General features: G+C 63.1%; 53 protein-coding genes (1 of these 53 cut by a window edge). 21 read left to right on the top strand and 32 right to left on the bottom strand.

Annotated elements, in window-relative coordinates; genetic code table 11:
• The 16 genes from ACGYLD_RS13410 to ACGYLD_RS13335 form a co-directional block, all read right to left on the bottom strand.
• Positions 1–353, bottom strand: partial view of a TRAP transporter small permease gene (locus tag ACGYLD_RS13410; RefSeq protein ID WP_209219195.1) — the 5' portion only. Its footprint begins 166 nt before the window's first position; the window shows 353 of its 519 coding nt (coding positions 1–353); the start codon lies at positions 351–353; its stop codon lies off the left edge, out of view.
• 66 nt (positions 354–419) lie between these two features.
• Complete coding sequence (locus ACGYLD_RS13405; protein WP_394402813.1) at positions 420–1403, bottom strand: TRAP transporter substrate-binding protein; 984 nt, start codon at positions 1401–1403, stop codon at positions 420–422.
• A gap of 115 nt (positions 1404–1518) precedes the next feature.
• On the bottom strand, positions 1519–2424 hold the full coding sequence (locus ACGYLD_RS13400) for an HAD-IIA family hydrolase (RefSeq protein WP_271693913.1): 906 nt from the start codon (positions 2422–2424) through the stop codon (positions 1519–1521).
• The gene (gene phnE, locus ACGYLD_RS13395) at positions 2421–3230 is read right to left on the bottom strand and encodes a phosphonate ABC transporter, permease protein PhnE (RefSeq protein WP_271693911.1); all 810 of its coding nucleotides are present in this window, start codon (positions 3228–3230) and stop codon (positions 2421–2423) included. The genes ACGYLD_RS13400 and phnE (ACGYLD_RS13395) overlap by 4 nt, the downstream gene beginning before the upstream one ends.
• Positions 3227–4021 carry a phosphonate ABC transporter, permease protein PhnE gene (gene phnE, locus ACGYLD_RS13390; protein WP_271693910.1) on the bottom strand — a complete coding sequence of 265 codons (795 nt, stop codon included), beginning with the start codon at positions 4019–4021 and terminating at the stop codon, positions 3227–3229. Before phnE (ACGYLD_RS13390) ends, phnE (ACGYLD_RS13395) begins: the two co-directional genes overlap by 4 nt.
• A complete protein-coding gene (gene phnC / locus ACGYLD_RS13385; RefSeq protein ID WP_271693909.1) occupies positions 4018–4791 on the bottom strand; it encodes a phosphonate ABC transporter ATP-binding protein in 774 nt (257 codons plus the stop codon). The genes phnE (ACGYLD_RS13390) and phnC overlap by 4 nt, the downstream gene beginning before the upstream one ends.
• A 53-nt stretch (positions 4792–4844) precedes the next feature.
• Positions 4845–5825 (bottom strand): phosphate/phosphite/phosphonate ABC transporter substrate-binding protein, encoded by a 981-nt coding sequence (phnD, locus tag ACGYLD_RS13380; RefSeq protein WP_394402809.1) that lies wholly within the window; start codon positions 5823–5825, stop codon positions 4845–4847.
• Positions 5826–6013: 188 nt separating this feature from the next.
• Complete coding sequence (locus ACGYLD_RS13375; protein ID WP_394402807.1) at positions 6014–6727, bottom strand: FadR/GntR family transcriptional regulator; 714 nt, start codon at positions 6725–6727, stop codon at positions 6014–6016.
• Positions 6724–7566 (bottom strand): sulfite exporter TauE/SafE family protein, encoded by an 843-nt coding sequence (locus tag ACGYLD_RS13370; RefSeq protein WP_067266472.1) that lies wholly within the window; start codon positions 7564–7566, stop codon positions 6724–6726. Before ACGYLD_RS13370 ends, ACGYLD_RS13375 begins: the two co-directional genes overlap by 4 nt.
• A 4-nt stretch (positions 7567–7570) precedes the next feature.
• Positions 7571–8332 (bottom strand): DUF1028 domain-containing protein, encoded by a 762-nt coding sequence (locus tag ACGYLD_RS13365; RefSeq protein ID WP_394402805.1) that lies wholly within the window; start codon positions 8330–8332, stop codon positions 7571–7573.
• Positions 8333–8335: 3 nt separating this feature from the next.
• The gene (locus ACGYLD_RS13360; RefSeq protein ID WP_271693903.1) at positions 8336–10129 is read right to left on the bottom strand and encodes a gamma-glutamyltransferase family protein; all 1794 of its coding nucleotides are present in this window, start codon (positions 10127–10129) and stop codon (positions 8336–8338) included.
• A gap of 11 nt (positions 10130–10140) precedes the next feature.
• Positions 10141–11040, bottom strand: coding sequence for an ABC transporter permease (locus tag ACGYLD_RS13355; protein WP_209219184.1), 900 nt, complete (start codon positions 11038–11040; stop codon positions 10141–10143).
• The gene (locus ACGYLD_RS13350) at positions 11040–11984 is read right to left on the bottom strand and encodes an ABC transporter permease (RefSeq protein WP_067264018.1); all 945 of its coding nucleotides are present in this window, start codon (positions 11982–11984) and stop codon (positions 11040–11042) included. The genes ACGYLD_RS13355 and ACGYLD_RS13350 overlap by 1 nt, the downstream gene beginning before the upstream one ends.
• A gap of 66 nt (positions 11985–12050) precedes the next feature.
• On the bottom strand, positions 12051–13565 hold the full coding sequence (locus ACGYLD_RS13345; RefSeq protein ID WP_271693902.1) for an ABC transporter substrate-binding protein: 1515 nt from the start codon (positions 13563–13565) through the stop codon (positions 12051–12053).
• Positions 13566–13606: 41 nt separating this feature from the next.
• Complete coding sequence (locus tag ACGYLD_RS13340) at positions 13607–14716, bottom strand: ABC transporter ATP-binding protein (RefSeq protein WP_394402802.1); 1110 nt, start codon at positions 14714–14716, stop codon at positions 13607–13609.
• Positions 14713–15720 carry an ABC transporter ATP-binding protein gene (locus ACGYLD_RS13335; RefSeq protein ID WP_394402800.1) on the bottom strand — a complete coding sequence of 336 codons (1008 nt, stop codon included), beginning with the start codon at positions 15718–15720 and terminating at the stop codon, positions 14713–14715. Before ACGYLD_RS13335 ends, ACGYLD_RS13340 begins: the two co-directional genes overlap by 4 nt.
• A gap of 28 nt (positions 15721–15748) precedes the next feature.
• On the opposite strand from ACGYLD_RS13335, the gene ACGYLD_RS13330 reads away from it, so the two are divergent.
• From ACGYLD_RS13330 to ACGYLD_RS13295, 8 genes are all read left to right on the top strand, one after another.
• On the top strand, positions 15749–15949 hold the full coding sequence (locus ACGYLD_RS13330) for a hypothetical protein (protein ID WP_394402798.1): 201 nt from the start codon (positions 15749–15751) through the stop codon (positions 15947–15949).
• A 116-nt stretch (positions 15950–16065) separates the two neighbouring features.
• Positions 16066–16764 (top strand): GntR family transcriptional regulator, encoded by a 699-nt coding sequence (locus tag ACGYLD_RS13325; RefSeq protein WP_271690248.1) that lies wholly within the window; start codon positions 16066–16068, stop codon positions 16762–16764.
• A gap of 131 nt (positions 16765–16895) precedes the next feature.
• The gene (locus ACGYLD_RS13320; RefSeq protein ID WP_271693896.1) at positions 16896–17858 is read left to right on the top strand and encodes a dihydrodipicolinate synthase family protein; all 963 of its coding nucleotides are present in this window, start codon (positions 16896–16898) and stop codon (positions 17856–17858) included.
• Between the two features lie 192 nt (positions 17859–18050).
• On the top strand, positions 18051–18824 hold the full coding sequence (locus ACGYLD_RS13315) for a cyclase family protein (RefSeq protein WP_276154049.1): 774 nt from the start codon (positions 18051–18053) through the stop codon (positions 18822–18824).
• A gap of 3 nt (positions 18825–18827) precedes the next feature.
• Positions 18828–19307 carry a MarR family winged helix-turn-helix transcriptional regulator gene (locus tag ACGYLD_RS13310; protein ID WP_276154048.1) on the top strand — a complete coding sequence of 160 codons (480 nt, stop codon included), beginning with the start codon at positions 18828–18830 and terminating at the stop codon, positions 19305–19307.
• A gap of 9 nt (positions 19308–19316) precedes the next feature.
• Entirely contained in the window at positions 19317–21467 is a 2151-nt protein-coding gene (locus ACGYLD_RS13305; RefSeq protein WP_394402795.1) for a thiamine pyrophosphate-dependent enzyme, read from the top strand.
• Positions 21464–23005: an indolepyruvate oxidoreductase subunit beta family protein gene (locus ACGYLD_RS13300; protein ID WP_394402793.1), complete on the top strand. Its 1542-nt coding sequence runs from the start codon at positions 21464–21466 to the stop codon at positions 23003–23005. Before ACGYLD_RS13305 ends, ACGYLD_RS13300 begins: the two co-directional genes overlap by 4 nt.
• Before the next feature lie 123 nt (positions 23006–23128).
• On the top strand, positions 23129–23731 hold the full coding sequence (locus tag ACGYLD_RS13295) for a LysE family translocator (protein ID WP_394402792.1): 603 nt from the start codon (positions 23129–23131) through the stop codon (positions 23729–23731).
• On the opposite strand, the gene ACGYLD_RS13290 is transcribed toward ACGYLD_RS13295, so the two are convergent.
• Together ACGYLD_RS13290 and otsB are read right to left on the bottom strand one after the other, a co-directional pair.
• Positions 23728–25503 (bottom strand): glycoside hydrolase family 15 protein, encoded by a 1776-nt coding sequence (locus ACGYLD_RS13290; RefSeq protein WP_271693891.1) that lies wholly within the window; start codon positions 25501–25503, stop codon positions 23728–23730. The genes ACGYLD_RS13295 and ACGYLD_RS13290 overlap by 4 nt on opposite strands.
• Before the next feature lie 45 nt (positions 25504–25548).
• Positions 25549–26298 carry a trehalose-phosphatase gene (otsB, locus tag ACGYLD_RS13285; RefSeq protein ID WP_271693890.1) on the bottom strand — a complete coding sequence of 250 codons (750 nt, stop codon included), beginning with the start codon at positions 26296–26298 and terminating at the stop codon, positions 25549–25551.
• A 198-nt stretch (positions 26299–26496) separates the two neighbouring features.
• Between otsB and ACGYLD_RS13280 the strand changes: the two genes are divergently transcribed.
• The 3 genes from ACGYLD_RS13280 (at position 26497) to ACGYLD_RS13270 (ending at position 29728) form a co-directional block, all read left to right on the top strand.
• On the top strand, positions 26497–27471 hold the full coding sequence (locus tag ACGYLD_RS13280; protein ID WP_271693889.1) for a DNA topoisomerase IB: 975 nt from the start codon (positions 26497–26499) through the stop codon (positions 27469–27471).
• A gap of 93 nt (positions 27472–27564) precedes the next feature.
• Entirely contained in the window at positions 27565–28161 is a 597-nt protein-coding gene (locus ACGYLD_RS13275) for an exopolysaccharide biosynthesis protein (RefSeq protein ID WP_271690239.1), read from the top strand.
• A gap of 163 nt (positions 28162–28324) precedes the next feature.
• Complete coding sequence (locus tag ACGYLD_RS13270; RefSeq protein WP_271693888.1) at positions 28325–29728, top strand: trehalose-6-phosphate synthase; 1404 nt, start codon at positions 28325–28327, stop codon at positions 29726–29728.
• A gap of 9 nt (positions 29729–29737) precedes the next feature.
• Here the strand turns inward: ACGYLD_RS13270 and ACGYLD_RS13265 are convergent, their stop codons facing one another.
• Entirely contained in the window at positions 29738–30505 is a 768-nt protein-coding gene (locus ACGYLD_RS13265; protein WP_271694052.1) for a DeoR/GlpR family DNA-binding transcription regulator, read from the bottom strand.
• 220 nt (positions 30506–30725) lie between these two features.
• Here ACGYLD_RS13265 and glpD point away from each other — a divergent pair, with 220 nt between their 5' ends.
• From glpD to ACGYLD_RS13220, 9 genes are all read left to right on the top strand, one after another.
• Positions 30726–32315 (top strand): glycerol-3-phosphate dehydrogenase, encoded by a 1590-nt coding sequence (gene glpD, locus ACGYLD_RS13260; RefSeq protein WP_271694051.1) that lies wholly within the window; start codon positions 30726–30728, stop codon positions 32313–32315.
• Between the two features lie 13 nt (positions 32316–32328).
• Entirely contained in the window at positions 32329–33414 is a 1086-nt protein-coding gene (locus ACGYLD_RS13255) for an ABC transporter ATP-binding protein (protein ID WP_067268463.1), read from the top strand.
• Complete coding sequence (locus ACGYLD_RS13250) at positions 33414–34499, top strand: ABC transporter ATP-binding protein (RefSeq protein ID WP_271693887.1); 1086 nt, start codon at positions 33414–33416, stop codon at positions 34497–34499. The genes ACGYLD_RS13255 and ACGYLD_RS13250 overlap by 1 nt, the downstream gene beginning before the upstream one ends.
• Positions 34496–35368 carry a carbohydrate ABC transporter permease gene (locus ACGYLD_RS13245; protein ID WP_067268460.1) on the top strand — a complete coding sequence of 291 codons (873 nt, stop codon included), beginning with the start codon at positions 34496–34498 and terminating at the stop codon, positions 35366–35368. The genes ACGYLD_RS13250 and ACGYLD_RS13245 overlap by 4 nt, the downstream gene beginning before the upstream one ends.
• Complete coding sequence (locus tag ACGYLD_RS13240; RefSeq protein WP_067268458.1) at positions 35368–36255, top strand: carbohydrate ABC transporter permease; 888 nt, start codon at positions 35368–35370, stop codon at positions 36253–36255. The genes ACGYLD_RS13245 and ACGYLD_RS13240 overlap by 1 nt, the downstream gene beginning before the upstream one ends.
• Before the next feature lie 15 nt (positions 36256–36270).
• Entirely contained in the window at positions 36271–36543 is a 273-nt protein-coding gene (locus tag ACGYLD_RS13235; protein ID WP_067268456.1) for a DUF2160 domain-containing protein, read from the top strand.
• An 85-nt stretch (positions 36544–36628) separates the two neighbouring features.
• Positions 36629–38326, top strand: a complete 1698-nt coding sequence (locus ACGYLD_RS13230) for an ABC transporter substrate-binding protein (RefSeq protein WP_271693886.1) — start codon at positions 36629–36631, stop codon at positions 38324–38326.
• Positions 38327–38402: 76 nt separating this feature from the next.
• On the top strand, positions 38403–39899 hold the full coding sequence (gene glpK / locus ACGYLD_RS13225; RefSeq protein WP_271693885.1) for a glycerol kinase GlpK: 1497 nt from the start codon (positions 38403–38405) through the stop codon (positions 39897–39899).
• 8 nt (positions 39900–39907) lie between these two features.
• A complete protein-coding gene (locus ACGYLD_RS13220) occupies positions 39908–41035 on the top strand; it encodes an iron-containing alcohol dehydrogenase (protein ID WP_271694050.1) in 1128 nt (375 codons plus the stop codon).
• 32 nt (positions 41036–41067) lie between these two features.
• Here ACGYLD_RS13220 and ACGYLD_RS13215 read toward each other — a convergent pair whose 3' ends face one another.
• From ACGYLD_RS13215 to ACGYLD_RS13185, 7 genes are all read right to left on the bottom strand, one after another.
• Positions 41068–42462: a M20 family metallopeptidase gene (locus ACGYLD_RS13215; protein WP_394402789.1), complete on the bottom strand. Its 1395-nt coding sequence runs from the start codon at positions 42460–42462 to the stop codon at positions 41068–41070.
• Complete coding sequence (locus ACGYLD_RS13210; protein ID WP_276154044.1) at positions 42459–44048, bottom strand: gamma-glutamyltransferase; 1590 nt, start codon at positions 44046–44048, stop codon at positions 42459–42461. Before ACGYLD_RS13210 ends, ACGYLD_RS13215 begins: the two co-directional genes overlap by 4 nt.
• Positions 44049–44052: 4 nt before the next feature.
• Entirely contained in the window at positions 44053–45048 is a 996-nt protein-coding gene (locus ACGYLD_RS13205; RefSeq protein ID WP_209219165.1) for an ABC transporter ATP-binding protein, read from the bottom strand.
• On the bottom strand, positions 45045–46043 hold the full coding sequence (locus ACGYLD_RS13200) for an ABC transporter ATP-binding protein (protein ID WP_271693882.1): 999 nt from the start codon (positions 46041–46043) through the stop codon (positions 45045–45047). The genes ACGYLD_RS13205 and ACGYLD_RS13200 overlap by 4 nt, the downstream gene beginning before the upstream one ends.
• Before the next feature lie 3 nt (positions 46044–46046).
• On the bottom strand, positions 46047–46949 hold the full coding sequence (locus tag ACGYLD_RS13195) for an ABC transporter permease (protein ID WP_271690227.1): 903 nt from the start codon (positions 46947–46949) through the stop codon (positions 46047–46049).
• Between the two features lies 1 nt (position 46950).
• On the bottom strand, positions 46951–47868 hold the full coding sequence (locus ACGYLD_RS13190; protein WP_136720362.1) for an ABC transporter permease: 918 nt from the start codon (positions 47866–47868) through the stop codon (positions 46951–46953).
• A gap of 114 nt (positions 47869–47982) precedes the next feature.
• Entirely contained in the window at positions 47983–49500 is a 1518-nt protein-coding gene (locus ACGYLD_RS13185) for an ABC transporter substrate-binding protein (protein WP_271694045.1), read from the bottom strand.
• Between the two features lie 164 nt (positions 49501–49664).
• On the opposite strand from ACGYLD_RS13185, the gene ACGYLD_RS13180 reads away from it, so the two are divergent.
• The gene (locus ACGYLD_RS13180) at positions 49665–50447 is read left to right on the top strand and encodes an IclR family transcriptional regulator (protein WP_271694044.1); all 783 of its coding nucleotides are present in this window, start codon (positions 49665–49667) and stop codon (positions 50445–50447) included.
• A gap of 40 nt (positions 50448–50487) precedes the next feature.
• On the opposite strand, the gene ACGYLD_RS13175 is transcribed toward ACGYLD_RS13180, so the two are convergent.
• From ACGYLD_RS13175 to ACGYLD_RS13150, 6 genes are all read right to left on the bottom strand, one after another.
• On the bottom strand, positions 50488–52551 hold the full coding sequence (locus ACGYLD_RS13175; protein ID WP_271694043.1) for a catalase: 2064 nt from the start codon (positions 52549–52551) through the stop codon (positions 50488–50490).
• A 102-nt stretch (positions 52552–52653) separates the two neighbouring features.
• Positions 52654–53700: a glycosyltransferase family 2 protein gene (locus ACGYLD_RS13170; protein WP_271694042.1), complete on the bottom strand. Its 1047-nt coding sequence runs from the start codon at positions 53698–53700 to the stop codon at positions 52654–52656.
• Entirely contained in the window at positions 53697–54260 is a 564-nt protein-coding gene (locus ACGYLD_RS13165; protein ID WP_271694041.1) for a trans-aconitate 2-methyltransferase, read from the bottom strand. The genes ACGYLD_RS13170 and ACGYLD_RS13165 overlap by 4 nt, the downstream gene beginning before the upstream one ends.
• Positions 54260–54958, bottom strand: coding sequence for a PIG-L deacetylase family protein (locus ACGYLD_RS13160; RefSeq protein WP_394402785.1), 699 nt, complete (start codon positions 54956–54958; stop codon positions 54260–54262). Before ACGYLD_RS13160 ends, ACGYLD_RS13165 begins: the two co-directional genes overlap by 1 nt.
• Positions 54955–56043, bottom strand: a complete 1089-nt coding sequence (locus tag ACGYLD_RS13155) for an acyl-CoA dehydrogenase (protein WP_271694039.1) — start codon at positions 56041–56043, stop codon at positions 54955–54957. Before ACGYLD_RS13155 ends, ACGYLD_RS13160 begins: the two co-directional genes overlap by 4 nt.
• Before the next feature lie 174 nt (positions 56044–56217).
• On the bottom strand, positions 56218–56847 hold the full coding sequence (locus ACGYLD_RS13150) for a glutathione S-transferase family protein (protein WP_271694038.1): 630 nt from the start codon (positions 56845–56847) through the stop codon (positions 56218–56220).
• Positions 56848–56899 lie beyond the last annotated feature (52 nt).

Here is a 56899-nt window from a genome sequence, read left to right as displayed (position 1 = left end):
GTCATCTGATACTGTGCGCGCTGCATATAGTCCCAGCCGACCTTGACCATGAAGGCAAAGAAGAACAGCAAAATCAAAACGATGACCCCGCGCAGGATGCGCTGCATCCGGGTGTTCATCACATCATGCAGATTGGTGATGGCCACATGGCCGCCCTGCCGCAGGGCAAGGCCAGCCCCCAGAAAGGCCATCCAAATCATCAGGTAACGGGCGGATTCATCGGACCACGACAGCGAATGGTTGGTGCTGAACCGCAGGGCGACATTGGCCCCCACGACCAAGACCATCCCCGTCAAACAGGCGATCACCACGGCGGCGTTCACCCTGACGAATAGCTGTTCCAATCTGCGCATGGTTTCCCTCCCGTGCAAAACGGCCGGAAGCACTGCTCCCGGCCGTCCGTCTTTACGTCGCGGCGCTTACTCGGTCGCGGCGATCTGGTCGATCAGCTCTTTGCCGTAGGTCTCGTAGTACCCCTCATAGGCGCTCTCGATGGAGGCGCGGAAGGCGGCTTTCTGGTCTTCGCTGAGCTCGTTCACTTCCATGCCGCGCTCTTTCAGCGTCTCGACGCCGCTTTGCTCCACGTCATCGACGAAGGCGCGCATGGCGGAGACGGCCTCGGTCGCGCCTTTCTCGAAGGCGGCTTTGTCCTCATCCGACAGACCTTCCCAGAAGGGTTTGGAGACCAACAGCATGGCGGGCGAATAGACGTGACCCGAGAGGGTCAGGTACTTCTGCACCTCGTCGAGCTTGACGGAGACGATCACCGACAGCGGGTTTTCCTGCCCGTCGATGGTGCCCTGCTGGAGCGAGCTGATCACCTCGGGCCAGGCCATCGGGGTGGGGGCGGCGCCAGCGGCGTTGAAGGCTTCGAGGTGGACCGGGTTTTCCATGGTGCGCAGCTTCATGCCCGCAATGTCTTCGGGGGTCTCAATGGCGTTGCGGTTGTTGGTGATGTGGCGGAAACCCTGTTCGCCCCAGGCTAAGGCCACCATGCCCGCGCCGTCGAACTCGGCCAAGATGTCCTGACCGATCGGCCCGTCAAGCACGCGGCGCGCGTGGTCGAGGCTGCGGAACAGGAAGGGGATGTCGGTCACGCCGGTGGCGGGGACGAAGTTGCTCAGCGTGCCGGTGGAGACGATGGTCGCCTCGACGGTGCCCAGTTGCAGGCCCTCGACGACCTCGCGCTCACCGCCCAGACCGGAGGAGGGGAAATGGCGGAAGCTGAACTTGCCGTCGGTCTCGGCCTCGACGACCTCTTGCCACTTCTGCGCCGCGACGCCGTAGTGGCTGTCGGGGGCGAGGGCGTAGCCGATCTTGACTTCGGTCTCAGCGCTCAGGGCTCCTCCGGTGAGCGCGGCCAAAGTGGCGAAAATTGCCGTGGGCTTGGTGATTTTGAACATTTTGTATCCTCCAGCGATCTTATTAACAAGGTCACGAAAACTGCTAGCGGCGGATGTTCAGAATGGCAATGGGGGTGGGGCGCTTTGTGGACAATGAATCCACAGCAAAGCGCCGCTAAATTTCCGTGACGATATGATCGGGCGCGATGCCCGAGCCTTGGATCGCCGCACCAACCTCCAACCCCAAGAGGGAGCCGTGGCCGGTGACCAGCGCCGTGGCGAAACCCGCCTGCGCCCCGCCGAGGATGTCGGTGTGCAGCGTGTCGCCGACCATCAGCACGCGCGCCGGATCGACGGGCTTTGCCCGGGCGAGGGCCAGATCGAAGATATCGGGAAAGGGCTTGCCGCAGAAATGTACCGCCACGCCGGTCGCGTCGATCAGACGATGCGCGAACCAGCCGGGTTCGAGCGAGAGACCATCCTCACGCGGGGCGACGAGATCGGGGTTGCCGACAAAGACGGGCCGGGGCTGGCGTTTCAGACTGGCCTCCAACAGGGCCTGCCGCGCCTCTGTCCACCCATCCGCCCCGACGAGGAGGAAACCTTCGGCCCGGTCATAGACTGCCGGATCATCCGCCAGAACGGTCGCGCCGAGGTCGGCGATCTCTCCCATGTCCTTATCGGGGTTCAGCATCACGCCCCAGCGGCGCGCGGGTTCTGTCGCGAGGCGGTGCAGCAGCGCCTCGCGGCTGGTAACCACCTCGTCTGCTGCGAAATCAAAGCCGAGGCGCGCGTAGCGGTCCATCATATGCGCCTTGGGATAGGCGGCGGAGTTGCTGACGACCATGACGGATTTGCCCATATCGCGCAGGGCGGCGATGGTCTGCGCGGCCCCCTTGATCGCGGTCTCCCCGACGTTGAGCACGCCGTAGGCGTCGAACAGGATCAACTCATAGGGCGCGACGATATCGAGGAAACGGGCGGCCTCCACCCCATGGCCAAGCTTGTCGCAGGCGGGCAGGCGGGGGCGCAGGCGCTGGTATTCGGCCAGCGCCTGCGCGGGGTCTATGGCGACACTCACAGGATGCGGCGGCGCAGGAAGGCCGAGATCACCTCACCGATGATCACCAACACGATGATCGCGATGAGGATCGTGGCGACCTCGGGCCAGTTGAAGGTGTCGATGGCACCTTGCAGGATGATCCCGATGCCGCCCGCGCCGACGAGGCCCAGAACGGTGGATTCACGCAGGTTGATGTCCCACCGCAGGATCGACACGGCCCAGAAGGTCGGCATGACCTGCGGCACGATGGCATAGGCGATGACCTTGAACCGCGAGGCGCCGGTGGCCTCCAGGGCCTCCACAGGGCGGCGGTCGATCTCCTCAATCGCCTCGCCCAGAAGCTTGCCGATGAAGCCGATGGAGCGGAACATAATCGCGAGGATCCCCGCCACCACGCCGGGGCCGAAGATCGCGACGAAGAGAAGCGCCCAGATGATCGTGTTCACCGACCGCGAGGTCACGAGGATCAGCCGTCCGAGCCAGAGCGTGGCACGGTTCGGTGTTGTGTTCTGCGCCGCGATATAGGCCACGGGCAGCGACAGCAGCACGGCGAAGGTGGTGGCGAAGGTGGCGATATTTACCGTGTCCCAGAGCACCTTGAGAATGGTTTCGAGGTTGCTGGGGTCAGGCGGATACATGCGGCCGAAAAGGTCGCCAATCTGCTCTGGCGCGCCCCAGACCCAAGCCCAGATGACCTCGATCGAGGTGAGGGCCCAAGCGATGGCGAGCGCGCAGCCGAAGATCACGCCGTAGCGCGTCATGCGCTGGCGCAGGGTGAAACGGGTCCAGTCGTCGCGACCGAATTTCTCTGCAATCGTCGTCATTGGATGCGCTTTCTGATCACGCCGCTGATGGCTTCGGAGACAAGGATGACACCGACGATGACCATGGTGATGGCCAGAGCGAAGTCATAGTCATAGCGGCCGAAGGCATTGGCCAGCGTCGCACCGATGCCGCCCGCGCCGACGATGCCCACCACGGCCGAGGCGCGCAGGTTGCTGTCGAGCTGGTAGATCGTGAGGCCGATCTGACGCGGCATGATCTGCGGAAAGATCGCGTAAACCAGCGTCGAGAAATAGGGCGCACCGGCGGCGCGCATGGCCTCGACCTGACCGAAGTCGATCTCTTCAATCCGCTCGGCCAGCATCTTGGCGACGAAGCCGATGGAATAGACGATCAGCGTCAGCACCCCGGCGAAGGGGCCGAAGCCCACGGCCTTGACGAAAAGAATCGCGACGATCACCGGGTGGAAGCTGCGCGCGATGATGATGATGGCGCGGCCGAGGTAGAAGATCGGCTTGGGCGCCACGTTGCGCGCGGACATGAAGGCGATGGGGATCGACAGAAGCACCCCGCCCGCAGTGGCGAGAATGGCGATCTTGAGGCTCTCAAGAAAGCCGTCGATCAGCAGGCCCGAGCGTTCGAAACTGGGCGGAAAGGCCCCGCCGAAAATCCGCCCGGCGCGCCCCAGCCCTTCGGCGACGCGGTTCCAGTCAATCGGCATGGTCAGACCGACCCAGCCGAAATAGGCGACCGCGCCCAAGATCACTGCCCACCGCAGCACCGGGTTGGCGATGAAGGGCGGCTTTTTCCAACTGTCCCGTGGCGCGCTCATGCCGCGGCCCCATCTTTGGCGCGGTCCGCATGGGGGCTGCCGGCGTAGATCTTGTCCATCGCCTCTTGGTCGAGCTTGGCAGGCACGTCGTCGAAAATGATCCGGCCATAGCGCATGCCGACGATGCGGTCGGTGTATTCCTTGGCCTCGGTCACGTTGTGGATGTTGATTAGCACCGGCAGCTTCAACTCACCGGCGAGGTCGCGCAGCAGGCCCATGATCTGTTCCGAGGTCTTGGGGTCGAGCGAGGCGGTGGGCTCGTCCGCGAGCAGGATGTCGGGGTCTTGCATCAGGGCGCGGACCACGCCGACACGCTGGCGTTCACCGCCCGAAAGCTGGTCAGCGCGGGTGTTGGCATATTGCGCGATGCCGACACGTTCCATCAGCTCATAGGCGCGGCGGATGTCTTCTTTCGGATAGCGGCGGGTCACGGCGGACCATGTCGAGATGTAGCCCAAGCGACCGGACTGGACGTTCTCCATCACGGTCAGACGGTCGACGAGGTTGAAGCCTTGGAACACCATGCCGATCTTGCGGCGCGCGGCGCGCAGGTTCCGGCCTCGCAGGCTGGTCAGTTCGGTGCCGTTGAGCGTGATCGACCCCGAGGTCGGCTCCACCAGTCGGTTGATGCAGCGCAGCAATGTCGATTTGCCCGCGCCGGAGGAACCGATGATAGACACGACGCTTTCGCCCTCGATTGTCAAATCGAGGTTCTTCAGCACCGGATCACCGCTGCCATAGCGTTTCACGAGGTCGGAAATTTTCAGCATTTATTGTACCTTAAACGTGGGGCCGGCCAAAAGCCGGCCCCGGTGTTGAACGATTATTCAGCCGCAAGGCCCTGCGGCGTGTACTCGACGCCGTTCGCCTTCTGGATCTGACGGATCACCGCCCACTGGTCCTTGTAGGTGATCGGGACGAACTTGCTCACGCCCGCGAATTCTTCACCCAGTGCGGTGCCTTCGAAGTCGAAGGAGAAGAACGCTTCCTTGATCTTTTCCTTCAGTTCGGGCGCGAGGTCATGCGCGACACCGTAGGAGGTTGTCGGGAAGGGGTCGCTTTCCCAGACGATGCGCACGTCCTCGGGGTCGTAAAGACCGCGCTCGGCCATGCGGTCGACCACTTCAGAGGCCACCGGGGCCGCGTCATAATCGCCCGCGACGACGCCCAGCATGGACTGGTCGTGGCTGCCTGAATAGGTCACTTCGTAGTCTTCGTCCGGCACGACGCCCAGATCGGGGAAGAGCGCGCGCGGCGCTTGGTTGCCGGAGTTGGAGGTGGGCGAGGTATGCGCGATGCGCTTGCCGACCAGATCCTTCATCTCCTTGATGTCGCTGTCGGCCTGTGTGTAGACCTGCAGCTTGTAGCCGAACTGGCCGTCCTCGGCGCCCATGATGGCGAAGGGCTCAACGCCCGCGAGGTTCACGGCGAAGGGCGTGGGACCGGTGGAGAAACCGGCGATATGCAGGCGGCCCGAGCGCATCGCCTCGACCTCGGCGGAGTTCGACTGCACGGCGAAGAACTGCACGTCCTTGCCGGTCACATCCTCTAGGTGGTCAATGAAGGGGGTCCAGATGTCTTCGTAGATCGCGGGGTCTTCGACGGGCGTGTAGGCGAAAACCAGCGTCGAGGGATCTTTCAGCATATCGGGATCGGTCGGCGCATCGGCGACCAGATCGCCATCGGCGTCGCAGAACATCTTGTCCAAGGCGCCGCGCTCGCAATCCTCTTGCGCGAAGGCAAGGCTGCCCGTGAGTGTGAAGGCCGCAGTGAGACCTGCGGCGAATAGGTATTTATGAGACATTGCGTTCTCCTCCCTGAGAATCCGCGCATCTGGCGCGAAATACAATAATGCGCAGATACGAACATCGAACAGTTTCGTTTGCAAGCTGTTCCGGCGCGTCGGCGGACAAAATTGTCACAACGCTGTAACATCTCCCGCCGCAAAGCGGGGAAGGCCAGGGCGCGGTTTAACCAGTCGAAACGGGGGCTTCAGAGATCGAGTTCGATCTTGCGCACCCGGTCGCGCAGCAGGGTTTTAGAAACGGTCAGCAAATGCTGCTCCATCGCGGCGGCAGCGCCGAACGTATCGCGCCGGGCGATGGCGTCGTTCAGGGTCATGTGCTGCTCGCCCAGAACCTGTAGCGTTTCGGGGGCGTGATAGGTCCGGCGGCGCGAGGTCCATGCCACTTCGCGGCGCACCGCGCGGATGGATTCGTAGACCGTCAGGAACAACGGGTTCCGCGCCATCTCGGCGATCTTGTAGTGGAACATGTCATCCGCGGCCTCATAGGCGTCCGGGTCGCTGAGGTTGAGCGTGGCGCGCATCAACTGGTCCAACCGCTCGATCTCTTGCGGGCGGGCGCGATCGGCGGCGAGGGCGGCAAGGGCAGGTTCGACCTCTAGCCGCACTTCCATCACGTCGCTTGGCGTGACCTGCCGTGCAAGGTGGCGCAGACTGTCCGCATTGGTCGCGGGGGGCGGTGTGGCGAATGTGCCTTGGCCGTGGCGGCGGTAGATCGTGCCGTCCTCTTGCAACAGGCCAAGTGCCAGTCGCAGCCGCGCCCGGCTCACGCCGAAATGCTCGGCCAGCGCCCGTTCGGGGGGCATCCGCCCGTCGTTCAGGATGTCCCCTTGGCGGATCGCTCCGCGCAGCCGCTCGGCCAATTCATCTTCACTTGGGGCGGACTGGGGGGGCTGTGTCATGAGTTGGAAAACGCTTCAAATAAATCAATGAACATACGCAGAGAGGTTACCATTAGGAAAATTCCAAAGGCAAACCGAAGCGCCCGGCGCGGGATGCTATGGGCCAGTTTCACACCCACATGGGCAAAGCTGGAGGTCAGCGGAATGATGATGGCCGCCGCGGCAAGGTTCACATAGCCGAGCGAGAAGGGCGGCAGCCCCTCGGCCCCAAGGCCGGTGAGCGCATAGACAACGGCACCCGGCAGCCCGATGATAAAGCCAATCGCGGCAGAGGTGCCCACGGCGCGGCGGATGTCATAGCCCAGAAAGTTCAACAGCGGCACGCCGATGGTGCCGCCCCCGATGCCCATCATCGCCGACAGCCCGCCGGTGACGACGCCCAAGATCGCCCAGATCGGCTTGGCAAAGCCGCGCGGCGTGGGGTCGTCCTTGGTCTTGCGAAAGATCATGTCGAGCGCGACGAGTGCGGCCACGGTGGCAAAGACGCCCACAAGGATCAGCCCCGAGACATAGCCCCCCAGAAGCGCACCGATCACGACGCCGATCAACAGCGACGGCGCCCAGAGTTTCAAAAGGTCCATATCAATCGCGCCGCGTTTGAAGTGACCATAGCCCGAGGACAGCGAGGTAAAGACGATTGTCGCGAGCGAGGTGCCCACCGCCACCTGCATGGTGATCGCCGGGTCCATCCCCGCCGTCGACAGCGCAAGATAAAGCGCGGGCACGATCACGATGCCGCCGCCCACACCAAGCAGCCCCGCAAGGATGCCGCCAAAGACCCCGGCGGATACCGCAATGGCGAGAAGGGGCAGAAGCTGGCTGAAATCGAGCGCGTTCATATGGTTAATCTTTCTTTGTCTCTAAATCTGTCGCCAGCGACCGGCTGGGCTTGCCCGCCGCCTTGCGGGCCTCTTCGGCGCGGGTGATCGCCGCATCAATCGGCGCGCGGTCCGAGGTGCCCGAAAAATTGTCGAGGCTCGGCATCGCTTCGGCCACATGCAAATAGCGCTCGCCAGCGACGTCGAGCAGCCGGTCAAGTTCGCTCAGCGGATCGCCATGGTCATCGACGCGCAGGTCCAGATAGGCATGGTCCTGTCCGCGGTGGATCACCAACCCCGCGGCTTGGCGCCCGCGCATGTCGCCGCCCGCCTCTTCGCCCGCGCGCATGGCGGCGAGCAGACGTTCGGCCATCGGCAGGTCATGGCGCGCGGCGTAGGTCTCAAACGTGGCCTCCACCACCTCGGGCCCGGTCAGCATATTGCCCGCGACGGAGTGAATGGTCCCCACACGGTGCCCGGCCCAATCGACACAGCCCGCACCGGTATGCGCGGCGAAGTTTCCTTGGGCGTCGAGCATGTGACACTGGCGGATGTCGCGCCCCGAATCGCGGGCGGCGAATTCCTTCAGCAGTGCTTCGGCGGGGTCGCCGCTTTCCAACATGCGCCGGCCTTCGGTCCCCCAGAGCGGGTTGACGAAAGCCTGCGTGGCCACGGCGACGCGCCGCCCGATGTAGGGCACGGCGGCACCGCAGGCGAAAAAGCGGCTGGCCACGGCGATGCCAATCTCTTGGCTGTCGGGGTCACGGGCGATGATAGAATAGGTCATGGGTCAGCGTCCTACGGCATAGGCCTGCATCAGGCGGGGGGTGGCGGCGGCGTGAAGGCTGCCATCGGGGTTGCGCAGCGCGGCTGTCATCCGGCCCACCGACCACGGCTCGGCCACGGTAACGATATGCCCCCGGGCGCGCAGCGCGTCGATCACCGCAGGGCCGACATTGGGCTCGATCATCATCTCACCGGGCAGGGCTTGGCGGGGGAAGAAACTGCTTTGGAAGTGCAGCGTGTGGAACAGCGGCGCGTCCATCCCCTCTTGCAGGTCGAGGCCGTGGTGCACGAAACGCAGGAACCAGATCAGCTGCCATTGGTCCTGCTGGTCGCCGCCCGGCGTGCCAAAGACCAACTGCCGCCCATCGGCATGTTCGGCGAAAGAGGGGGTCAGCGTGGTGCGCGGACGGCGTCCGGGGGCGAGGGAGGTGGGCAAACCCCGCTCAAGCCAGAACATCTGCGCGCGGGAATTCAGCGGAAAGCCCAGCCCCGGCACCACCGGATTACTCTGCAACCACCCGCCTGAGGGCGTGGCCGAAACCATATTGCCCCAACGGTCGATCACGTCGAGATGCACGGTATCGCCGCGTTTCTCGGTCAGATGCGCCATGGTAGGCTCTTGTGGGGCGGCGTTCTGAACGCCGAAATCACGGGCAGCGCGTTCGATATAGCGCTCGGCCAGATGCTCCAGCCCCGCGATCACGCCGGGGCGCTGCTCAAGCGATGCCTTGCCGTTCACCAGCTTCGCGCGTTCCGCGTTATAGGCGTCGGAAAGCAGTTCTTCCATCGGAATAATGCTCTGCTCGGGGTCACCGTAATAGGCCTCGCGGTCGGCATAGGCGAGTTTCATCGCCTCGATCACCGTATGGGTAAAGGAGGCGCCCATCGGGTCCATCGCGGCAAGATCGAAATGTTTGAGGATCGCGAGGGTCTGCAAGAACACCGGCCCCTGCGACCAAGCGTGGGTCTTATGCACCGTCCAGCCGTGGTATTCGTAGGTCAGCGTGTCCTCATAGCTGGCCTGCCATTTGGCCATGTCCTCGCGCGCCAGAAGGGCGCTGTTCTTTTGCTCGGACACATCATGCACGCAGGCATCTTCGAGATAGTCGAAAATCGCATCTGCCACGAAACCTTCGGACCAGATTTTGCGCGCCGCTTCGATCTGTGCGCTGCGGTCTTCGCCTGTGGCTTCGGCCTCGCTGACCAAACGCTCATAGGTCGCGGCAAGATCGGGGTTCTTGAAGTTGGCGTTTGGCTCAGGCGCCGCACCGCCGGGCGTCCAGACCGCGGCGGAGCTGGGCCATTCGGCGGCGAAATATTCGGCCAGCCCCTTGATGGTGTTCGACACGCGCGGCAGCACCGGATGGCCATCGCGGGCATAGTCGATCGCGGGCTGCATCACCTCGCGCAGACCCATGGTGCCATGGTCGCGCAGCATTAGCATCCAGCCGTCAAAGGCCCCCGGCACCACGGTGGAGAGAAGACCCGAGCCGGGGATCAGCTTGAGCCCCAATGCCTCGAAATGCTCCAGCTTGGCGGCGGCGGGGCTGACCCCTTGGGCGCAGACAACCTTGGTCGCCTGTTTCTCCGCGTCGTGAAAGATGATCGGCAGGTCGCCCGCCGGGCCGTTCAAATGCGGCTCGACCACTTGCAGGACAAAGCCCGCGGCGACAGCGGCGTCAAAGGCGTTGCCGCCTTTTTCAAGGATGCCGAACCCCACGGTCGAGGCGATCCAATGGGTCGAAGTGGTGACACCAAAGGAGCCGCGGATCTCGGGGCGGGTGGTGAAGGGGGTCATGTCGTCTCCGGTCAGTGTTCGCGTGGGTCGAGCGCGTCGCGCAGCCCGTCGCCCAGAAGGTTGAAGCCAAGCACGACCATGAAGATCGCGATGCCGGGCCAAAGCGCCATCCAAGGCGCCTGATTGAGAAAGTTCTTCGCCGTGTTCAGCATCGACCCCCAAGAGGGCGCGGGCGGCTGCTGGCCAAGGCCAAGGAAGGAGAGCGACGCCTCGGCGATGATGGCGGTGGCGACGGTCAGCGTGGCCTGCACCAACACGGGCGGCAGCACATTGGGGAAGATATAACGGCGCAGGATGCGCGGCGTGCTCAGACCAATGGCGCGGGCGCTTTCGACGTAATCCTCGGCGGCGACGCTCAGCACCTGACCGCGGGTCAGGCGGATGAAGATCGGCGTGGCCGAGATGCCGATGGCGATCATCGCGTTGGTCAGGCTCGGCCCGAGGAAGGCCGCAAGGGCGATGGCGAGGATCAGGAAGGGTGCCGCGAGCAATGCTTCGGTGCAGCGCGAGATCACCGCGTCGGTCCAGCCCCCGAAATAGCCAGCCACGATGCCCAGAGGCACGCCAAGCCCAAGCGCGATGGCAACGGAGACGACCCCGGCCAGCAGAGAAGCCTGTGCGCCCCAGACCAGACGGCTCAGCACATCGCGGCCCAACTCATCGGTGCCCATCCAATGGGCTGCCGAAGGGCCCTTGCGCACCGCGCCCCAATCGGTGGCGGCGGGGTCGGGGATCGGCAGCAGCGGGGCCAAAAGCGCGATGGCGCAGAAGAAGACCACCAGCACGCCGCCCAGCATGGCGCTGCGATGGGTGCGGAACTTCTTCCAAACCCGGTTTTCCGGGCGGGCGGAGAGGACCGGATCGGCGGCGCTTTCGGCGTCGATGGTGATGGGGGTGGCAGGTTGAGCCATTATTGCTTCCTCAGGCGGGGGTTCAGCAGCACATAGGCGACATCGGCGAGCAGGTTCATAAAGATGAAGCCGACGGCGGTGACGAGCACGATGCCTTGGACCACGGCGTAATCGCGGTTGAACACGGCATCGACCACCAGCTTGCCAAAGCCGGGGATGGTAAAAATCTGTTCGGTCAGCACCGCACCCGCGATCAGCTCACCAAAGAGCAGGGCGGTCAGGGTGACGATCGGCGTCAGCGCGTTGCGAAAGGCGTGTTTGAGGATCACCCGACGCTCGACCAGTCCCTTGGCCCGGGCGGTGCGGACGTAGTCACTGCTCAGCACGCTTAGCATGGCCGAGCGGGTGTGGCGCATCAGCGTGGCCGCGAGCGCCGTGCCCAGCACGAAGGCGGGCATGATCATCACGGTGATGGAGCGGATGGGGTCTTCGCTCAGCGGCACATAGCCCGAGGCGGGCAGCAGTTTCCATTTCACCGAGACCAGCAGGATCAGCATGATGCCCAGCCAGAAGTTCGGGATCGACAGGCCCGAGAGCGCCACGACATTGGCCACATAATCGGTCACGGTGCCCTTCTTGACGGCAGAGAAGATGCCCGCAGGCACGCCGATCAACAGGGCAAAAATCATCGCCATCGTGGCCAGTTGGATGGTCACGGGCAGTTTCTCTCCGATGAGTTCCAGCACCGGCTGGTTGGTGCGCAGCGAAATGCCCAAGTCACCGGTCAGCGCGTTGCCGATCCAAGTGAAATACTGCACCGGAATAGGATCGTTCAGGCGGTATTTCTCGCGCAGGAACTCCAGCACCTGCGGGTCGCGTTCTTCGCCGGCCATGGCCAGCACCGGGTCGCCCGGCAGCAGCTTTTGCAAGGTGAAGACAAAGACCGAGATCAGGATGATCGTCGGGATCGCGATCACCAGACGGCGCAGGATGAAGGACAGCATTTTGAAACGTCTCGCTCAGGGGAGGGGCACCGCCGGAACCGGCCCGGCGGTGCGGATGCAGAAGGGTTAGCCTTCTTCTTTTTTCATGCCCGCAAGGCGGATCATGCCGTCAGGATAGGGGGTGAAACCGGTGATGTCGGAATCCAGCGCCCAGATCCATGTCTGGTGGTAGAGGTACACGATCGGCATCTCTTCGTTCAGGATGGCGCGGGCGGCGGTATAGCTCTCGCGGCGCACGTCTTGGTCGTTGGACTTGCGCGCCTTGTCGAGCAGTTCATCCACTTCGGGGTTGGAGTATTTGGAATCGTTGATCCCGCCCTCGGTGGTCATGAACTGGTGGATGTTGCCATCGGGGTCCACACGGCCCGACCAGCCGATCTGGCTCGCCTGATAGTCACCCGCCGATTGATCGGCCAGCAGCGTCGCGAATTCCTTGGAGGTGATCGAGATGTTGATCCCCGCCTCGGCAGCCATGGACTGCACGACCTGCATCAGCTGCAGCGGGATCGTGGTGTTGGGCACCTGCACCTCAAGGTCGATGCCATCGGCGAAACCGGCTTCGGCCAGCAGTTCCTTGGCCTTTTCCACGTCACGTTCAGGCACGGGATAATCGGTGCTGTACCAAGGGGAGTTTGGCGGGAAGGGCTGGTTGCCCGCGGCGAAGGCACCGTTGAAGACGACCTGATTGATCGCCTCGCGGTCGATCGCATAGCTCAGCGCCTGACGCAGACGTTTGTCGTTGCCCCAAGGGTTGTCGCCCTTTTCGCCATTGGCCACGTTGATCGTGATGCCCTGATAGCCGAGCGACACGGCGCTTTCGACATTGATGCTGTCGTCACCTTCGGCCTGCGCGAGGTCGGTCGCGGCCAGACGCTCCAGCATGTCGATGTCACCCGATTGCAGGTTCGCCAGACGCACGGTGGTGTCGGGGATCGGCAGATAGGTGACGGTGTCGAAGTGGTATTCCTCGGCATCGTAATAGTCGGCGAATTTCTCAAGCACGATGCGGTCTTGGGCCACACGCTCTTTGAACTGGTAGGGGCCAGAGCAAACCGGGTTCAGGCCAAAGTCATCGCCCGCCGCCTCGGCAGCGGTGGGGGAGACCATCATGCCTGCGCGGTCGGCGAATTGAGCCATCAGCGTGGCATCGGCATCGGCCAGATCAAAGCGGATCTCATGGCTGCCCAGCACTTCGACGCCGGTGATGGAGGAAAGTTCGGACTTGCGGCGCGAAGTCTCCATGTTCTGGCTGCGGTCGATGTTGGCGGCCACGGCCTCGGCATCAAAGGGCGTTCCATCGTGGAAGACCGCATCGTCGCGCAGTTTCATGGTCAGCTGTTTGCCATCTTCTGAAAAGGACCATTCGGTCGCCAGCTGCGGGATGATTTCGAGGTCTGGGGTGATGTCCACCAGCTTGTCGCAGAGCGACGCGTAGACGATGCGGCCCACGAAGGTGCGCGACTGGTCGGGGTCCAGCACATCGGCATCGGATTGCAGCGCGATGCGCAGGTCAGCCGCCTGCGCGCCGAGGGTCGTGGCCCCCAGCAATGCAGCGGCAAGTGTCATTTTGGTCAGTGTCATGTCGAACTCTCCTGTCGTTTCAATGAGTCTGGTTCAGCCTGTTATTCTTGGTTTTGGCGGGGGCGGAGCGTGGTCCGGTCCCGCATGGCGTCTTGGTAAAGCGCAAAGCGCGCGGCGGCCCGGGGGGCGCGTTCGGGCGCATCGGCAAGGCCGAGGTCCGGCGTGGCGGCGGCGATCTCTTCGAAGTAATGGCAGGCGGCGACATGGCCCTCGCCCGCGCGGGTCTCGCGCAAAGAGGGCGGCTCGCTCGCGCAGCGTTCTTTGGCAAAGGGGCAGCGGGTGTGGAAGCGACAGCCTGCAGGCGGGTTCGCCGGGCTGGGCATCTCACCCTCAAGCGCGGTCTGCGGCGTGCGCGCGCCATGGGCGGCCACCGGAATGGCCGACAAGAGCGCGCGCGTATAGGGGTGGCGCGGATGGTTATAGACCGTGTCGACATCGCCCTGTTCCACAATTTGCCCCAGATACATCACCGCCACGCGGTCGCTCATATGGCGGATCACGGCGAGGTCATGGGCGATGATGACCAATGTGAGCCCCAATTCATCCCGTAGATCGCCAAGCAGGTTGATCACCTGCGCCTGCACCGAGACGTCGAGCGCCGAAACCGGCTCGTCCCCGATCACCAGCTTCGGCGCCGAGGCAAGCGCCCGGGCGATCCCGATACGCTGGCGCTGGCCGCCGGAAAACTCATGCGGGTAGCGTTCGGCGTGTTCGGGGCGCAGACCGACCTTGGCCAGAAGTTCGGCCACTTTGCCACGGCGCTCGGCGGCGGACATTTTCGGGAAATGCGTCTCCAGCGGTTCGCCCACCAGCTTGCCAACGCTCATGCGCGGGTTGAGCGAGGAGAACGGGTCTTGGAACACGAACTGCATATCGCGGCGCAGGGCGGTGAGGTCGCGACCCTCGAGACCCGCCACGTCGATGCCGTCGAACTCGACATCGCCTTCGGTCGGGGTCAGCAGCCGCATCAACAACCGCGCAAGGGTGGATTTGCCGCAGCCGGATTCGCCGACGATGGCGAAGGTCTCGCCCCGGCGCACGTCGAAGGAGACGCCATCGACCGCCTTGACCGTACCGCTTTTGGCCATGCCGCCGCCCGAGGTTTTGAAATGTTTCTTCAGCCCGCGCGCTGTTAGGATCGTGTCACTCATGCGCTCTGCTCCAGATGTGTTTCCAGGGGGGCGAAATGACAGGCCACGGCATGGCCCCCCTCCAGCGGTGCAAGCGGTGGCTCCTGCGCGCAGATGGGCTGGGCGAAGGGGCAGCGCGTGGCAAAACGGCAGCCTTGGGGCATGTTCTGCGTTGTCGGCACCATGCCCGGCACGGTCGCCAAGCGTCCGCGCGGACCGCTAAGCTGCGGGATCGAGGACATGAGGCCGATCGTGTAGGGATGCTGTGGGTCGTTAAAGATGCGTTCCGCAGGGCCGGTTTCGACGATCGTGCCCGCGTACATGACGGCGACGGTATCCGCGATTTCGGCCACCACGCCAAGGTCATGGGTGATCATGATCGTGCCCATATCGGTCTCGGCCTGAAGGTCGCGGATCAATTCGAGGATCTGCGCCTGAATGGTCACGTCGAGGGCGGTCGTCGGCTCATCCGCGATTAAAAGCGCGGGGTCGTTGACCAAGGCCATGGCAATCATCACCCGCTGGCGCATGCCGCCGGAGAGTTGGTGCGGGTAGTCGCGCATCCGCTTTTCCGCCGCCGGAATGCCGACCCGCTTGAGGATCGCCAGCGCCTTGTCCTCGGCCTCGGATTTGCTGGCATCGCTATGGGCGAGCACGGCTTCGGTGATCTGCTCGCCAATGCGGAAGGCGGGGTTGAGCGAGGTCATGGGCTCTTGAAAAATCATCGTCATCCGACTGCCGCGCAGCTTGCGCATGGCGGTGTGGTCGGCAAGGTCGAGCTTCTGACCTTCGAAAACCATCTCGCCCGAGCGAATGGTCGCCGCACCGGCTGGCAGCAGCCCCATCATCGCCAGCGAGGTCACGCTTTTTCCGCAGCCGCTTTCCCCGACGACACAGAGTGTCTTGCCCGGGTGGACCGTGAAATTCACATGATTGATTTGGTCGCTCGGCGCGCCGCGAAAGCGCAGGCTGAAGTCGCGCACTTCGAGCAAAACCTTGTCGGGACCGGTGTCGGGGCTGGGCAATGGACCGCTTTCTTGAACCAATATCAGATTGGTCGAGTATGCGGTTGCAGCTTTCGCGCTGTCAATCCGGGGATTACAGTTTTTGGAAAAGCCTTTTGGGGTCAGTCTTTTGGCGGGAATTGTGCCTGATATATCGGCGGTGATGCCTGATTTTTGGGCGATCTGTGGCGACGGTTGGGTGGGCGGTTGGCGCGGGGTGGCGTTTGGGGAGAGTGCGGAAGGTATTTGAGAAAGGATGAAATGAAGGGGGTGGCGCGCTCTAGGGGCGATAGCGCTATTGTAGGGCGGGGGATTTGTTGCTTTATCGAGGGGGAGCCATGAACATAGAAAGGGCGGCATCCCCGCATGACCAGCAAACCTAAAACGGCGGAACGCAAGCGCGGGTCCGGGGCGCAATTTGTCTATTCCATCCTGCGCGATGAGATACTCGATCTGACCCTCTTGCCGGGTAGTCCGATCGACGAGATTCGCCTTTCCGAGCGGCTGTCGATGTCGCGTACGCCGATCCGCGAGGCTTTGGTGCGGTTGGCGAGCGAGGGGTTGGTGACCACGCTGCCCAACCGTTCGACGGTCGTGTCGAATATCGATTTCATGAACCTGCACACCTTCTTTGACGCGATGACCTTGATGTACCGTGTCACCACGCGTCTTGCGGCGCAGTTTCATACGCCGGCAGATATGGCCAATATTCGCGCGCGGCAGGTGGAGTTCGCCAAGGCCGTGTCGGCGCAGGACGCGCTGTCGATGATCGCGACGAACCGGGAGTTCCATGCCGAGATCGCCCGGGCGGGGCGCAACCCCTATTACGAATCGCTTTGTCTGCGGCTGTTGGATGAGGGGCGCCGGTTGCTGCGGATGTATTACCAGTCCTTCGACGATCAGCTTCCCAGCGAGTATGTGCAAGAGCATGAGGATCTAATCGCGGCCATCGAGGCGCGCGACATTGCCTTGGCAGATTCTTTGGCCGCGACCCATGCGGATCAGATCGTGCGGCAGATTCAGGCGCTGATTTCGCGGGATCGGCGGCAGCATATCGACCTTTAACCATAGGTAAATGCGCCTTTATCGGGCCGCCATAGGGGGCGTGCAGATTTTATGTCGACAAATAAAATACAATAGCTAAGATGCGGCTAAGCCCGGCGGTATCGCGGCCGGTTTCTATGATGGAGAGATATATGACCCCTTCGATTTTTTCCGGCTGCATCCCGGCCCTGATGACCCCCTGCACCGAAGACCGGAAACCTGACTTTGACGCTTTGGTGCGTATGGGCAAAAAGCTCATCGCCGATGGTATGAGCGCGGTGGTCTACTGTGGGTCCATGGGCGATTGGCCGCTGTTGACCGATGCAGAGCGGATGGAAGGCGTCGAGCGCCTGGTTGAGGCGGGCGTGCCGGTGGTTGTGGGCACGGGTGCCGTGAATACGAAGCTGGCCGCCGAACATGCGGCCCATGCGCAGAAGGTCGGCGCCAAGGGACTGATGTTGATCCCCCGCATCCTGTCGCGCGGCACGTCGGTTGCCGCGCAGAAAGATCACTTCAAAAAGGTTCTCTCGGCGGCGCCTGAGCTTCCTGCCGTGATCTACAACAGCCCTTATTACGGTTTCGCCACTCGGGCCGATCTGTTCTTTGCGCTGCGGGCCGAGCATTCCAACCTTGTCGGCTTCAAGGAGTTCGGCGGCGCGGAGGATCTGCGCTATGCGGCGGAGAATATCACCAGCCGGGATGATGAGGTCACGCTGATGATCGGTGTGGATACCACCGTCTTCCACGGTTTTGTCAATTGCGGCGCCACCGGCGCGATCACCGGGATCGGCAATGTGCTGCCGCGCGAAGTGTTGCATCTGGTCGCCCTCAGCCAAGCTGCGGCAGCGGGCGATGCCGAAGCGCGCCAGCGCGCGCAGGAGCTTGATGCGGCGCTTGGTGTTCTGTCCTCCTTCGACGAGGGGCCGGACCTCGTGCTTTATTATAAGCATCTGATGGTGCTCGAAGGCCATGCGGAATATGCGTTGCATTTTAATGAGGCCGACGCGCTGACCGACAGCCAGCGCGGCTATGCCGAGGCGCAGTATAAGCTTTTCCGCACATGGTATGCCGATTGGAGCCAGCAGGGCGGGGCGGTCGCCAAATACGCCGCTTGATCTCCTTAGCCCCCTCTCCCCGGCTGGGCAGGCCCGTCGCATTTGCGGCGGGCCTTTTGCGTTCCTGGCAAGCCTTTCGAAGAAGATAATTGCAAACGCATATAAATGTGACTAACATCTTTGCAGGGACAACGCATCGGGAGTGGGTGCGCCATTTGAGGGAGATTAATTGAAATGAGTGCTACGGATTTAATGCGTGATTTCGGCGCGATGCTGGCTTCGGGCGGGGTTGAGGTCGTCGATTGCTCGGGCGTTTTGGGGCCGGATACGCCGATCCTGCAGCTGCCTGCTGATTTCGCCAAGCCGACGCCGAAGGTCGAGATTCACAAGATCAGCGAATATGACGAGGACGGCCCCTTCTTTGCCTGGAACTGGATGGTGCTGGGCGAGCATTCGGGCACGCATTTCGACGCGCCGCATCATTGGATCACCGGTAAGGATTACGACGACGGCTTCACTGATACGCTCGACGTGCAGCGTCTGGTCGCCCCGGTCAACGTGATCGATTGTTCGCAGCAGGCGCAGGAAGACCCGGATTTCCTGCTCGATGCCAAGGGCATCAAGGAATGGGAAGCCGAGTATGGCGAGATCGGCGAAGGTGAATGGGTTGTCATGCGCACCGATTGGGACGCGCGCGTCGATGACGAGGCGCGGTTTCTTAACGCCGATGAGACCGGGCCGCACAGCCCCGGACCGACCCCGGATGCGATCCAGTACCTGATGGAGAAGAAGATCGTCGGCTGGGGCACGCAGTGCATCGGCACCGATGCGGGGCAAGCGGGCGGGATGGAGCCGCCCTATCCGGCGCATAACCTGCTGCATAAGAATAACTGTTTTGGTCTGGCGTCACTGGCCAACCTCGACAAACTGCCGCCGAAGGGGGCGATTCTGATCGCCGCGCCGTTGAAGATCAAGAACGGCACCGGTAGCCCCATTCGGGCGCTGGCACTGGTGCCGAAGGGCTGATCGGTGACAGATACACCACCTTCCGAGGCCGAGAACGCGCCGCTGGATCGGATGGGGCTCGATAATTTCGCGCCCTATCTGATGAACCGGATCATGGGGCGGTACAATGCCGCCCTGTCGGCGGAGATGGCGGCACTTGGCCTGACCACGCCGCAGATGCGCTCGCTCGCGGTGCTGTCGGTGACCGATGGCATCCTGATCCGCGAGTTGGCGGTTTACGCGGTGGTGCAGCAATCGACGCTGAGCCGCGCGCTCGACGCATTGGTGCGCGACGGTCTGGTCCGGCGCGAGACCGATGCCAACGACAGCCGCGCCACGCGGGTCTACTTGACCGATCAGGGGCGCGAGGCCTATGGGCGCCTCTGGCCGCATATGGCGCAGGCCTATGAGGCGATGTTCAAGGGCATAGGCCCCGAGGAGAAGGCGGCCTTCGTGGCCACCTTGCAGACCATGCTGCGCAACATCCGAAAACACGATTTCTGAGAGGGTCCGATGGCCGAACGTTCGTTCAAGGCAGAGGTGGAACATCTGCGCAAGGGAGATGGCGACGTCTTCACCGGCGAGGGCATCCTTGCGATCACCAAGGCGCTTTTGGAGAACGGCGTGGGCTATGTCGGCGGCTATCAGGGTGCGCCGATCAGCCACCTGATGGACGTGCTGGCCGACGCCGAGGAACTGATGGGCGAGCTTGGCGTGCGCTTCGAGGCCAATGCAAGCGAGGCCGCGGCGGCGGCGATGCTGGCGGCCTCGGTCCACTACCCGATCCGCGGCGCGGTGACCTTCAAGGGGCCGGTGGGGGTCAACGTGGCCTCAGACGCGCTGGCGAACCTCAGTTCTTCGGGCGTCACCGGCGGCGCGCTGGTGATCGTGGGCGAGGACTATGGCGAGGGCTCCTCGATCATGCAGGAGCGCAGCCACGGCTTTGCCATGAAATCGCAGTTCTGGATGCTGGACCCGCGCCCGAACCTGCCTTCGATCACCAAGGCAGTGAGGGACGGGTTTGAACTGTCGGAGGCCAGCAACACGCCGGTCATGCTGATGGTGCGCATCCGATCCTGCCATGTGACGGGCAGTTTCGAGACCCGCGACAACCAGCGCCCGCCGCTGACCGTGGCCGAAGCGGCGGCGAACCCGCAGTCGGATTTCAACCGCGTGGTGCTGCCGCCGATGTCTTACCTGCATGAGAAGGACAAGATCGAGAACCGCTGGCCGGCCGCGGAGACATTCATCCGCGACAATAAGCTCAACGAATTCTTTGGCCCCGAGAAGGCGCCCTTGGGCATCGTGGTGCAGGGCGGCATGTATAATTCTGTCATCCGGGCATTGCAGCGGCTGGGGCTCGCGGACATCCACGGCCAGACCGAGGTGCCGCTCTACGTGCTTAACGTCACCTACCCGCTGCTGCGCGATGAATTCGACGCCTTCTGCGCGGGGAAGGAGCATGTGCTGGTGGTCGAGGAAGGCCAGCCGGATCACATCGAGCAGCAGCTTGGCTCCTACCTTTACAAGCTCGACCGCCGGGTGAAGCTGCACGGCAAGGACGTGCTGCCAATGGCCGGGGAATACACCGGGCAGGTGCTGCTGGATGGTCTCACGGCCTTCCTCAAGATCGCCGCGCCGGAGATGCTGCCCGGTGCCGTGCGCGCGCCTAACGCCGAGGCGCCCGCGATACCGGACTTGTCGCAGACCGTGCCGATCCGCCCGCCGGGCTTTTGCACCGGCTGCCCCGAACGCCCGATCTTCGCGGCGATGAAATTGACAGAGCAGGAGTTGGGCAAGCACCAGATCACCGGCGACATCGGCTGCCATCTCTTCGGCTGCCTGCCGCCCTTCGAGATCGGCGGCTCGACCATGGGCTATGGCCTCGGCCCCGCCTCCAACGCGGCCTTTGATGGCGGCGGCGACAAGCGGGTGATCTCGATCCTGGGCGACGGGGGGTTTTGGCACAATGGTCTGTCGACCTCGATCGGCAACATGGTGTTCAACAAGTCAGACAGCGTCGCGGTGATCGTCGACAACTACTATTCCGCCGCCACCGGCGGGCAGGACGTGATGTCGTCGCGCGCGCATAACGACACGAAAAGCACGAACAACCCGATTTCCAAGGCGCTGAAAGGCGTCGGTGTGGAATGGGTGCGCCAGATCGACCGGACCTATGACGTGGGCAAGCTGCGCGAGGTTCTGCGCGAGGCGCTGACCACCGATTACAAGGGACCGAAGGTCATCGTGGCCTCCTCGGAATGCATGCTCAACAAGCAGCGCCGCGAGAAGCCGAAGCGCAATCAGGCGATCAAGGACGGCCGCCGCATGGAGGTGCCGCGCTTTGGCGTCGATGCGGATGTCTGCACTGGCGATCACGCCTGCATCCGCCTCTCGGGCTGCCCGTCGCTGTCGCTGAAACGGCTCGACGATCCGCTGCGCGATGACCCGGTGGCGCATATCGACCAGACCTGCGTCGGCTGCGGCAACTGCGGCGAAGTCGCGGATACCGCCGTGCTTTGCCCGTCCTTCTATCAGGCCGACGTGGTGCACAACCCGACGAAGTTCGAGCGTTGGCGGGCCGAAAAGACCGGCCAAATCATTCGCTGGTTGCAAGACCGACGCGACGCGAAACGGCTGCGCAACGAAGGAGTGGCGACATGAACATGGTGCTGCCGCAAAAGACCCCCGACGCGCGGGTTGAGAAGATCATCAAGCTTGCCGTCATGGCCGTGGGCGGGCAGGGGGGTGGCGTGCTCACCGGCTGGATCGAGGCGATGGCCCGGGCCGAGGGCTATGTCTGTCAGGCGACCTCGGTCGCCGGCGTGGCGCAGCGCACCGGGGCCACCATCTACTACGTCGAAATGGCCCCCAAGAGCGCGCTCGACCCCGTCTTCGCGCTGGCCCCGGCGGCGGGCGACGTGGACGTGCTGATCGCCGCCGAGATGATGGAAGTGGGCCGCGCCGTGATGCGCGGTTTCGTGACGCCGGACCGGACGACGCTGATCGGCTCGACCCACCGCGCGCTGGCGGTGAGCGAGAAGATGGCGCCGGGCGACGGCATTGCCGATGCCGATGAGGTCCGCGCGGCGGCCGAGATCGCGGCGCAGAAACTGGTGCTCGAAGATATGGAAGGGCTGGCCGTCGGCGCAGGTTCGGTCATCTCGGCCTCGCTCTTCGGCGCGCTTGCAGGCTCCGGCGCGCTGCCGTTTCCACGTGAGGCCTATGAGAATGCGATCCGTGCCGGCGGCAAGGGGGTCGAACCCTCGCTGCGCGCCTTCGCCGTGGGATTCGATGCGGCACAGGGCAAGCTGCCCGAAACACCGCAGGCCCCCGAGGAAGAGATCAAACCGTTCAGCCTTGTCGGGCCGGAGAAGTTGCAGGCCGAATGGGCCGCGCTGGTGGACCGGGCCGACCGCCTGCCCGAGCCGGTGCGTGACCTCGCGCTTGCCGGGCTCGCCAAGGTGGTGAACTTTCAGGACTGCGCCTATGGCGCGCTCTATCTCGACCGACTCGATACCGCGCTGGCCCGCGATGACGCCGCGCGGGACTGGGCGCTCTCAACGGCGGCGGCGAAATACATCGCCAATGCCATGGCCTATGACGACATCATCCGCGTGGCGGACCTCAAGACCCGCGCCCCGCGTCTGTCGCACATTCGCCAAGAGATGCGCGCGGGCGAGGAGAACCTGCTGCAACTGACCGAGTACTTCCACCCCCGCGCCGAGGAGATCGCGGGGCTCATGCCCGCGCGACTCGGCGCCAAGGTCGAGGCGAGCGAGACGTGGATGTCCCGGCTGAACCGCTGGTTCGACAAGGGCCGCCGGTTGCGCACCGACCGGCTGCCCGCCTTTCTGATGCTGCATTTCCTCGGCGGCCTGAAGGGCTACCGGCTGCGCACCCATCGCCATGCGCTGGAGGTCGCGCATCTGGAGGACTGGCTGCGCCGCTGCCTTGCGGAGGTGGAGAGGGACTACGCCCTTGCCGTGGAACTGGTGAAATGCCGCCGCCTGATCAAGGGCTACTCCGACACCCATGCGCGGGGTCTGGGCAAGTTCGACCGCGTGATGGATGCCGCCGATCTGCTGCGCGGGCGTGACGACGCGGCGGACTGGATCGCGCGACTGCGCGAGGCGGCTTTGCAGGATGCCGAAGGCAAGGCGCTCGACGGGGCCATCGCCACGGTGCGGTCTTTCGTGTGAGGCGCCCGTTTTCTGAGCGGTTGCGGGGCGGATCACGCACAGAGCGGCCCCCGGCACCCGCATCGCAGTTGACCAAAGGTCAGCACCGCGCCTAGCTGGGCGCAGTCACAGAGGGCCGCCGCCATGGAACTATCGCATCTCATCGCCTTCAACATCGCGCTCATCGCGTCGATCCTCAGCCCCGGCCCGGCTTTTCTGATCGCGTTGAAAACGACGCTGAGTTCGGGGCGGCAGGCGGGCGTTGCCGTGGGGGCTGGCCTCGGCCTTGTGGCGTCGTTCTGGACCCTCGCCGCGCTCTTGGGGTTGGAGGCCGTCTTCCTCGCCTTCCCATGGGCCTATGCCATCGTGAAAACCGTGGGCGCGATCTATCTGCTCTATGTGGCCTATGGCATGTGGCGCGGGGCGCGGGCACCGGTGACAAGCACGGTGACACCCGCCCGCCATGCGTTCCGGCAGGGGCTGATGATCAATATCCTGAACCCCAAATCGGTGCTTTTCGCCGCCGCGGTGCTGGTCGTCATCTTCCCCGAGGGGATGCGGCTGAGCGAGAACCTCTTGATCGTCGCCAATCACCTGATCATCGAACTGGCCTTCTACACCGCATTGGCCTTCGGCATGAGCCGCCCTGCCGTCAGCCAAGGCTACCTGCGCGCGAAGGTCTATTTCGACCGCATTGCCTCGGCTGTGCTGGGGCTTTTGGGGCTGCGGCTGCTGCTTGCGCGTTAAAGCTCGGCCTCCCACCGGCGCGACAGGCGCATGGCGCCGTTGATGATGCCGACCATAGAGTAGGTCTGGGGGAAGTTGCCCCAGCCCTCACCAGTGGCAAAAGCGGTGTCTTCGGACATCAGGCCAAGGTGGTTGCGCGCCTCCAGCAACTCTTCGAACAGTTTGCGTGCTTCCTCTTCGCGGCCAATCCGCGCCAGCGCGTCGATGCGCCAGAAGGCGCAGACGTTAAAGCCCACCTCCGGCACGCCGAAATCGTCGGCTTCTTCGTAACGCAGCATGAAGGGGCCGCGGCCCAGCACTTCGGATAGACGTTCGACCGTGGCGATGAATCGCGGGTCTTTCGGCGGCAGAAAGCCGACCTCGCCCATGAGCAAAACGCTCGCGTCGAGGGTGCTGCCGCCGAAGCTTTCGACAAAGGCGCCGCGTTCCTCGGACCATGCGTTGTCGAGGATCTTATCGCGGATCACCTCGGCCCGATCGGCCCAGAGGGTGGCGCGGTCACCCAATTCCAGATGCCGCGCGATCTTGGCCAGCCGGTCGCAGGCGGCCCAGCACATCAACGACGAGGAGGTGTGAATCCGCGCGCGGCTGCGCAATTCCCAAATGCCCGCATCGGGCTGGTCGTGCAGCTCCCACGCCTGTTCGCCGAGCGGCTCCAACTGCTCATAGGCGGTGCGCCCTGTGTTCATCGGCAGCCGGTGATCGAAGAACGCCGGGGCGGCACCGAGGATGATATTGCCATAGGTGTCATGCTGGAAATGCTCATGCGCCTGATTGCCGATCCGTACCGGCCCCATCCCACGGAAGCCTTGCAAGCTGGGTGAGATACGTTCGGTCAGCGCCGTCTCAAGCCCCAGCCCCAGCACCGGCTGGATATGCCCGCCCTCGGCATCGGCCACGGCGTTCATCAGCCATTGGAAATAATGCTCCAACGTGCGGGTCGCGGCGAGGCTGTTGAGCGCGCGCACGGTGAAGAAGGCATCGCGCACCCAGCAATAGCGGTAATCCCAGTTGCGCCCCGAATCCGGCGCCTCGGGCAGGGAGGTGGTGATCGCGGCGATCACCCCGCCCGTGGCCTCGTAGCTGCACAGTTTCAACGTGATCGCGGCGCGGATGACGGCCTCCTGCCACTCGAAAGGGATCGCCAAACGCTGCGTCCAGCGCTGCCAATAGCGGGTCGTCTTGGTGCGGAAGGTGGTGCCGATCTGCTCAGGGCTGTCCGACAGGGTCTCATCGGGGCCGAGGATGAAGGTCATCTCACCTTCGAGGTTGATCATCCGCCCGTCGAGCACATGATCAATCGGCGCGTCAGTGGTCAGGCGCATGTTCTGCTCAGGCCCGACGAAACGCACATGGTTGGAGCCACGGGTGAGGGTCGGGGCCACTTCCCCCCATTGAAAGCGCGGCTTCAGCCGCATCCGCACACGGGGAGAGCCTTCGATACGCCGCACCTGCCGCACCAGCATCTGCGGGCGAAAGCTGCGGCCATAGGCGGTGAAACGGGGGCAGAAGTCGACAATCTCGACCGCGCCTTTCGGGCTGCGCAACACGGTGCGCAGGATCGCGGTATTGGGCAGGTAGCTCTGCTCGCTCTCGGTCATGTCTTCGAGTTCGACGGCAAATTCCCCGTCGCCCTCTTCGCCCGCGCCATGGCCCATCAGGCTGTGAAAGACCGGATCGCCGTCAAAACGCGGCAGGCAGAACCAGTTGATCCCCCCTTCGCGGCTGACCAGCGCCGCAACCGCGCAATTCCCGATGACACCCAGATCCATAAGTCCCTCTTTTCTATTCATGATGCGACTGCCGGGCGGGCCGGATCAGCGCAAAATCTCTTCCAGCCAATCGGCAAAACCGGCCACGTCTTCGATGCGATGTTGGGCCTCGGTCGGCCCTTGGCCGATCTTGATGCCAAAGCCGCCCATGGCCTGCGCTGCGCGAAAGCCGTCTTCATCCGTCACGTCATCGCCGACCATCACGGGCAGACGGTCTGCAAAGGCGGGGGAGGCCATGAACCGCGCCACCGCGCCGCCCTTGTCGACACCTTTCAAGGCGACCTCGCTGACCATCTTGCCATGCAGACCGCGCAGGCTGGAGTCTTCGCCGACCAGCGTATCGACGAAGCCGCGACAGGCGTCTTCTTGATCCGGGGCCTTGCGGTAATGCAGCGCGATCGCGCCGGGCTTGCGCTCGGATGTTACCCCATGCAGCACGGCGAATTCCTCGACCCGGTCGATGACCGGGGTGGGGATGCCCGCGCTCTGCTCCGGCGCGTGATCCTCCGCGGTGCTAAGCCGCAGCTCCAGCCCATGCGATCCTGAGACCGGCAGGCGCAGCGCACCCAAGATACGGTCCACATCCGCCATGGCCCGGCCAGAGATCACCGCCACCGCCCCATCGGTCTTTGCGACGAGACGGGTCAGAAGATGGCGCGTCGCCTCCGGCAGACAGGCGTCTTCGGGGTTGTCGACAATGGGGGCGAGCGTGCCATCGAGATCGAGGAAGAACGCATGGCGCTCGACCGGGATCACGGGCGGCAGGTTGCGGGGCGACAGGGTGGTGCTATCCATAGGGTCCGGTCTATCCGTTTCGTTGCACGGGCGTTCCCCCAGAAACCTATGCGCCAGCGCAGCGAAATCAACGGATTTATGCTGCAACTGCGCAGAGATGCGCGATGTGCGCCGCGGGAACCCAGCCGATGTGCCCGCGTTGATCAAAACGGGGGCTGGCGCCAGACGCCACCCCGCCTATCGCAATCGGAAGCCCAGATGACCGCACCGTCGACGCTCAGGTACTACCCCGACAGCAAGCCCGGCATCGCTCGGCGGCGCTGCGGGCGGGGGTTTTCCTATCACGCGCCCGATGGCCGCTGCATCAAGGACAAGGCCGAGCGGGCGCGGCTGGTGAAACTGGCGGTGCCCCCGGCCTATGAGCGGGTCTGGATCAGCCCCTATGACAACGGTCACCTTCAGGCGACGGGGTTCGATGCACGGGGGCGCAAGCAATACCGTTACCATCCGCTCTGGTCCGAGGCGCAGGCGCAGGAGAAATACGCAAGCCTGCCCGAGTTTGCCGAGACCCTGCCGCGCATCCGCCGCCGCGTGCGCCGTGATCTCAAGGAGGAGTTGGGCGAACGTGATTTTGCGCTGGCCGCCGCCGTGGCGATGATCGACCGGCTGTCGCTGCGCGTCGGCAATCAGGTCTATGCCGAAACCAACCGCACCTATGGCACGCTGACCCTGAAACGGCGGCATCTGGTCCTGCGCGACGGCAAGTTGCAGGCGTCCTTCATGGCGAAGGGCGGCAAACGGGTTCGCCGCCAGATTGCCAACCGCACCCTAATGCGCGCGCTTGAGAAAATTCGCGACCTGCCCGGCGCGGACCTGCTGACATGGCTCGACGAAGAGGGGCAGCCGCGCAGTCTGACCTCAACCGCGCTGAACGATTACATCGCCGAGGCCGCTGGCACCGAAGGCTTCTCGGCCAAGACCTTTCGCACTTGGGCCGGGTCCGTCGCCGCCTTCGACGTTGCGCTGAAAGAGGACAAGCCCAGCATCAAAGCCATGGCCGAAGCCGCCGCCGAACGGTTGCACAATACGCCCACCATCGCGCGCAACAGCTATATCCATCCGGAGGTGATCGAACTTTGCCAGACCCCGCAAGACTTGCCGGACCCGCCCGATATCGACGATATGACCCAAGCCGAACGGGGGCTGCTGGCCTTTCTGCGCGCGAAGACGTGAACTTGAACTGACAATTCGGGCGAACTTTCACCGCGCTCACGCATTGTTAACAGGAGTAGCGCTATCGCCCGACGTTAGAAGGACTAGAATTTCATGAGCGACACAGGTCGGCCAACCCTCAGCGGCGTCCTAGATGAGATGGAACATCTTTCCGGCGGCGCGGATCGGCAAATCACCGTGGAAGAGATCATCGATTGTCTGGGCAAACATTCCTTTGCCTCGACTATTCTTGCCTTCAGCCTGATCTCAACCTCGCCCGCCAGCGGCATTCCGGGGATCACGGCTTTCATCGGTTTGGTGGTGCTGTTTCTGGTGGTGCAGATGATCTTTGGCCGCGACAGCCTCTGGCTGCCCGGTTTCGTCATGCGACGTGACATCGCGGCGAAGAAACTCCGCGAGGGGGTGCGGTGGCTGCGCCGCCCGGTGGATTTCGTGGACCGCTATCTGCACGAGCGCTCGACCTTCATCCTGCACCGCCCGTGGATTTACCTGCCCCTGTTCATGGTGATGGCCCTGTCGATGTTTATGCCCTTCATGGAGGTCGTGCCCACCTCCGGCTCCATCGCGTCGGCGATGATCGCCGTCTTCGCGGCGGGCTATCTGATGCGCGACGGGCGGGTGGTGATCCTGTCGATGATCCTGATGTCGCTGCTGCCTGTGGGGGTCGCGTGGTTCTTTCTTGGGCGCTGAGAAAATAATTCCGGCCCTCTGCTATGCTGCACCTGCAAAAGATTTGACCAAAGCTGCTCAAGCTGGGAACCTTTACCGACCTAAACCATTAAACCGTTAGTGGTGGTCGGCGTTCCGCCTAATCAGGCTCGGCGACCGAAAATGATTGTTCCCGAGGCATAAAATGGCTGGCAGATTAATTGTAATCTCAAATCGCATCCCATCGGAGGCCGCCCCTTCCGGTGGGCTGGTCTATGCGCTGCATGAAACCCTGCGCAAGATCGGCGGCATCTGGATCGGGTCGCACCCCGAAACCACGGAAACCCCCGCCAACAGTCTCAGCGAATATGGCGATCAGGGCAATTACACCCGGCTGAGCTTTAGCCTAACCCCCGAAGATTACAAGAATTTCTACCTCGGCTTCTCGAACTCGGTGCTTTGGCCCGTCTGTCACCGCCGTGGCGATCTGGTCAAGCTGGACCGCGGGTTCGAGCGGGGCTATTGCGCCGTCAACGCGCGCCTTGCCCGGCAGGTGATGGAGGTGGCCGAGCCCGACGATATGATCTGGGTTCACGACTATCATTTCTTCCCCCTCGCCACAGAGCTGCGCAAGCTGGGCTTTAGCGGCAAGATCGGGTTTTTCCTGCACATTCCTTTCCCAGCCTTGGGCGATATGGGCGCCCTCCCGCGGGAGGCCAATCTGGCGCATTGGCTGGCGGATTATGACCTCGTCGGTCTGCAAACCCGCGCCGATGTGGCCCGCTGTCTTGAGATGTTCCGCGCCGAGACCGATTCCGAATTTCTTATGGATGGCACGATCAAATGCGGCTCTCGCGCGGTGGCGCTACGGTCTTTCCCCATCGGGATCGACGTGGAAACCTTTGTGCAGGCCGCGCAGGGCGGCAGCGCGCAGGACCGTCTGGCCGACGATATGGCAGGCGACATCGTGATCGGCGTCGACCGGCTGGATTACTCCAAAGGTCTGCCCAACCGCTTCCGCGCCTTTGGCCGCTATCTTGAAACCCGGGATGAGCGGGAACGCCGGGTGAGCATGGTCCAAATCGCCCCGCCCAGCCGAGAGGAAGTCGCCGCCTATCGCGAGTTGCGCTACGAGTTGGAAGAGCTTGTCGGCCGCGTGAACGGGGAGCATGGAGAGATCGACTGGACCCCGCTGCGCTATATCCACCGCAACCTTGATCGCAACCTTTTGGCTCGCCTTTATCGCCGGGCGCGGGTCGGGATCGTGACGCCCTTCGCCGATGGGATGAACCTTGTGGCCAAGGAATATGTCGCGGCGCAAAACCCCGAAGACCCCGGCGTGCTGATCCTGTCGCATATGGCCGGCGCCGCCGAAGACCTGACGGATGCGATTCAGGTCAACCCCTATGACATCGAAGACATGAGCGAAGCGCTCAAGACCGCGCTCGCTCTGCCGCTGGAAGAGCGCAAGCGCCGCCATGCAAGCTGCATGGCGCAGGTGCGGGCCACGGATGTGAACCTCTGGAGCCAGCATTTTGTCGACGCTTTGAAAGCCTGCAAGCCGACGCTCGTGGTCAAGCCCCGCGCGCGGGAATGGACAGACGCCTAGCGGCGGGGGTCACTCTTCCGGCGCATAGACCACTGCGGTCTCCCAACCGTTGCATTTCTCGGCAAGGCCCGCAGGCAGCGCCAGATCGGTAAAGAACATATTCACCTCCCGCGCCGAGGCGATGCGCGCGGGGGCAGAGCGTTTGAATTTGGAATGATCGGTCACCAAAAAAGTCTTCCGTGACTGCGCTATGATACATTGGCTGACGCCGACCTCCTCGATGTCGAAGTCGAGCAGATCGCCATCCGCATCCATTGCCGAACAGCCGATCACCGCGATGTCGAATTTGAACTGGCGGATCGTCTCGATCGTTAGATTGCCGACCAGACCGCCGTCCATCCGGCGCAGCGCGCCGCCGGTCAGCACGATGCGGCATTCGGGATTGTCGACCAGAATATTCGCCACGTTCATGTTGTTCGTCACCACCATCAAATCCCGGTGGTGAAGCAGGGCGCGGGCCACGGCCTCGGTACTGGTCCCAATATTTAGAAAGACCGAACAGCCGTCGGGGATATGTTCGGCGCAGGCGCGGGCGATGCGATTCTTGGCCTCTTCATGCAGATTGCGCCGCTCGGCATAGCCGATGTTGCTGGCCCCCGAGGGCAGCACTGCGCCGCCATGAACCCGCTCAAGCTTACCGCTGTCGGCCAGTTCCGTAAGGTCACGGCGGATGGTCTGATGGGTCACGCCGAAATGTTCGGCCAGCCCATCGACGGTGACTTTGCCTTCGCGCCGGGCGATTTCAAGGATGTCGGGATGGCGGAATGTCTGTGAAATGGGCGTCGCTCCTGCCTGCTGTCGGCGCATTATCTCCAGTGTTTTGGCTAACGCAAGCAATCGCGCAGCAAGACACGTTTAACATGTTCGCTATGCTGGTGAAACGAACATAAACGAAAATAATTCTTGTGCAGATGAGAGTCGTTTCGTAACACTGCCCCAAATTGGACAGTCTGAGCTGGGGGAGGGCCGGATCGTGAACCAACAGCCCGATAGCCATATGGCCGCTGCCCCGGTCGATTTATTCGTCATCGGTGGTGGCATTAACGGCGCCGGGATCGCGCGCGACGCGGCAGGCCGGGGTCTGAGCGTGACCTTGGCCGAGATGAACGATCTGGCCTCGGCGACCTCTTCGGCCTCGACCAAGCTTTTCCACGGCGGGCTGCGTTACCTTGAGTATTTTGAGATCGGCCTCGTGCGCCATGCGCTGACCGAGCGCGAGGTGCTGCTGAAGGCGATGCCGCATATCTCTTGGCCGATGCGTTTCGTGCTGCCCTATCACCGCGACATGCGGTTCGAAGGCGACACGCCGACCTCTAAACTGCTGCGGTTGTTCATGCCGTGGATGCGGGGCCGCCGCCCGGCATGGCTGATCCGGCTGGGCCTGTTCCTCTATGACAACCTCGGCGGGCGTAAAATCTTGCCCGCCACACGTAGCCTTTCCTTGCGCGGCACGCCCGAAGGGGCGCCGCTGGAGGATCGGTTCGAGAAGGCTTTTGAATACTCCGATTGCTGGATCGAAGACTCGCGCCTTGTGGTGCTGAACGCCCGCGACGCCGAACTGCGCGGCGCGCGCATCATGACCCGGACCGAAGTCGTCTCTGCCGACCGCAGCGCCGATGGCTGGGCGGTCACGGTAGAGCATGGCGCGGATGGCCGGCGCGAGGTGATCCACGCCAAGATGCTGGTCAACGCGGGTGGCCCGTGGGTCGGCGACATCATCCATAACACCGCGCGGCTGAACTCCTCCGAAGGGGTGCGGCTGGTGCGCGGCAGCCATATCGTGACCAAGCGGCTCTACGATCACGACAAATGCTATTTCTTCCAAGGCACCGATGGGCGGATCATCTTCACGATCCCCTATGAGCAGGATTTCACCCTGATCGGCACCACCGACGCCGATCATCCTGATCCGTCCGTCACCCCGGAATGCACGCCCGAAGAGCAGGACTACCTGATCGACTTCGTGAACGGCTATCTCAAGCAGGACATCACCCGCAAAGATATCGTCTGGACCTATTCCGGCGTGCGCCCGCTTTATGACGACGGCGCCAGCAGCGCCACGGCGGCGACGCGGGACTATACGCTCAAGGTCGACAAGACCGGCGGCGCGCCGATCCTCAATGTCTTTGGCGGTAAGATCACGACCTACCGCAAACTGGCCGAAGACGCGCTGGAGTTGATCGCGCCGCATTTCGACGGGCTGTCGGGCCATTGGACCGCGGGCGTCGCCCTGCCCGGCGGCGATTTCCCGGTGGACGGCGTGGCGCAGTTGATCGCGCGACTGAAAGCGGATTATGACTTTCTGGATGAAAGCTGGGCAGCACGGCTGATCCGCGCCTATGGTACGGATGCTTGGGCGATGGCGGGCGAGGCCAAGACGCTGGCGGATATGGGCGAGCATTTCGGGGCTACCCTCACCGCGCGCGAGGCCGCTTGGCTGATGAACAAGGAATATGCCCTCAGCGCAGAGGACGTCGTCTGGCGCCGCAGCAAGCTGGGCCTGCGAATGGACGAGACGCAGATCGCGCGTCTTGATGAATGGATGCAGATGCGCGCGGCGAAACAAGCCGCCTCTGCGGCGGAATGAGGGGAGGTCGAACGTGAGTTTGATCCTGAAGAACGTGTCGAAGACGGTAGGCGGCCAAACGCATATCTACCCGACCGACCTGACCTTGGAAAAAGGCACGATGAACGTGCTTTTGGGGCCTACGTCCTCGGGCAAGACGTCGCTGATGCGGCTGATGGCGGGGCTCGATGTGCCGGGCACGGGGCAGGTGATCTGGAACGGCGAAGACGTGACCGGCATGCGGGTGCAGGACCGCAAGGTCGCCATGGTCTATCAGCAGTTCATCAACTACCCCTCGATGACGGTTTACGACAACATCGCCTCGCCGATGAAGCTGGTGGGCAAGTCGAAGGATGAGATCGATCGCGCCGTGCGCGAAACCGCTGAATTGATGCAGCTCACCCCGATGCTCGACCGTAAGCCGCTGGAGCTTTCGGGCGGCCAGCAGCAGCGCTGCGCCTTGGCGCGGGCGCTGGTCAAGAATGCCGGGCTGGTGCTCTTGGATGAGCCGCTGGCGAACCTCGACTACAAGCTGCGCGAAGAGCTTCGCGCCGAAATTCCGCGTATCTTTGAACGGGCCGGGTCGATCTTTGTCTATGCCACGACCGAGCCGGAAGAGGCGCTGCTTCTGGGCGGCAATACCGCGACGCTCTGGGAAGGCCGCGTTACGCAATTCGGCCCGACGCCGAGTGTCTACCGCCGGCCCGAGAATGCGACCACGGCGCGGGTGTTCTCTGACCCGCCGATGAACTTCCTCAGCATGACCAAATCGGGCGACACACTGCGTTTCGACGGCGGTGAGATGGCGGCACCCGCCACGATGGCGAGCTTGCGCGACGGCGAATATACCGCCGGTTTCCGCCCCAACCACCTCACGCTGAGCGCGCAGGCGCCCGAGGCCATCGGCTTTGACGCGGTGCTGAACGTGACCGAGATCACGGGGTCGGAGACCTTTATCCACCTCGATTACCACGGTGCGAAATGGGTCGGTCTGGTGCATGGCATCCAGCATTTGCAGCCCGGCCAGCCGCTGCCGGTCTATCTGGACCCGGCGCATATCTACCTGTTTGACGCGAACGGGGCGCTCGTCTCGGCCGCGCCCTATGCGGAGGCGGCATAATGGCCAAGATCACGCTTGATAACCTCGCCCATTCCTATCTGCCCCATCCCAGCGGTGAGGATGATTTCGCCCTCAAGGAATTGAACCACGATTGGATCGACGGCGAAGCCTATGCGCTTCTGGGCGCCTCGGGCTGTGGCAAATCTACGTTGCTCAACATCATCTCGGGGCTTTTGCAGCCGTCGCAGGGGCGCATCCTGTTCAACGACGTAGACGTCACCCATGCGCCGACAGCCGAGCGCAACATCGCGCAGGTCTTCCAGTTCCCGGTCGTTTACGACACGATGACCGTGCATGACAATCTGGCCTTCCCGCTGCGCAACCGCGGGGCGGATGCCTCTTATGTCGCGTCCCGCGTCCAGCAGATCGCCAAGATGATCGGCATGGAGGATGAGCTGAACCGCAAGGCGCGGGGCCTCACAGCAGATGCCAAGCAGAAGATTTCGCTGGGCCGTGGCATGGTGCGCGAGGACGTGAACGCGCTCTTGTTCGACGAGCCGCTCACGGTGATCGACCCCCATATGAAGTGGGAGTTGCGCACGCAGCTCAAATCGCTGCACCACGAATTCGGCCACACGATGATTTACGTGACCCACGACCAGACCGAGGCGCTGACCTTCGCCGACAAGGTGGTGGTCATGTATGATGGCCGCGTGGTGCAGATCGGCACACCGCAGGAGCTTTTCGAGCGGCCTGCCCATACTTTCGTGGGCTATTTCATTGGCTCGCCGGGGATGAACCTCTTTGACGCGCAGATCGCGGGCAATGCGGCGCAGGTCGCGGGCACGAGCGTCAATTTGAACAAGACCTACGCGCCCAAGGGCCAGAAAACGCAACTGGGCGTCCGGCCCGAATTCGTTCGGATCAATGGCGAAGGTCTGGGCCTTCCGGCCAAGGTGACCCGTGTCGAGGATGTGGGCCGGCACAAGATCATCCGCCTTGACGTGGCAGGCCAGCCGGTCAGCGCCATCGCCGAGGAAGGCGCAACAGTGCCGAGCGAAAACACCGCGATCAGTTTCGATCCGGCGGGCATCAACGTCTATGACGACGATTGGCGCATCAGCGCAGAGGGAGAGGCCGCATGAACAAGACCGTCAACCAAAAGGCATGGTTCCTTGTCCTGCCGGTGCTGATCCTCGTGGCCTTCTCTGCCGTGATCCCGCTGATGACCGTGGTGAACTACTCGGTGCAAGACACCTTTGGCCGCAACGAGTTCTTCTGGGCCGGGCTGGAGTGGTTTTCCGACATGCTCGACAGCGACCGGATGTGGGACGCGCTTGGCCGTCAGTTGATTTTCTCGGGCGTCATACTGGCAATCGAAATCCCGCTCGGCATCTTTGTCGCGCTCAACATGCCGAAAAACGGGTTCTGGGCCAGCTTCTGCCTTGTCCTCATGTCCCTGCCGCTGCTGATTCCGTGGAACGTGGTCGGCACCATCTGGCAGATCTTTGGCCGGGTCGACATTGGCCTTTTGGGCTATACGCTCGACAAGCTGGGCATCACCTATAACTACACTCAAGACATCACATCGGCTTGGATCACGGTTGTGGTCATGGATGTCTGGCACTGGACTTCGCTGGTAGCGCTTCTTGCATATGCCGGTCTGCAATCCATTCCGGATGCTTACTATCAGGCGGCGAAGATCGACCAAGCCAGCCGTTGGGCCGTGTTCCGCTACATCGAACTGCCGAAAATGGCGGGCGTGCTGATGATCGCCATTCTGCTGCGCTTCATGGACAGCTTCATGATCTATACAGAGCCGTTCGTCGTGACGGGTGGCGGGCCGGGCAATGCCACGACCTTCCTGTCGATCGACTTGGTGAAAATGGCCATCGGCCAGTTTGACCTTGGCCCCGCAGCGGCGTTCAGCCTGATGTATTTCCTCGTGATCCTGTTGATTTCATGGGTGTTCTATACCGTGATGGTCAACCTCGACAAAAGGGATGGTGTGTGATGACCGACACAACCGTGCAAGCCCCCGGCGCCGCGCCCATTCCGGGTGACGTGACCGCTGCCAAACGCACCCGGCGCAGCCGCTTCCGGCCCAAGGGCTCGGTGGTGGTGATGACGCTCTACCTGCTGTTCCTGATGCTGCCGATCTATTGGCTCATCAACATGAGCCTCAAGACCAACGCCGAAATCCTCGGGTCCTTCTCGCTCTATCCGCGGGACCTGACGCTGGCGAACTATGCCAAGATCCTCACCGATCCGAGCTGGTACATGGGCTATGTGAACAGTCTGATTTATGTGGTGATGAACACGGTGATCTCGCTCGCCGTAGCGCTGCCAGCGGCCTATGCTTTCTCGCGCTACACCTTTCTGGGCGACAAACACCTGTTCTTCTGGCTGCTGACAAACCGCATGTCGCCGCCCGCCGTTTTCGCGCTGCCGTTCTTCCAGCTCTACTCCTCGGTCAACCTCTTTGACACGCATATCGCCGTGGCGCTGGCACACTGCCTGTTCAACGTGCCGCTCGCGGTTTGGATCCTCGAAGGTTTCATGCGCGGCGTGCCGAAAGAGATCGACGAGACGGCGTACCTCGACGGCTATTCCTTCCCGCGTTTCTTCATCCGCATCTTCACCCCGCTGATTGCCAGCGGCATCGGGGTCGCGGCCTTCTTCTGCTTCATGTTCTCATGGGTGGAACTGCTGCTGTCGCGCACGCTGACCTCGGTCGATGCCAAACCCATCGCCGCTACCATGACCCGCACCGTCTCCGCTTCCGGCCTCGACTGGGGCGTCTTGGCCGCGGCGGGTGTGCTGACCATCGTGCCGGGTGCGCTCGTGATCTATTTCGTCCGCAACTACATCGCCAAGGGCTTTGCCCTCGGACGGGTATAAGAGAGGAGACCGCCCATGTCTTGGATGGCTTGGACCATGCCCACCGCGATCTTCTTCGGTGTCATCGCGCTGTTACTCGTGACCTTCACGATCCTCGCGATCAAATTCCCTGAGACGCCCCGTGTGGGCATCCTCAGGATTGAGACAACCCGTGGTGACCGTCTGTTCATCACGCTTCTCGGCTCGGCCTTTATCAATTTGATCTGGCTGGGTTTCGAGGCGGGTCCGCAGCCCTATGCGCTGCTGGTCTGCCTTGCCTATGCCGCGGCCGTATTTCGCTGGGTCTAGGCGCTATCACGGCGGACCCCGGGCAACCGGGGCCGCCATACGACACGACCAAATGTCTAGGGAGGACATAATGAAACGATCTGTCATGAAATCGAGTACCGCTTTGGCGGTCACGCTCGGTCTGCTCGCCGGGCCAGCATTCGCGGATATGGAAGCCGCGAAGAAGTTCCTCGACGAGGAAATCGAACGCTCCGCGCTGAGCCGCGAAGAGCAGGAAGCGGAGATGCAATTCTTCATCGACGCGGCCGAGCCGTTCAAAGGCATGGACATCAAGGTGGTCTCTGAAACCATCACCACGCACGAATACGAAGCCAACGTGCTGGCCCCGGCCTTCAGCGCGATCACCGGCATCAACGTCACCCACGACCTGATCGGCGAGGGCGACGTGGTCGAAAAGCTGCAAACGCAGATGCAGTCGGGCGAGAACATCTATGACGCCTATGTCAACGACTCGGACCTGATCGGCACCCACTGGCGCTACAAACAGGCGCGCAGCCTGACCGACTGGATGGAGAATGAAGGCAAGGACGTGACCAACCCCGGTCTTGATCTGGACGACTTCATCGGCCTTGATTTCACCACCACCCCGGATGGTGATCTGTACCAACTGCCCGACCAGCAATTTGCAAACCTTTACTGGTTCCGCCACGATTGGTTCACCGATCCTGAGCTGATGGCTGAATTCAAAGAAAAATACGGCTATGAGCTGGGCGTGCCGGTCAACTGGTCTGCCTATGAGGACATTGCTGAATTCTTCACTGGCCGCACGATTGATGGCGTCGAAGTCTATGGCAACATGGACTATGGCAAGAAAGACCCAAGCCTTGGCTGGCGCTACACCGACGCGTGGCTGTCCATGGCGGGTGGCGGCGATGTGGGTGAGCCCAATGGCCTGCCGGTCGATGAATGGGGCATCCGGGTGAACGAGAACTCCCAGCCTGTCGGGTCCTGCATGGCACGCGGCGGCGCCACCAACGATGCAGCGGCGGTCTATGCGATCACCAAAGCGATCGAATGGCTGGAGAAGTACACGCCCCCCGCAGCCGCGGGCATGACCTTTAGCGAAGCAGGCCCGGTGCCCGCGCAGGGGGCCATCGCGCAGCAGATGTTCTGGTACACCACATTCACCGCCGACATGGTGAACGACAGCGCCAAGGCCGTGCTGAACGAAGACGGCACGCCCAAGTGGCGCATGGCCCCCAGCCCGCATGGCGCCTACTGGAAAGAAGGCCAGAAGGTTGGTTATCAAGACGTGGGCAGCTGGACGCTGATGGAAAGCACCCCCGTCGACCGCGCCAAGGCCGCATGGCTTTACGCGCAGTTCGTGACCTCGAAAACCGTGGACGTGGAAAAGGCCCATGCCGGTCTGACCTTCATCCGCGAGTCCACCATCCAACACGAAAGCTTCACCGAACGTGCGCCGAAACTCGGCGGTCTGGTGGAATTCTACCGTTCGCCCGCGCGCACCGCATGGTCGCCCACCGGGACGAACGTGCCGGATTACCCCAAGCTGGCGCAGCTGTGGTGGCAGAACATCGGCGACGCGATGTCGGGTGCGAAAACACCTCAGGAAGCGCTCGACAGCCTCTGCGCCGAGCAGGAAAAGGTCATGGAACGTCTTGAGCGTGCAGGCGTCCAAGGTGATCTGGGTCCGAAAATGAACGAGGAGCGGGAAGCCTCCTACTGGCTTGAGCAGGAAGGTTCGCCCGTTGCCAAGCTCGACAACGAAGACCCCGAGCCCGAGACCATCAGCTACGAAGAGTTGATCAAGTCCTGGCAGTAAGCCAAACTTTCGGGGGCCGGGACGCAGCAGCGTTCCGGCCCCTTTTTCGTTTCATCCAACATCCGGGGGCCGCGCCATGACCCATATCCTCGCCATTGATCAGGGAACCACTTCCTCCCGGGCGATCATCTTTGACGGCAACATGTCGGTGACGGCCACGGCCCAGGAAGAATTTCCGCAGCATTTCCCCCGCTCCGGCTGGGTCGAACATGATCCGGGCGATCTGTGGTCGACGACCGCTGGCACCTGCCGCGCGGTGATCGAAAAGGCCGGTCTGCGCCCCGATGACATCGCCGCCATCGGCATCACCAACCAACGCGAGACGACGCTGGTCTGGGACGCAAAGTCCGGCAAGCCGGTCCATAACGCCATCGTCTGGCAAGACCGCCGTACCGCTGATTTCTGCCGCGCGCTGCGCGAAAGCGGCGACGACAGGATCATCACCGAACGCACTGGCTTGCTGGCCGATCCCTATTTCTCAGGCACCAAGCTGAAGTGGATCCTCGACAATGTCGAAGGCGCGCGCGAACGGGCGCGGGCGGGCGAGTTGCTTTTCGGTACCGTCGACAGCTATCTGATCTGGAAGCTCACCGGCGGCGCGCGCCATGTGACCGATGCCACCAATGCCGCCCGCACCATGCTCTATGACATCCACAAAGGCCGTTGGAGCACGACGATCTGCAAGATGTTCGACGTGCCGCTCGAAATGCTGCCCGAGGTGCAGGACTGCGCCGCCGATTTCGGCACCACGCGGCCCGACCTCTTTGGCCGCGAGATCCCGATCCTCGGCGTCGCGGGCGACCAGCAGGCGGCGACCATCGGGCAAGCCTGTTTCCAGCCCGGCATGATGAAATCGACCTATGGCACCGGCTGTTTCGCCCTCCTGAATACGGGCGAGACGGCGGTGACCTCGACCAACCGGTTGCTCACCACCATCGCCTACCAGCTTGATGGCAAACCGACCTATGCGCTCGAAGGCTCGATCTTCGTCGCCGGGGCCGTGGTGCAATGGCTGCGCGACGGGCTGAAAATGATCCGCGAGGCGGGCGAGACCCAAGCGCTGGCCGAGCAGGCCGATCCGCATCAGAACGTGGTGCTGGTGCCTGCTTTCGTGGGCCTCGGTGCGCCTTACTGGAACGCCGAATGCCGTGGTGCGATCTACGGGCTGACGCGCAACTCCGGCCCTGCGGAACTCGCGCGGGCGGCGCTGGAAAGCGTGGGCTACCAGACCCGTGACCTCTTGGAAGCCATGCAGGCCGATTGGGCCGCCCAAGGCCAACCGGGCGAGATTGCGACCCTGCGCGTCGACGGCGGGATGAGCGCCAGTGACTGGGCGATGCAGTTCCTCTCGGACGTGATCGGCGCCTCGGTGGACCGCCCCGATGTGCTGGAAACGACAGCGCTTGGGGCCGCGTGGCTCGCCGGGCAGCGGGCGGGCATCTACCCCGATATGGAGGGTTTCGCGCGAGAATGGGCGCTTGATCGGCGGTTTGAAACCCAGATGGACGAGGCCGCGCGCGAAGAGAAATACGGCGCTTGGCAGCGGGCTGTTCAGGCGACGTTGCAGTTCTGATGCAAGCGATCTCTCCTTTCGGTTTCGCCACCGCCGGACGCATCCGCTTTGGCCGCGGTGTGGCGGGTGAAACGGCCTCAGCCGCGCGGGGTTATGGGCGGCAGGCGCTTCTGCTGCGCGGCGGCTCGGTCGCTTGGGTCGATGAACTGGCGCGCGATTTGGCGGCGGCGGGCTGCGAGGTGACCCAGTTGCGCGGCAGCGGCGAGCCATCGGTCGACGACGTGCGCGCCGCCGTGGCAGCGGGGCGCGGCGCGGATGTCGTGCTGGGCGTGGGCGGTGGCGCAGTGATCGACCTTGCGAAAGCGGCAGCGGCGCTGATCCCGTCGGAGTGCGACGTGATGGAGCATCTCGAAGTCGTGGGCGCGGGCAAGCCCTTGCAGGCCGATCCCCTGCCGATGATCGCGATCCCCACCACCGCAGGCACCGGAGCCGAGGTCACAAAAAACGCCGTCATCGCCGTGCCGGAGGCCGCGCGAAAAGTCAGCCTGCGCGACGACCGCATGCTGCCGCGTCTGGCCTTGGTCGACCCGGCGCTGACCGATGGCGCGCCGCGCGGGGTGACTTTGGGCTCCGGCCTCGACGCGCTGGTGCAGGTGATCGAGCCCTATCTGTCCAGCAAGGCTAACCCGCTGACCGATGCGCTCTGCCGTGCCGCGATCCCACAGGGCATCGCTGCGCTTAAACGTCTGGCTGCGGGAGAGGATCAGGACGCGCGGGATGCGCTGGCCTATGTCAGCCTTTCGGGCGGTTTGGCACTGGCCAATGCGGGCCTCGGGGCCGTGCATGGGATGGCAGGTGTGATCGGTGGACGTTTCGGCGCGCCGCATGGGCTGATCTGCGGGCGGCTGTTGGGGCCGGTTCTGGCCGCGAACGCGGATGTGCTCGGGGTCTCGGCCCGCTTCACGGAAGTGCAGAGGTGGCTCTCCGACGGGTTCGGCCTGCCTGAGGAAGGCACGTTCGACGCGCTGACCGCCATGCTGGATGGTTGGGGGCTGGACCGGTTGAACCAATGGATCCCCGAAGATGCGGAACTGACTGAGACCGCCCGCGAGGCGGCGGCCTCTTCCTCCATGCGTGCGAACCCCTGCATGCTTGAGGCGGAAACCCTCGAAGCCTGCATCCGCGCGGCAATGTAGCGGGCAGGGGCCACGGCCCCGGCCCGGTAATTTTAGGCGGCGCGCGGCGGCGTATTGCCTTCGCCCAAGTCCCAGAACACGCCCGCCATCACCCGCAGCGCATCGCGGCAGACGGGTTTTAGCACATGTTCGTCCGGCGCGTGCTGCGAACAGCTGCGGTAGGAATGCGGCACCCAGACGGTGGGCAGACCCAAGATATCGCTGAAACTGTCATTTGGCAGCGAGCCTGCGAGGTTGGGCAGGATATGCGGCGCTTTCCCGGCGCTTTTCGTCAGAGAGTCAGCCACGAATTTGACCCAAGGGTGATCCGCATCCAGCCGCGTCGCGCGGAAAAAGCCACGGTCATGCGGTTCGATCCGGACATCCTCGAACCCCTGTTTATCAAGGTGCCGGCGCAGCGCTGGCAGGATGTCTTCGGGATCGGTGCCGACCACATAGCGCAATTGGCTAGTGGCCGTGGCATGGGCCGAAATCGCGTTGACCGGCGCTTCGGGGACGCCGCTTTTCATTGCGAGGATGGCAAAGCTGTTCCAGCCATAGGCGCGCTCGACCGGGGTCAGGTCTTCTTCGCCCCAATCGCTGTCGATGGCGGGGCCGTCATCGCTTTCGATCGGCAGGTCTTTCAACGCCGCGCGGACCGAGGGGGTCAGGCTGTCGGGCCGCCATTCGGGGATCTGGATTTGCCCGCGTTTGTCGGTGATGGTCGACAGGGCCTGCACCAAGATCATCGCAGGATCGGCCAGCAAGCCACCCCAGTTGCCCGAGTGATGCGCCCCTTCGCGTTTGTCGACGATCAGATCAAACGACACGCCCCCGCGCGAGCCCATGAACATGGTCGGCACTTCGGGTTGCAGCCGCGGCCCGTCCGAGGCGATGAGCACGTCGGCGGTCAGTTCCTCGCGGTGTTCGGCAAAGAACTCGGGCAGACCTGCGCTGCCGGTCTCCTCGCTCATCTCGATCACGATGCGGCAGTTGAAACCCAGCTTGCCACGGGTTTTCAGCACCGCTTCGATGGCGGCGATGTTGATCAGGTGCTGGCCCTTGTTGTCGGCGGTGCCGCGTCCATAAAGCTTGTCGCCTTCTTCGACTAGTTTGAAAGGATGCAGCCCCTCGCGCCACTGGTCGGTCTGGGCGCGGATCACGTCGCCGTGGCCATAGGTCAGCACGGTCGGCAGGTCGTCCCCCTCACGGCGCTCGCCCACCAGAAAGGGGCCGCCGCGCGGGTCGGGATTGTCGTGAAAGCGACAGGCAAAGCCCATCGCCGTCAGCCGCGGCTCCATCGTCTCGACCAGATAGCGTTTCAGTTCGGGGGCTTGGTCGGGGTTCTGGCTTTCGGTCTCGTAGGAGACGAGGTTGGCCAGTTCGGCTTGGAACGTCCCCTCATCGAAATAGGTCGAGATCGCTTCGATCGCTTGATCGCGGGTCATGCTTCAATGTCCTTTGTCATATCTTCGGAAATGGCGTCGCCCCAAGGCGACATGATCTCGGTGCAGCCGGAATTCTGCCCGCCCGCGCGCATTACGCCTGCGGGACAGGCGAAAGCGTAGGGAAAGATCGTGCGTTTGGTCTCGGCGACCTCATTGTTCTCGCGCAGCCGGTCGAGCACATCGCGCGGCAGGCTTTCATCGGCGATGAGCTGGTTGGCGTCCGAAGCGTCAATGCGCGGCGCGTGGAAGCTGTCTTCGAGCGACATGTCGAAATCGGTGACGAAGGAGGACAGTTGCGCCACCGCGCCCAAAATCTTGCGCCCGCCGGAGGCGCCGAAGGCGAAGCGTTTGTCGCCCTGTTCGCCGATCACCGGGCAGACGTTCATTAGGCAGCGCTTGTTCGGCCCCAGCGAGTTCGGGCGGCCCTGAACCGGGTCGAACCACATGATGCCGTTGTTCATCAAAAAGCCGGTGGAGGGCGAGACGACGCGCGAGCCGAAGATCGACAACAGCGTCTGGGTCTGCGCCACCATATTTCCGTGGCGGTCGACGACCGAGAAATGCGTGGTGCAGCCCGGCGCCTCGGGGCTTTCGCCGGTATCGCCCATGGAGCCGAGGCGGCGGGCATAGGCGCCTTTGAGCGCCTCGGCCATGGCGGCATAGCTGTCGGGGCCGGGGGCTTGGCCGAGGTCTTCGGTCGCGAGAGAGGCAAAGGTGTCGCGGAAGGTCGGCCCGGCGGTCAGCCCCGGCACCACGTGGAAGCGCGCATCGCGGTAGGCGAAGTCGAGCGGCGCGCTGAACTCGGCGCGGTAGGCTTGCAGGTCGTCGTGGCTGAGGCAGCCGCCTTTCTCCTGCACATCCCGCGCCATCGCGGCACCAAGGTCTCCATCATAGAGCGCGCGCGCCCCGTGCCGCGCGATCTGGTCAAGGCTGTCGGCCATGCGCGATTGGTCCAGCCGTTTCTCGGCCAGCGCGGTCCAGCCGCTGATCGTCGGCCATTGCCCGTCTTCCAGAAAGAGGTCCGCCGCATCCGCATCCTGCGCAAGGGCGCGCGTGCAAGAGGCGATGACCAACGCGGCATACCAATCCACCAACAGACCCTTGCGGGCATGTTCAACCGCCGGGGAAAGCAGCTCGCCCCAAGGCATCTTGCCGAAACGTTCATGCGCTTGGCCCAGCCCGTCGACCACGCCGGGCACGGCGATGGCAGTGGCGCCTTGGACATTGCGGTCCCCCTCCACATGCTCCCATGGGAAGAGATCGCCCGCCTTGCCCCGCCCGCTCAGCGGATAATTCGCCGGGTCGAGCGCGCCGGGGCTGCGCATGCCGTGGTTCAGTGCATGGGCTTGGCCTTCTTCGGCGCGCCAGAGCATCATCGCCCCGCCGCCCGCAGGGCCGCTCATCCAAGGTTCCAACACGCCGATGACGAAAGAGGTGGCCACAGCTGCATCCACCGCATCGCCCCCTGCCGCAAGCACCTCGGCCCCCGCGATTGCTGCCAACCGATGCTGCGCGGCGACAACGCCATGTTCGGTTTCGATGACGGTTTTGCGGGTTTGACTGCTGTGCGACAGGTTCGATGACATGGGACTACTCTTGTTCGTACATGGGGGTTTCCGGATCGTGCAGATGGCAGGCGACATGCCCCTGCGGGATCGGGGTGTGACGCGGTGCCTTTTGCTTGCACAGATCCGTCGCGCGCGGGCAACGCGGGTGGAAATGGCAACCGGGCGGCGGCGCGATCGGGTTCGGGTAGGCCATGCCAAGCTGGGTGTCGGGCACACCCAATCCGGGCTCGGGTGTCAGCACGGATTTCAAAAGCGCCTTGGTGTAAGGGTGACGCGGCGCGTCAAAGAGCCCGGCGACCGAGTTCTGCTCGACGATCTCGCCCAGATACATCACCGCCACGCGGGTGGCGAGGTGTTCGACCACCGCCAAATCATGGCTGATGAAGAGATAGGTAAGGCCGAACTCCTCGCGCAGCTCGCCCAGCAGGTTGAGGATCTGGCTCTGCACCGACACATCCAGCGCCGAGGTCGGCTCATCGCAGATCACCACCTCGGGCTTCATGATGAGCGCGCGGGCGATGGCGACGCGCTGGCGCTGGCCGCCCGACATCTGGCTGGGGTAGGTGTTGATCACCCGTTGCGGCAGGCCCACAACGTCGAGGATCTCTTTGACCTTTTTCTTGCGGCTCTCCTCATCACCGATGTTGTGCACCCGCAGCGGCAGAGAGATCACGTCATAGATGCTCTTGCGCGGGTTGAGCGAGGAATAGGGGTCTTGAAAGATCGGTTGGATCCGCCGTGCCAGCGCTAGACGGCCCTGCTGCGTGATCTCCTCACCGTCGATCTTAACGTGACCGGCGGTTGGCTCCTCCAGCCCCAAGAGGATCTTGGCAAGGGTGGATTTGCCGCAGCCGGATTCACCGACGAGGCCCAGCACCTCCCCCTTGCCCAATTGCAGCGACACGTCATTCACCGCCGTGAGCGGTTTGACCTTGCCGAACATGCCCTGTTTCACCCGGTAGGTCTTGCTGACGCCGGAAAGTTCCAGCACCGGGGGTGTGTTCACGCTGTCCTTCATACGGTCAGCTCCTTCTCGGACTGGCGTTTGCCATCGGGGAAAATGCAGCGGAAGGCATGGTTGCCGTTCTCGCGTTTGGGGATGTCGCCACGGCATTCGGCGACGGCATGCGGGCAGCGGGTACGGAAGACGCAGCCCTCAACCTCGCCCACCAGCGAGGGCACGATGCCCGGGATGGTGCCCAGTTTCGCGCCGCGGTCGGTCTTGCCCGGGAGCGGGATGCAGCGCAGAAGCCCACGGGTGTAGGGGTGCGAGGGGGCGTTGAAGATGTCTCCGACCGGGCCGGTCTCGACCAATTCGCCCGCATACATCACCGCGACCTTGTCGGCCACGCGGGCCACCACGCCGAGGTCATGGGTGATCAGGATCACGGCCATGTTCATCTCGCGCCCCAGATCGTGGAGCAGCCGCAGGATCTGCGCCTGAATGGTCACGTCGAGCGCGGTGGTCGGCTCATCCGCGATGATCAGCTCCGGCTCGCACATCAGCGCCATGGCGATCATCACGCGCTGGCGCAGACCGCCTGACAGCTGGTGCGGATATTGCGACAAGCGGCTCTCGGCGGCGGTGATGCCGACTTTCTCCAAAAGTTCAATCGCCCGGTCCCGCGCCTGTTGGCGGCTGACCTTGCGGTGCAAAAGCAGCGCCTCGGCCAGCTGATCGCCGATGGTATAGGCGGGGTTGAGCGAGGTCATCGGCTCTTGGAAGATCATCGACATCCGCGCCCCGCGCAGCTTGCGCATCTGGCCTTGGCTCGCGGTGGTCAACTCGGTCCCGTCAAAGGTCATCCGATCCGCGCGGCGTTTGATGGATTTGCCCAAGAGCCCCATCAGCGCCAGCGAGGTGAGCGATTTGCCTGAGCCGCTTTCGCCGACGATGCACAGGGTCTCGCCACGGTTGAGGTCGAAGTCGATCCCGCGCACCGCATGCAGGGTGCCGCCGCCCGTGGGAATATCGAGCCGCAGGTTGCGGACGCTCAGAAGTGGTTCTGTCATGGGTCAGCTCCGGTTTTCGGGGGCGGTGACGTCGCGCAGACCGTCACCCATCAGGTTGATCGCCAGCACCAGCACGAAAAGCACGGCGCCCGGGATCAGCACGAGCCACGGCTCGAACAGCATCATGTTCTTGCCTTCGGAGACCATCAGCCCCCAGCTCGGCGTCGGCGGTTGCACCCCAAGGCCGAGGAACGAGAGTGCCGCTTCCAGAAGGATCGCATGGGCCATCTCCAGCGTTACGACGACGATCAGGTTGTTGGCGATGTTGGGCATGATCTCGGACAAGAGGATGCGCGGGGTGGAGGCGCCGATGACCTGTGCCGCGGCCACGTATTCGCGCCGCCGCACCTGCATGGTGGAGGCGCGCATGACCACCGCGAAACGGTCCCACAGCAGCAGGCCCAGCACCATGATCACCACTTGCAGCGATCCGCCAAGGATCGCCACCACGGCCAGCGCCACCAGTACCACCGGCATCGCGAGACGCACGTTGATGAGGAAGGTTACGACCGCGTCGACCTTGCCGCCGAAGTAGCCCGCAGCCACGCCCATCGCGGTCCCGATCAGACCCGAGATCAGCGCCGCCACGGCCCCGATCAGCAGCGAAATCCGCGCGCCGTAAATTAGGCGCGACAGGTAATCGCGGCCCAGATGGTCGGTGCCCAAGGGGTGCTCCCATGTGCCGCCCATGAAAACGGGGGGCTCCATCCGGGTCATCAGGCTTTGGGCATAGGGATCATGCGGGGCAATCCAAGGCGCGAGGATCGCGATGATCGTGAGGATGATCAGAACGACCGCCCCGATCAGCAGACCTTGGTGCCCGAAGATGCGCTTGCGCAGCATCTGGCCGGGGGTCGGGCCGGTGATTTCGTCCAAAAGGCTGTCATGTGTGCTTGCCGTGGCCATGTCAGCTGCTCCTCATGCGGGGGTCGAGCCATGCGTTCAGCACGTCTGCGAGGAAGGTGAAAACAATATAGAACATCGAGAAGATCAGGATCAGCGCCTGCACGGTGGGCAGGTCGTTGCGCGCGATGCTCTCCCACGCCAGATAGCCCGCGCCATGGAGCGCGAAGATCGACTCAACCACGATGGAGCCGCCCAGCATGAAGCCCATCTGTACGGCGGCGAGGCTGACCACGGGGATGATCGCGTTGCGCAGCGCATGGCGGAACAGCACCCGGCGCTCGTTCGCGCCCTTGGCCCGCGCGGTGCGGATGTAGTCGGAGTTCAGCACGTCCAGCATGCCCGCGCGCGTCAGGCGCATGATGGCGGGCATGGCGTAATAGCCCAGCACCACGGTCGGCAGGATGAAATGCCGCCATGTGTCGGTGCCCGAGGGTGGCAGCCAACCCAGTTGGATGGCAAACACCACGATCAGGATGAGGCCGAACCAGAAGCTCGGCATCGCTTGGCCGGCGACCGAGATGAACAGGGCCACACGGTCGATGATCGAATTGGGGCGGATCGCGGCGACCACGCCCAAGGGCACGGCGGTCAGCAACGCGAAGGTGATCCCGCAGACCCCTAGCGTCATGGTCACGCTCAATCGGTCGGCGATGAGCGAGGCGACGGGCAGGCGGAAATAGTAGCTCTCGCCGAAATCGCCTTGAAGGGCCGAAAACAGCCATTCGCCATATTGCACCAGCATGGGCCGGTCAAAACCATAGAGACGGCGCAGGGCCTCGATATCTTCGCCACTGGCGGTTTCACCGGCCAGCGCGGCGGCGGGGTCGCCCGACAGGAACAGCAGGCTAAAGCTGATAAACGACACGGTGAAGGCCACGAGAAGGGCCAGTCCCAATCGTTTGAGAATGAATTGAAGCACGGGTGCAACTACCTTGAGGCTGCGCCGCAGGCGAGGGCCTGCCGCGTGGGTCTGGGTTGGGTGCGGAAGGGGAGAAGGGCAGGGGCACCGGTCACGGCGCCCCCGCCGATTGGTTTACTTCCAGCTGGCCGTGGTGAAGCGCAGGACTTCGTCGGCTGTGGGCGTGTATTCCACCTCGTTGGTGGTCACGTAGTTGGTGTTGTAGGAGAACATCGGCGCCCAATAGGCTTCCTCGGTGATCCGTTCGATCGCCTTGGAGTAGTTCTCTTTGCGGACCTCAGGGTCGGTCGAGCTGTCGGCGATGTTGAGGTATTCGAGCGTTTCGTCGTCCATCGCGTAGTCGAGCGAGCCATGTTTGAAAAACTGGCTGACCATGGCGGAGGCGTCGTTGATCGAATAGCTGCCCCATGTTTGGAACGACACGGCGGTTTCGCCCTTCATGTTCTGCTCGCGCAGGGCGGAATACTGCAACATCTTGAAGTTGGTATCGATGCCCACAGCGTTCAGATAGCTGGTGATCGCCTCGGCATATTCACGGTCGCGGTAGGCGTAGAAGTCGATGGTCAGACCGTCTTCGTAGCCAGCTTCGGCCAGCAATTCCTTGGCCTTCTCGGGGTTGTATTCATACTTCACCGCCGCGTCTTCGTCGCAGCCGAACTGGCTGGGGAAGCAAGGGGTGTAGACGACTTTGGATTTGCCTTTAAGCAGCGCGTCGACCAGTTCCTGACGGTTGATCGCATAGTTCACAGCCTTGCGCACGCGCACGTCGGTGAAGGGGCTGTCCTCGGACCGGCCCGCCGCATCGAGCGTCAGATAGCCCACGCGCATGGTGGATTCGTTGGAGACTTGGAACTCATCCCGCTCGGCCAGTTTCTCGGCTTGGTCCGAAGGCACCTGCCAAATCAGATCAAGCGAGCCGCTGAACAGTTCGGCCATCTGCGTGTTCACATCCGGGATGGTGCGGATGTCGATGTTCTTGATGCTGGGCTTGCCCTTGGGGCTGTCGTGGTAGCCCTCATAGGCTTCCAGTTTGAAGTGCTGGCCGGGGACGACTTCGGTCACCTTGTAAGGGCCAGTGCCGACGGGTTTCAGGCCCATGCCTTCTGGGCCGGCTTCTTCGTAGTAGTCGCTGGGATACATCGAAACGGGGCCGGAAAGGAATTCGATCGCCGCCGGGAACTTCTCTTTCAGCATGATGCGCACGGTGTAGTCGTCGACCTTCTCAGCCGATTTCATCCAGTTCACGTTGCGCTGCGTTTTCACGCCATTGGCCTCATCGGCCACGTAGTTCACGGTAAAGACCACGTCATCGGCGGTGAAGTCCGAGCCGTCGTGGAATTTCACGCCTTCGCGCAGTTTGAATTCGATGGTCGTGTCGTCGACCCATTCCCATTCGGTGGCGAGGTTGCCCATGTATTCGTTGGTGACCGGATCGCGGTAGATCAGACCATCCCAGACCGCGCGTTGCAGCACCACGCCTTCGCGGGACGAGTTGAAGTAGCTGTCGACGTTCTCAAGCTCTTTGGTGAAGGCGACATTCAGCGTGTCATTAGCTTTGTCCGCCCAAGCCGCGCCCGTGGCGGCGGCCAGGACAAGCCCGGTGATGGTTGATTTCAGGACCGTGGATTTCATGGTCAACTCCCCTGCTGGTTAACGAATTCGGTTCCGTATCTTTTTGACTTGCGTCTCGTATCATATAATAATACTTGGTATCGCAATACGATTAATAAACGCAATCAGATCGACATACGTCAAGCCCCGGTTTGAACAATTGGGCCAGATTTCGGGGTAGGTGATTGGAAAAGAAGCAAAATACCCTCTACGTCGGGTCGCTTGCCAAGGGGCTGCGGCTGCTCCGCGCCTTCGATGAATCGCATACGGAATTGTCGTTGGTCGAGCTGGCCGCGCGCAGCGGATTGGACAAAAGCGCGGTTCAACGGCTGGCGAATACGCTGCATATCGAGGGGATGTTGGAAAAGGATCCAGCCACGCGGCGCTACCGCCCGTCTCATGCTTGGTTGGAGCTGGCCTATGCCTATTACTGGTCGGATCAATTGGTGGGGCAGGCGATTCCCAAGCTGATCGACCTCAGCCAAGAGATCGGGGAGACGGTGAACCTCGCCGAGCTTTCGACCGATCATATCATCTACGTCAGCCGACTGCCCTGCCAGCGAACCTATTTCGCGGCGACGGTGATCGGGCGGCGGTTGCCTGCGCTTTCGACGTCGGCGGGGCGGGCGATCATCTCGACCTTCTCGCCCGAGGACCGGGAAGAAGCGATCGAGACTTGGCCGCTCAAACCCTTTACCGCGCGCACCACGATGGACCGCGCCACGATCCGCAACAGCATCGGTGAGGCCGTGCAGCAGGGCTATGCGATCTCCAGCGATCAGATGATTTTGTCCGAGATCGGGGTGGCCTGTCCGATTACCGGCCCGGATGGGCGGGCCTTTGCGGCGGTGCAATGTTCGGTCTCGGCGCATACTTGGACGCGGGAGCGGATCAGGGCCGAGATTCTGCCGCGCCTTCAGGACACGGCGAACGCGATTTCGCCCTCATCACAGGTGCATCGGCGCTAGAAAAAGGGCCGGGGCATCGCCGCCCCGGCCCGGTGTTATCTTATTCCCAGTTCAGCTTTTCTTCGCGCTGCCAGAACCGAAGTTTGCGGCAGGTTTGAAGGAACGCGTCCGCATTATCGGCAGAGACCTCGATCGTGCCCTCGTCCTTCTCAATCCCGGCGGCGTTGAGCAGCGGATCGGCGGCTTTGGTCCAGGCGATGAACTTATTATGCGCAAAGGCGTCCGAGACGAAATCCTGCGCCGGTTTGTTCTTGGCGATCTTATCGGCTTTCTCTTCACCGAAGACTAAGGCCACCGCGTCAAAGACCACCGAGGGGCCGCCGTCGATCTTCTCATCCGCTTCGCGGGTGCTGCCGTCCGAAAGGGTCACCCCTTGGATATGCGGCGTCACGATGGCGACCATCGCGCCCTCATCGGCAAAGGCTTTTTCCAAGGCTTCCACCACCGAGGCATCCGCGCCTTCGGTCAGGAACAGACCCAACTTGCGGCCCGCGAAGCTGTTCGGCGCGTTCTTTAGAATGCTGAGCGCATCCGACGGCGGCAGATCGGTGATCGGCTCCCGCGCGGGTTTGGCGGGTTCCGGCATCTCGGTCACGCCCAAGCCTTCGGCCACCTGTTTCGCCAGATCGTCATGGACGTTCATCAGATGCGAGAGCATCCGCAGGCGAATGCGTTCTTCCTGACATTTCGACAGCTCGAAGGTATAGGCCGCCGCGATATGCTGCTGCTCGATCTCGGTCTGGCTGATGTAGAACTGCCGCGCTTGGCTGTAGTGGTCAGCGAACGTCTCGGACCGCACGCGCTGTTTCGTGCCTTCGACTTCGGCCGGGTAGCTCTGAAAACCAATCTCGGGGTTCTCGCGCGGGCCGTCATCCTCGCCCCAGCTGTTGGGCTCGTAGTTCACGCGGCCCTTGGGATTGTGCATCGCCATATGGCCGTCTTGCTGGAAGTGGTGGAACGGGCATTTCGGCGCGTTGATCGGAATATGGGTGAAGTTCGGCCCGCCGAGACGCTTAAGCTGCGTGTCGAGGTAGGAGAAATTCCGGCCCTGAAGCAGCGGGTCATTCGTGTGGTCGATCCCGCGCACGATGTTCTGGGTGCAAAAGGCCACCTGCTCGGTCTCGGCGAAGAAGTTGTCGACATTGGCGTCAAGCGTCAGCGTCCCGATGATGCGCACCGGCACCTGCTCTTCGGGGATGATCTTGGTGGCATCAAGGATGTCGAACTCGAAGTTATCGGCGAATTCGTCGTCGAAAACCTGAATGCCCAAATCCCACTGCGGATAATCGCCCGCGTCGATCGCATCCCACATGTCGCGGCGGTGGAAATCCGGGTCCGCGCCGTTGATCTTGAGCGCTTCGTTCCAGACCACCGATTGCAGACCCTGTTTGGGCTTCCAGTGGAACTTGACGTAATGCGATTTGCCTTCGGCGTTGACCAGCCGGAAGGTATGCACGCCGAAGCCTTCCATAAAGCGGAACGAGCGCGGGATCGCACGGTCGGACATTTGCCACAGCGTCATATGGATCGCCTCGGGCGAGAGCGAGACGAAATCCCAGAAGTTGTCATGCGCCGACTGCGCCTGCGGGAAGCCACGGTCAGGGGCGGGTTTGACGGAGTGGATGAGATCGGGGAACTTGATCGCGTCTTGGATAAAGAACACGGGGATGTTGTTGCCGACGAGGTCCCAGTTGCCTTCTTGCGTGTAGAACTTCGTCGCGAAACCGCGCACGTCGCGGGCCAGATCGAAAGAACCCTTGTTGCCTGCCACGGTGGAGAAACGGGTGAAGGTCGGGGTCTTTTCGCCGACGCGCTGGAAGATATCGGCACAGGACAGTTCGGGGATCGCTTCTTTCAGCTCGAAATGCCCATGCACGCCGTAGCCGCGGGCGTGAACGACACGCTCTGGAATGCGCTCATGGTCGAAATGAAACATCTTCTCGCGGAATACATGGTCTTCCATCAAGACCGGGCCACGCGGACCTGCTTTGAGTGAGTTCTGATCATCCGCGATCGGGCCGCCCTGCGCGGTCGTCATCGTCTTTTCGCGGTCCGTGGTTTGCTGGCGGGGTTCGCCGCCTTTGCCAAGTGCTTTGTCTGTCATGATCTTTCTCCACAGCGCCCCCGGAATATAATCGGGAGGATTTGTTGCTAATATGTGGCGGGCCGAGAGGGCCGCTCCAGTGCCGGCGGTGATTGCCCGACCCTATGAGAGTTCAACCACCCCCGCGGCGAGGGGTTCCGATGCTTTTGCCCGGCGGGCGGGAAAGTTCTCGCGCGGGCGGGGACCTCCCGCCTCCGGTGCGAGGGGGGCGGCTGTCTCACGGGCCGCGGACTTGTCCAAAAAGCCCCGCAGCAGCGCGATATGCGCGGGCAGTTCATCGACCGGAATGCGTTCAGCCTCTGGCACCTGCACCGGCCAGCAGCCCAAGGCCCCCCGGCGCAGTTTCTCCAGCAAGCAGCCCGCATCCGGCAAACAGTCATCGGCCAGATAGCCCGCCCCGCTCAGCCGAGTGCGCAGCGTATCGGCCATGCCGCCTGCCGCCCGCCCGACAAGCCTGCAAGAGGCTTCGACCCAGACATCATCCGCGTGATGCACCCGGCGGCCCGCGGCCCGCAGGGCGCGGATGATCGCGCGGTCCTCGCCACAGGGGATCGGGGCGAAACCGCCGACGGACTCATAGGCGTCGCGGGTAAAGCCAAGGCTGGCCCCCGGCGCTTCGCCGTGGCTGCCTTGCAAATCGGCGCAGTTCGGGGCGTGCCGCGCGTAGAGCGTGAGCACCAAGCGGCGGTAGGCCATTTCATGGGCCTCAAACATGGGGTCTTGCTGCGACAAACAGGCGGCCTCTTCGGGGTTCAGCGTGACCCTGCCGCAGAGGGCATCAAAGCGTTGGAGGTGGTGAATGCTGCGCGCGACCCAATCGGGGCTGACGCGGCAATCGGCATCGGTGGTCAGGATCTGGCGCAGATGAGGCATCTGTTCGAGCGCCACGGCGCAGCCCTTCCGCCGTGCCGCGCCGACCCCCATGCCGGGGGGAAAGGTGAGGTCGAGCACGGTGAGGTCGATGCCAAGCCGCCCTGCCGCTGCCGTGGCGATCTTGGCGGTGTCGTCATCGGTGTTGTTCACCACGAGGATCACGTGGACACGGTCGTTACACTGGGGGGCGAGGGCGGTGAGGCAATCGCCGATCCGCTCCGCTTCGTTCCGGGCGGGGATGATGATCGCGGTGTCTTTCCAGCGCTCGAAACTCATCTGTCACCCTCCGGAAAGGCGCGGTCGATGCGGTAGTTCTCGGTCTTGCTGACGCAGGTGAAGGCATGGGTGTCGAGCGCCTTGGCAAAGCCGTTCAGCGCCTCTTCCCCTTGCAACGGATTGCCGGTGTCACCGCGCCAAGTCACGCAGATGATCTCGGCCTGCGGCCAGCGGGTTGCGATGTCGGTCGCCAGTTGGTCCAGCCCCGCATGATCCAGAAAATAGAGCACTTCGGAGAGGATCAGCAGATCGAAGTCCCCCTCGGGCAGGGGGCCGGGATAGAACCCTTGGACGAAGCGCCCCTCTGGCACCGTTTTGCGCGCGGCGGTCAGGGCGCTGGCCACGGCGTCCATCCCGGTATAGCGCGCGCAGATGTCGATCAGGTGGCGTGCCAGTTGACCATTGCCGCAACCGAGTTCAAAGGCCGATCGGTAGCCATCTTGCGAAAGCGCCGCCCGCGTCGCCGCGAATTTGGCCTGCTCATAGGCGCTATGTTCGAACCCCCAAGGATCGCTCGTCTCGGCATAGAGACCTTGGAGATGATCCAACCCCACACCCATCACGGCATCCTCCAAAAGATTTCGTCTTGCTGTGCGAAGAGGTTGATCATCGCCTCGGGCAGAACGAACCCCTCGGGATCGTCTTGCACGACTTGGCCAAGCTGGCTGCGATGCGCGCGGATCGCGGCACTCTTGGCTTCGCGGTAGGCGGCGGTGTCGAGGGTGAGGGGGGCGTAGCCTGCCGTGTTCTCGGCAAAGTTCGGATCGTCGAAACGGCTCCACACCGGATAGCTATGAAAATGCAGATCGGGGCGCTGCGCGCGCAGGCCGTCGGCCAGTGACGCGGTGGTTTGGTGGTCGCAATGTCTGTCTTCGCGGGCCGGGACGAAGACGTGGCGTGCCGTTTGCGCGTCGATTACCTGCATCAGCTCGGTCAGGATGGCGTCGGCAGGCACTTCGTGCAATCGGCTGTCGGGATGGCCGAGCCATGTCAAATCCGCTGCGCCGCCACCAAGGAGATCAAGCGCCTCTGCCAATTCCGCGCGTCGCCTTTCGGCCAATCGGGCCGGAGGCCATGCGCGGGAGCCGGGGTGGCTGGCGCCGCCATCGGTCACGCAAATGACATGCGCCCCGGGCCCTGCGAAAGCGCGGGCCACAAGCCCGCCGCAGCCGAGTGTTTCGTCGTCCGGGTGCGGCGCCAGAACCACAATCTTTTCGCGGCCCGACAGAGCCTCGGCGAGGGGGGCGTTATGGCTCATCCAAAGACACCCCAAACCGTCTGGTCACTCGAAAGCGCATGGCGAGCGGCCCGTTGCAGGAAGGCGTCGCGCGCGGCTTGGCGCAAATAGACCGAAAGATCGCGCGCCATGCGACCTGTCTCGGAAGTTCCGGTGAAATGGCGCAAACCAAGGCTCTGCTCCACCGCTTTGATCGCGTCGAGGGCGACTTCCTCAGTATAAATCCGCGCGGCGATCGAGGCGCTGACGAGCGTCTCCTCCGCGTGGTCATCCGCGTTGGCGAGAGCGGCGCGTTCGACCAATGCCATACCAGCCCAGACCCGCATCAGCACCTGCATCAGGCGGCTCAATTGGGCCTCGGCCTCAAGCCGGTCCATGTCCCGCAGAGCAGTGGCCGCCGCATCGATCAACCCCGCCGCCGCGCCCGCCTGAAGCGCTGCGATCCGCCAGACGCCGCCGACGAAATGCGGCTCTTTCAGATAGTCGCCGGGAGCACCGATAAGCGCGTCATCCTCAAGAGGCAGGCCGGAAAAATTATAGGTCCCCGAGGCCGTTGCCCGCATCCCCAGCATGTCCCATTGGGAGGCATCGCCGCGGGCGGGGTCGGTCACATCGATCAGCGCAAGCTGCACCTCAGGGCCGGAATTGAGCGAGACGAGCGCATGGGTGACAGTGCCGAGGCCGGAGGCAAAGATCTTCTCACCCTTCAAAACACCCTTCTCGAAACGCGCCGGATTGCCGCCATCGGCCCCCCAAACGCCCAGAAGCCCACCTTGCCGGATCACCTGCTTCGCTCGCTCTGCCTGCGCCGCGCTGCCGTATAGGCGGATCAGGCGCAGCGCGTTGACGTGGCCCTCCCATAAGCGGCCGACGCTGAGGTTGGCGGCACCGATCTGCATCAGCGCATGGGCGGTGCGCAAAGGCGCCGTGGCGCCATCTTCCAGCATCAGCCCCGCGTCGCGCAGAATGTCGATAGAGCCGCTGATCGGGGCGGTGCCCGCCTCTTCGGCCCGCGCCGCGTGGCGCAGGGCCTTTCGGGCAGATTGCGAAAGGATATCCCTTTGCGACTGGGGCGGAAAAGGGTCGAAACGCGGCGCACTGTTCATGGCAGTGCCCGACAGCCGAGCAAGGATACACCTTTGAGATCAAGTGTCACGATACTGCCCCCCCATTCGTGAAACGGGCAGCCTGCGCGCGTGGCAGCACTGCCTTCGGGAGTGCAACCGTTCAACTTGTCTCTTGGTTCCCGCCTACGTTGCAGCCGCGGCGGGGGGCGGATGTCAGCCCTCGGGAATCTCGCCCATCACCTTGGGCACATGGTAGCCCTTTTGCACCGCCTCCCGTGCGCGCAGGCGCTGGTACCACGCACGCACATTGGGGTGGTCGGCAAGGTCGATCTGCTGCCATTCATAGCGCGACACCCAAGGCCAGCAGGCCATATCCGCGATGGAATACTCGCCGCAGATATGGTCCCGCCCCTCAAGCTGCTTGTCGAGCACGCCGTAAAGCCGTTTGACCTCGGCCCCGAAACGCTCTTCAGCATAGGCGGCCTTGCCGGGGTTGAAATGCAGGAAGTGATGCGCCTGCCCGGCCATGGGGCCAAAACCGCCCATCTGCCACATCAACCATTGCATCACCTCGGCCCGCGCGGCCTGCCCCTCGGGCAGGAAGCGGCCATGTTTCTCGGCGAGGTAGACCATGATCGCGCCGGATTCCATCAGGCTTACCCCAGTGTCATGGTCCACGATGGCGGGGATTTTGTTGTTGGGGCTGATCTTTAGAAACTCGGGCGCGTGCTGCTCATCCTTGCCGATGTTGATGGCATGCACATTGTAGTCGATCCCCAATTCTTCGAGCAGGATCGAGACTTTGCGGCCGTTGGGGGTGGTCCATGTGTAGAAATCAATCATCGCTTCGGTCCCATATGCAGAGGTGCGTTTCGGTTTCTTGCAATGTTAAGCA

Origin of the sequence: Sulfitobacter sp. 1A12056 (assembly GCF_043558125.1) — a bacterium.
GTDB lineage: Bacteria > Pseudomonadota > Alphaproteobacteria > Rhodobacterales > Rhodobacteraceae > Sulfitobacter > Sulfitobacter faviae.
This window is presented reverse-complemented; position numbering and strand designations above follow the sequence as displayed.

Bases quoted from the DNA above. Each gene is read 5' to 3' on its own strand.
- ACGYLD_RS13165 (WP_271694041.1), bottom strand. From the start codon at position 54,260: ATGGGTGTGGGGTTGGATCATCTCCAAGGTCTCTATGCCGAGACGAGC.
- ACGYLD_RS13250 (WP_271693887.1), top strand. From the start codon at position 33,414: ATGGCCAAGATCACGCTTGATAACCTCGCCCATTCCTATCTGCCCCAT.
- ACGYLD_RS13295 (WP_394402792.1), top strand. From the start codon at position 23,129: ATGGAACTATCGCATCTCATCGCCTTCAACATCGCGCTCATCGCGTCG.
- glpD (WP_271694051.1), top strand. From the start codon at position 30,726: ATGGCCGCTGCCCCGGTCGATTTATTCGTCATCGGTGGTGGCATTAAC.
- ACGYLD_RS13215 (WP_394402789.1), bottom strand. From the start codon at position 42,462: ATGACCCGCGATCAAGCGATCGAAGCGATCTCGACCTATTTCGATGAG.
- ACGYLD_RS13205 (WP_209219165.1), bottom strand. From the start codon at position 45,048: ATGAAGGACAGCGTGAACACACCCCCGGTGCTGGAACTTTCCGGCGTC.
- ACGYLD_RS13210 (WP_276154044.1), bottom strand. From the start codon at position 44,048: ATGTCATCGAACCTGTCGCACAGCAGTCAAACCCGCAAAACCGTCATC.
- ACGYLD_RS13405 (WP_394402813.1), bottom strand. From the start codon at position 1,403: ATGTTCAAAATCACCAAGCCCACGGCAATTTTCGCCACTTTGGCCGCG.
- ACGYLD_RS13245 (WP_067268460.1), top strand. From the start codon at position 34,496: ATGAACAAGACCGTCAACCAAAAGGCATGGTTCCTTGTCCTGCCGGTG.
- phnE (WP_271693910.1), bottom strand. From the start codon at position 4,021: ATGAGCGCGCCACGGGACAGTTGGAAAAAGCCGCCCTTCATCGCCAAC.
- ACGYLD_RS13345 (WP_271693902.1), bottom strand. From the start codon at position 13,565: ATGACACTGACCAAAATGACACTTGCCGCTGCATTGCTGGGGGCCACG.
- ACGYLD_RS13360 (WP_271693903.1), bottom strand. From the start codon at position 10,129: ATGACCCCCTTCACCACCCGCCCCGAGATCCGCGGCTCCTTTGGTGTC.
- ACGYLD_RS13280 (WP_271693889.1), top strand. From the start codon at position 26,497: ATGACCGCACCGTCGACGCTCAGGTACTACCCCGACAGCAAGCCCGGC.
- ACGYLD_RS13200 (WP_271693882.1), bottom strand. From the start codon at position 46,043: ATGACAGAACCACTTCTGAGCGTCCGCAACCTGCGGCTCGATATTCCC.
- ACGYLD_RS13365 (WP_394402805.1), bottom strand. From the start codon at position 8,332: ATGACCTATTCTATCATCGCCCGTGACCCCGACAGCCAAGAGATTGGC.
- ACGYLD_RS13350 (WP_067264018.1), bottom strand. From the start codon at position 11,984: ATGCTGTCCTTCATCCTGCGCCGTCTGGTGATCGCGATCCCGACGATC.
- ACGYLD_RS13370 (WP_067266472.1), bottom strand. From the start codon at position 7,566: ATGAACGCGCTCGATTTCAGCCAGCTTCTGCCCCTTCTCGCCATTGCG.
- ACGYLD_RS13325 (WP_271690248.1), top strand. From the start codon at position 16,066: ATGACCAGCAAACCTAAAACGGCGGAACGCAAGCGCGGGTCCGGGGCG.
- phnC (WP_271693909.1), bottom strand. From the start codon at position 4,791: ATGCTGAAAATTTCCGACCTCGTGAAACGCTATGGCAGCGGTGATCCG.
- ACGYLD_RS13300 (WP_394402793.1), top strand. From the start codon at position 21,464: ATGAACATGGTGCTGCCGCAAAAGACCCCCGACGCGCGGGTTGAGAAG.
- ACGYLD_RS13240 (WP_067268458.1), top strand. From the start codon at position 35,368: ATGACCGACACAACCGTGCAAGCCCCCGGCGCCGCGCCCATTCCGGGT.
- ACGYLD_RS13375 (WP_394402807.1), bottom strand. From the start codon at position 6,727: ATGACACAGCCCCCCCAGTCCGCCCCAAGTGAAGATGAATTGGCCGAG.
- ACGYLD_RS13320 (WP_271693896.1), top strand. From the start codon at position 16,896: ATGACCCCTTCGATTTTTTCCGGCTGCATCCCGGCCCTGATGACCCCC.
- ACGYLD_RS13170 (WP_271694042.1), bottom strand. From the start codon at position 53,700: ATGAGTTTCGAGCGCTGGAAAGACACCGCGATCATCATCCCCGCCCGG.
- ACGYLD_RS13195 (WP_271690227.1), bottom strand. From the start codon at position 46,949: ATGGCCACGGCAAGCACACATGACAGCCTTTTGGACGAAATCACCGGC.
- phnE (WP_271693911.1), bottom strand. From the start codon at position 3,230: ATGACGACGATTGCAGAGAAATTCGGTCGCGACGACTGGACCCGTTTC.
- ACGYLD_RS13175 (WP_271694043.1), bottom strand. From the start codon at position 52,551: ATGACAGACAAAGCACTTGGCAAAGGCGGCGAACCCCGCCAGCAAACC.
- ACGYLD_RS13290 (WP_271693891.1), bottom strand. From the start codon at position 25,503: ATGGATCTGGGTGTCATCGGGAATTGCGCGGTTGCGGCGCTGGTCAGC.
- ACGYLD_RS13315 (WP_276154049.1), top strand. From the start codon at position 18,051: ATGCGTGATTTCGGCGCGATGCTGGCTTCGGGCGGGGTTGAGGTCGTC.
- ACGYLD_RS13155 (WP_271694039.1), bottom strand. From the start codon at position 56,043: ATGAACAGTGCGCCGCGTTTCGACCCTTTTCCGCCCCAGTCGCAAAGG.
- ACGYLD_RS13355 (WP_209219184.1), bottom strand. From the start codon at position 11,040: ATGGCTCAACCTGCCACCCCCATCACCATCGACGCCGAAAGCGCCGCC.
- ACGYLD_RS13150 (WP_271694038.1), bottom strand. From the start codon at position 56,847: ATGATTGATTTCTACACATGGACCACCCCCAACGGCCGCAAAGTCTCG.
- ACGYLD_RS13185 (WP_271694045.1), bottom strand. From the start codon at position 49,500: ATGAAATCCACGGTCCTGAAATCAACCATCACCGGGCTTGTCCTGGCC.
- ACGYLD_RS13160 (WP_394402785.1), bottom strand. From the start codon at position 54,958: ATGAGCCATAACGCCCCCCTCGCCGAGGCTCTGTCGGGCCGCGAAAAG.
- ACGYLD_RS13270 (WP_271693888.1), top strand. From the start codon at position 28,325: ATGGCTGGCAGATTAATTGTAATCTCAAATCGCATCCCATCGGAGGCC.
- phnD (WP_394402809.1), bottom strand. From the start codon at position 5,825: ATGTCTCATAAATACCTATTCGCCGCAGGTCTCACTGCGGCCTTCACA.
- ACGYLD_RS13340 (WP_394402802.1), bottom strand. From the start codon at position 14,716: ATGAGTGACACGATCCTAACAGCGCGCGGGCTGAAGAAACATTTCAAA.
- glpK (WP_271693885.1), top strand. From the start codon at position 38,403: ATGACCCATATCCTCGCCATTGATCAGGGAACCACTTCCTCCCGGGCG.
- otsB (WP_271693890.1), bottom strand. From the start codon at position 26,298: ATGGATAGCACCACCCTGTCGCCCCGCAACCTGCCGCCCGTGATCCCG.
- ACGYLD_RS13305 (WP_394402795.1), top strand. From the start codon at position 19,317: ATGGCCGAACGTTCGTTCAAGGCAGAGGTGGAACATCTGCGCAAGGGA.
- ACGYLD_RS13275 (WP_271690239.1), top strand. From the start codon at position 27,565: ATGAGCGACACAGGTCGGCCAACCCTCAGCGGCGTCCTAGATGAGATG.
- ACGYLD_RS13230 (WP_271693886.1), top strand. From the start codon at position 36,629: ATGAAATCGAGTACCGCTTTGGCGGTCACGCTCGGTCTGCTCGCCGGG.
- ACGYLD_RS13235 (WP_067268456.1), top strand. From the start codon at position 36,271: ATGTCTTGGATGGCTTGGACCATGCCCACCGCGATCTTCTTCGGTGTC.